This is a genomic window from Streptomyces sp. NPDC006384, from assembly GCF_042870695.1.
In the GTDB taxonomy this organism is placed as follows: Bacteria; Actinomycetota; Actinomycetes; order Streptomycetales; family Streptomycetaceae; genus Streptomyces.
In genome coordinates this window covers 289,426-345,752 of the sequence record NZ_JBIAHR010000002.1, presented here as the reverse complement: position 1 = coordinate 345,752, position 56,327 = coordinate 289,426, and the positions used below count along the sequence as shown (strand labels likewise).

Annotated in this window: 53 protein-coding genes (2 of these 53 only partly in view); 32 read left to right on the top strand and 21 right to left on the bottom strand. The window is 71.0% G+C overall.

Features of this window, described 5'->3' with window-relative positions:
• From ACFYOJ_RS03635 to ACFYOJ_RS03625, 3 genes are all read left to right on the top strand, one after another.
• Positions 1-1,066, top strand: the 3' portion of a protein-coding gene (locus ACFYOJ_RS03635; protein ID WP_356550638.1) for a PhoH family protein. Its footprint begins 260 nt before the window's first position; 1,066 of the gene's 1,326 nt are visible here — the last part of the coding sequence; the start codon falls outside the window, past its left edge; the stop codon is at positions 1,064-1,066.
• 459 nt (positions 1,067-1,525) lie between these two features.
• Complete coding sequence (locus ACFYOJ_RS03630; RefSeq protein WP_356550637.1) at positions 1,526-2,230, top strand: transglycosylase SLT domain-containing protein; 705 nt, start codon at positions 1,526-1,528, stop codon at positions 2,228-2,230.
• A gap of 145 nt (positions 2,231-2,375) precedes the next feature.
• Positions 2,376-3,761, top strand: a complete 1,386-nt coding sequence (locus ACFYOJ_RS03625) for an AI-2E family transporter (protein ID WP_356550636.1) — start codon at positions 2,376-2,378, stop codon at positions 3,759-3,761.
• A gap of 62 nt (positions 3,762-3,823) precedes the next feature.
• Here the strand turns inward: ACFYOJ_RS03625 and ACFYOJ_RS03620 are convergent, their stop codons facing one another.
• Positions 3,824-4,360 (bottom strand): alkyl hydroperoxide reductase, encoded by a 537-nt coding sequence (locus tag ACFYOJ_RS03620; protein WP_356550634.1) that lies wholly within the window; start codon positions 4,358-4,360, stop codon positions 3,824-3,826.
• A 6-nt stretch (positions 4,361-4,366) separates the two neighbouring features.
• Positions 4,367-4,921 carry a peroxiredoxin gene (locus ACFYOJ_RS03615; protein WP_356550632.1) on the bottom strand — a complete coding sequence of 185 codons (555 nt, stop codon included), beginning with the start codon at positions 4,919-4,921 and terminating at the stop codon, positions 4,367-4,369.
• 133 nt (positions 4,922-5,054) lie between these two features.
• Between ACFYOJ_RS03615 and ACFYOJ_RS03610 the strand changes: the two genes are divergently transcribed.
• Entirely contained in the window at positions 5,055-5,993 is a 939-nt protein-coding gene (locus ACFYOJ_RS03610; RefSeq protein WP_356550631.1) for a LysR substrate-binding domain-containing protein, read from the top strand.
• Between the two features lie 111 nt (positions 5,994-6,104).
• Here ACFYOJ_RS03610 and ACFYOJ_RS03605 read toward each other — a convergent pair whose 3' ends face one another.
• The 4 genes from ACFYOJ_RS03605 to ACFYOJ_RS03590 form a co-directional block, all read right to left on the bottom strand.
• A complete protein-coding gene (locus ACFYOJ_RS03605) occupies positions 6,105-8,447 on the bottom strand; it encodes an ABC transporter permease (RefSeq protein WP_356550630.1) in 2,343 nt (780 codons plus the stop codon).
• The gene (locus ACFYOJ_RS03600; protein ID WP_356550628.1) at positions 8,444-9,133 is read right to left on the bottom strand and encodes an ABC transporter ATP-binding protein; all 690 of its coding nucleotides are present in this window, start codon (positions 9,131-9,133) and stop codon (positions 8,444-8,446) included. Before ACFYOJ_RS03600 ends, ACFYOJ_RS03605 begins: the two co-directional genes overlap by 4 nt.
• Positions 9,130-9,654 carry a PadR family transcriptional regulator gene (locus tag ACFYOJ_RS03595; RefSeq protein WP_356550627.1) on the bottom strand — a complete coding sequence of 175 codons (525 nt, stop codon included), beginning with the start codon at positions 9,652-9,654 and terminating at the stop codon, positions 9,130-9,132. The genes ACFYOJ_RS03600 and ACFYOJ_RS03595 overlap by 4 nt, the downstream gene beginning before the upstream one ends.
• 152 nt (positions 9,655-9,806) lie before the next feature.
• A complete protein-coding gene (locus ACFYOJ_RS03590; protein WP_356550626.1) occupies positions 9,807-10,064 on the bottom strand; it encodes a hypothetical protein in 258 nt (85 codons plus the stop codon).
• Positions 10,065-10,331: 267 nt separating this feature from the next.
• Here ACFYOJ_RS03590 and ACFYOJ_RS03585 point away from each other — a divergent pair, with 267 nt between their 5' ends.
• Positions 10,332-12,638, top strand: a complete 2,307-nt coding sequence (locus ACFYOJ_RS03585) for a transglycosylase domain-containing protein (protein WP_356550624.1) — start codon at positions 10,332-10,334, stop codon at positions 12,636-12,638.
• Positions 12,639-12,722: 84 nt separating this feature from the next.
• Here ACFYOJ_RS03585 and ACFYOJ_RS03580 read toward each other — a convergent pair whose 3' ends face one another.
• The 4 genes from ACFYOJ_RS03580 to ACFYOJ_RS03565 form a co-directional block, all read right to left on the bottom strand.
• A complete protein-coding gene (locus ACFYOJ_RS03580) occupies positions 12,723-14,792 on the bottom strand; it encodes a SpoIIE family protein phosphatase (RefSeq protein ID WP_356550623.1) in 2,070 nt (689 codons plus the stop codon).
• A 280-nt stretch (positions 14,793-15,072) separates the two neighbouring features.
• Entirely contained in the window at positions 15,073-15,777 is a 705-nt protein-coding gene (locus ACFYOJ_RS03575) for a DUF402 domain-containing protein (RefSeq protein WP_356550621.1), read from the bottom strand.
• Between the two features lie 57 nt (positions 15,778-15,834).
• The gene (locus ACFYOJ_RS03570; protein ID WP_356550620.1) at positions 15,835-17,238 is read right to left on the bottom strand and encodes a class II fumarate hydratase; all 1,404 of its coding nucleotides are present in this window, start codon (positions 17,236-17,238) and stop codon (positions 15,835-15,837) included.
• A 78-nt stretch (positions 17,239-17,316) separates the two neighbouring features.
• Positions 17,317-18,993 (bottom strand): fumarate hydratase, encoded by a 1,677-nt coding sequence (locus ACFYOJ_RS03565; RefSeq protein ID WP_356550618.1) that lies wholly within the window; start codon positions 18,991-18,993, stop codon positions 17,317-17,319.
• Between the two features lie 246 nt (positions 18,994-19,239).
• On the opposite strand from ACFYOJ_RS03565, the gene ACFYOJ_RS03560 reads away from it, so the two are divergent.
• Positions 19,240-19,932, top strand: coding sequence for a DUF1707 domain-containing protein (locus tag ACFYOJ_RS03560; protein ID WP_356550617.1), 693 nt, complete (start codon positions 19,240-19,242; stop codon positions 19,930-19,932).
• A 103-nt stretch (positions 19,933-20,035) separates the two neighbouring features.
• The gene (locus ACFYOJ_RS03555; RefSeq protein WP_356550616.1) at positions 20,036-20,416 is read left to right on the top strand and encodes a WhiB family transcriptional regulator; all 381 of its coding nucleotides are present in this window, start codon (positions 20,036-20,038) and stop codon (positions 20,414-20,416) included.
• A 244-nt stretch (positions 20,417-20,660) separates the two neighbouring features.
• Here ACFYOJ_RS03555 and glpX read toward each other — a convergent pair whose 3' ends face one another.
• The gene (gene glpX, locus ACFYOJ_RS03550; protein ID WP_356550614.1) at positions 20,661-21,695 is read right to left on the bottom strand and encodes a class II fructose-bisphosphatase; all 1,035 of its coding nucleotides are present in this window, start codon (positions 21,693-21,695) and stop codon (positions 20,661-20,663) included.
• 125 nt (positions 21,696-21,820) lie between these two features.
• Between glpX and ACFYOJ_RS03545 the strand changes: the two genes are divergently transcribed.
• The gene (locus ACFYOJ_RS03545) at positions 21,821-22,357 is read left to right on the top strand and encodes a DUF4245 domain-containing protein (protein WP_356550613.1); all 537 of its coding nucleotides are present in this window, start codon (positions 21,821-21,823) and stop codon (positions 22,355-22,357) included.
• Positions 22,358-22,440: 83 nt separating this feature from the next.
• On the opposite strand, the gene ACFYOJ_RS03540 is transcribed toward ACFYOJ_RS03545, so the two are convergent.
• On the bottom strand, positions 22,441-23,031 hold the full coding sequence (locus ACFYOJ_RS03540; protein ID WP_356550611.1) for a malonic semialdehyde reductase: 591 nt from the start codon (positions 23,029-23,031) through the stop codon (positions 22,441-22,443).
• 310 nt (positions 23,032-23,341) lie between these two features.
• Here ACFYOJ_RS03540 and ACFYOJ_RS03535 point away from each other — a divergent pair, with 310 nt between their 5' ends.
• A complete protein-coding gene (locus ACFYOJ_RS03535) occupies positions 23,342-23,560 on the top strand; it encodes a DUF4287 domain-containing protein (RefSeq protein WP_356550610.1) in 219 nt (72 codons plus the stop codon).
• Between the two features lie 87 nt (positions 23,561-23,647).
• On the opposite strand, the gene ACFYOJ_RS03530 is transcribed toward ACFYOJ_RS03535, so the two are convergent.
• The 3 genes from ACFYOJ_RS03530 to ACFYOJ_RS03520 form a co-directional block, all read right to left on the bottom strand.
• Positions 23,648-23,911: an exodeoxyribonuclease VII small subunit gene (locus ACFYOJ_RS03530; RefSeq protein ID WP_356550608.1), complete on the bottom strand. Its 264-nt coding sequence runs from the start codon at positions 23,909-23,911 to the stop codon at positions 23,648-23,650.
• Positions 23,912-23,920: 9 nt separating this feature from the next.
• Positions 23,921-25,129: an exodeoxyribonuclease VII large subunit gene (gene xseA, locus ACFYOJ_RS03525; RefSeq protein ID WP_356550607.1), complete on the bottom strand. Its 1,209-nt coding sequence runs from the start codon at positions 25,127-25,129 to the stop codon at positions 23,921-23,923.
• Between the two features lie 93 nt (positions 25,130-25,222).
• Positions 25,223-26,596, bottom strand: a complete 1,374-nt coding sequence (locus ACFYOJ_RS03520) for an APC family permease (protein ID WP_356550605.1) — start codon at positions 26,594-26,596, stop codon at positions 25,223-25,225.
• Positions 26,597-26,745: 149 nt separating this feature from the next.
• Here ACFYOJ_RS03520 and ACFYOJ_RS03515 point away from each other — a divergent pair, with 149 nt between their 5' ends.
• Together ACFYOJ_RS03515 and ppgK are read left to right on the top strand one after the other, a co-directional pair.
• Positions 26,746-27,753 carry a 4-hydroxy-3-methylbut-2-enyl diphosphate reductase gene (locus ACFYOJ_RS03515; protein ID WP_356550603.1) on the top strand — a complete coding sequence of 336 codons (1,008 nt, stop codon included), beginning with the start codon at positions 26,746-26,748 and terminating at the stop codon, positions 27,751-27,753.
• A 54-nt stretch (positions 27,754-27,807) separates the two neighbouring features.
• Entirely contained in the window at positions 27,808-28,548 is a 741-nt protein-coding gene (gene ppgK / locus ACFYOJ_RS03510; protein ID WP_356550601.1) for a polyphosphate--glucose phosphotransferase, read from the top strand.
• 123 nt (positions 28,549-28,671) lie between these two features.
• Here ppgK and ACFYOJ_RS03505 read toward each other — a convergent pair whose 3' ends face one another.
• Positions 28,672-29,256, bottom strand: a complete 585-nt coding sequence (locus tag ACFYOJ_RS03505; RefSeq protein WP_388596123.1) for a DUF6542 domain-containing protein — start codon at positions 29,254-29,256, stop codon at positions 28,672-28,674.
• Positions 29,257-29,636: 380 nt separating this feature from the next.
• Here ACFYOJ_RS03505 and ychF point away from each other — a divergent pair, with 380 nt between their 5' ends.
• From ychF to ACFYOJ_RS03480, 5 genes are all read left to right on the top strand, one after another.
• The gene (gene ychF / locus ACFYOJ_RS03500) at positions 29,637-30,725 is read left to right on the top strand and encodes a redox-regulated ATPase YchF (protein WP_356550598.1); all 1,089 of its coding nucleotides are present in this window, start codon (positions 29,637-29,639) and stop codon (positions 30,723-30,725) included.
• A gap of 198 nt (positions 30,726-30,923) precedes the next feature.
• Positions 30,924-31,205, top strand: a complete 282-nt coding sequence (locus tag ACFYOJ_RS03495) for a type II toxin-antitoxin system Phd/YefM family antitoxin (RefSeq protein ID WP_176163821.1) — start codon at positions 30,924-30,926, stop codon at positions 31,203-31,205.
• Entirely contained in the window at positions 31,202-31,456 is a 255-nt protein-coding gene (locus ACFYOJ_RS03490; RefSeq protein WP_356550595.1) for a Txe/YoeB family addiction module toxin, read from the top strand. Before ACFYOJ_RS03495 ends, ACFYOJ_RS03490 begins: the two co-directional genes overlap by 4 nt.
• Before the next feature lie 155 nt (positions 31,457-31,611).
• Positions 31,612-31,770 carry a hypothetical protein gene (locus tag ACFYOJ_RS03485; protein ID WP_356550594.1) on the top strand — a complete coding sequence of 53 codons (159 nt, stop codon included), beginning with the start codon at positions 31,612-31,614 and terminating at the stop codon, positions 31,768-31,770.
• 177 nt (positions 31,771-31,947) lie between these two features.
• Complete coding sequence (locus ACFYOJ_RS03480; RefSeq protein ID WP_356550592.1) at positions 31,948-32,628, top strand: hypothetical protein; 681 nt, start codon at positions 31,948-31,950, stop codon at positions 32,626-32,628.
• Between the two features lie 479 nt (positions 32,629-33,107).
• On the opposite strand, the gene ACFYOJ_RS03475 is transcribed toward ACFYOJ_RS03480, so the two are convergent.
• Entirely contained in the window at positions 33,108-33,500 is a 393-nt protein-coding gene (locus tag ACFYOJ_RS03475; RefSeq protein ID WP_356550591.1) for a DNA-binding protein, read from the bottom strand.
• On the bottom strand, positions 33,500-33,751 hold the full coding sequence (locus ACFYOJ_RS03470) for a hypothetical protein (protein WP_356550589.1): 252 nt from the start codon (positions 33,749-33,751) through the stop codon (positions 33,500-33,502). Before ACFYOJ_RS03470 ends, ACFYOJ_RS03475 begins: the two co-directional genes overlap by 1 nt.
• A gap of 606 nt (positions 33,752-34,357) precedes the next feature.
• On the opposite strand from ACFYOJ_RS03470, the gene ACFYOJ_RS03465 reads away from it, so the two are divergent.
• Positions 34,358-34,567 carry a hypothetical protein gene (locus tag ACFYOJ_RS03465; protein WP_356550587.1) on the top strand — a complete coding sequence of 70 codons (210 nt, stop codon included), beginning with the start codon at positions 34,358-34,360 and terminating at the stop codon, positions 34,565-34,567.
• 39 nt (positions 34,568-34,606) lie between these two features.
• On the opposite strand, the gene ACFYOJ_RS03460 is transcribed toward ACFYOJ_RS03465, so the two are convergent.
• Positions 34,607-35,254, bottom strand: a complete 648-nt coding sequence (locus ACFYOJ_RS03460) for a response regulator transcription factor (protein WP_356550586.1) — start codon at positions 35,252-35,254, stop codon at positions 34,607-34,609.
• On the bottom strand, positions 35,239-36,456 hold the full coding sequence (locus ACFYOJ_RS03455; protein ID WP_356550584.1) for a sensor domain-containing protein: 1,218 nt from the start codon (positions 36,454-36,456) through the stop codon (positions 35,239-35,241). The genes ACFYOJ_RS03460 and ACFYOJ_RS03455 overlap by 16 nt, the downstream gene beginning before the upstream one ends.
• A 238-nt stretch (positions 36,457-36,694) precedes the next feature.
• Here ACFYOJ_RS03455 and ACFYOJ_RS03450 point away from each other — a divergent pair, with 238 nt between their 5' ends.
• The 8 genes from ACFYOJ_RS03450 to ACFYOJ_RS03415 all read left to right on the top strand — a co-directional run bounded on the left by ACFYOJ_RS03450 (position 36,695) and on the right by ACFYOJ_RS03415 (position 45,583).
• Positions 36,695-37,465, top strand: coding sequence for an ABC transporter ATP-binding protein (locus ACFYOJ_RS03450; protein ID WP_356550582.1), 771 nt, complete (start codon positions 36,695-36,697; stop codon positions 37,463-37,465).
• Positions 37,466-37,470: 5 nt separating this feature from the next.
• Entirely contained in the window at positions 37,471-39,873 is a 2,403-nt protein-coding gene (locus ACFYOJ_RS03445) for an ABC transporter permease (RefSeq protein WP_356550581.1), read from the top strand.
• Between the two features lie 73 nt (positions 39,874-39,946).
• On the top strand, positions 39,947-40,069 hold the full coding sequence (locus ACFYOJ_RS03440) for a hypothetical protein (RefSeq protein WP_356550579.1): 123 nt from the start codon (positions 39,947-39,949) through the stop codon (positions 40,067-40,069).
• A gap of 147 nt (positions 40,070-40,216) precedes the next feature.
• Entirely contained in the window at positions 40,217-40,969 is a 753-nt protein-coding gene (locus ACFYOJ_RS03435) for a GntR family transcriptional regulator (RefSeq protein WP_356550578.1), read from the top strand.
• 420 nt (positions 40,970-41,389) lie between these two features.
• On the top strand, positions 41,390-41,581 hold the full coding sequence (locus tag ACFYOJ_RS03430) for an SPOR domain-containing protein (RefSeq protein ID WP_356550577.1): 192 nt from the start codon (positions 41,390-41,392) through the stop codon (positions 41,579-41,581).
• A gap of 52 nt (positions 41,582-41,633) precedes the next feature.
• Positions 41,634-42,056 (top strand): (deoxy)nucleoside triphosphate pyrophosphohydrolase, encoded by a 423-nt coding sequence (locus ACFYOJ_RS03425; RefSeq protein ID WP_356550576.1) that lies wholly within the window; start codon positions 41,634-41,636, stop codon positions 42,054-42,056.
• Between the two features lie 179 nt (positions 42,057-42,235).
• A complete protein-coding gene (locus ACFYOJ_RS03420; protein ID WP_356550816.1) occupies positions 42,236-42,646 on the top strand; it encodes an ATP-binding protein in 411 nt (136 codons plus the stop codon).
• Positions 42,647-42,916: 270 nt separating this feature from the next.
• Complete coding sequence (locus ACFYOJ_RS03415; RefSeq protein WP_356550574.1) at positions 42,917-45,583, top strand: SpoIIE family protein phosphatase; 2,667 nt, start codon at positions 42,917-42,919, stop codon at positions 45,581-45,583.
• An 11-nt stretch (positions 45,584-45,594) separates the two neighbouring features.
• On the opposite strand, the gene ACFYOJ_RS03410 is transcribed toward ACFYOJ_RS03415, so the two are convergent.
• Positions 45,595-45,789 carry a hypothetical protein gene (locus ACFYOJ_RS03410; RefSeq protein ID WP_356550573.1) on the bottom strand — a complete coding sequence of 65 codons (195 nt, stop codon included), beginning with the start codon at positions 45,787-45,789 and terminating at the stop codon, positions 45,595-45,597.
• 440 nt (positions 45,790-46,229) lie between these two features.
• Here ACFYOJ_RS03410 and ACFYOJ_RS03405 point away from each other — a divergent pair, with 440 nt between their 5' ends.
• The 7 genes from ACFYOJ_RS03405 to ACFYOJ_RS03375 form a co-directional block, all read left to right on the top strand.
• Positions 46,230-46,646, top strand: coding sequence for a hypothetical protein (locus ACFYOJ_RS03405; protein ID WP_388596119.1), 417 nt, complete (start codon positions 46,230-46,232; stop codon positions 46,644-46,646).
• Between the two features lie 218 nt (positions 46,647-46,864).
• Positions 46,865-49,153 (top strand): ABC transporter family substrate-binding protein, encoded by a 2,289-nt coding sequence (locus ACFYOJ_RS03400; RefSeq protein WP_356550571.1) that lies wholly within the window; start codon positions 46,865-46,867, stop codon positions 49,151-49,153.
• 177 nt (positions 49,154-49,330) lie between these two features.
• The gene (gene typA, locus ACFYOJ_RS03395) at positions 49,331-51,247 is read left to right on the top strand and encodes a translational GTPase TypA (RefSeq protein WP_356550569.1); all 1,917 of its coding nucleotides are present in this window, start codon (positions 49,331-49,333) and stop codon (positions 51,245-51,247) included.
• Between the two features lie 630 nt (positions 51,248-51,877).
• Complete coding sequence (locus ACFYOJ_RS03390) at positions 51,878-53,494, top strand: ABC transporter substrate-binding protein (RefSeq protein ID WP_356550568.1); 1,617 nt, start codon at positions 51,878-51,880, stop codon at positions 53,492-53,494.
• Positions 53,495-53,626: 132 nt separating this feature from the next.
• The gene (locus ACFYOJ_RS03385) at positions 53,627-54,556 is read left to right on the top strand and encodes an ABC transporter permease (RefSeq protein WP_356550567.1); all 930 of its coding nucleotides are present in this window, start codon (positions 53,627-53,629) and stop codon (positions 54,554-54,556) included.
• Complete coding sequence (locus ACFYOJ_RS03380) at positions 54,549-55,511, top strand: ABC transporter permease (protein WP_356550565.1); 963 nt, start codon at positions 54,549-54,551, stop codon at positions 55,509-55,511. Before ACFYOJ_RS03385 ends, ACFYOJ_RS03380 begins: the two co-directional genes overlap by 8 nt.
• Positions 55,512-55,522: 11 nt before the next feature.
• Positions 55,523-56,327, top strand: the 5' portion of a protein-coding gene (locus ACFYOJ_RS03375; protein WP_356550564.1) for an ABC transporter ATP-binding protein. The gene runs 242 nt beyond the window's last position; the window shows 805 of its 1,047 coding nt (coding positions 1-805); the start codon lies at positions 55,523-55,525; its stop codon lies beyond the right edge, outside the window.

Sequence of the window (56,327 nt, the reverse complement as noted above, 5' to 3'; positions counted from 1 at the left end):
CGGGACCGTGCGGGTCGAGCTCAACCACTCGGACCCCAGCGTGCTGCCGACCGGCTACCGCCTGGGGGACAACGACTCCCGCATCCTCGCGGTCGCCCGCAACCTGCAGGCCGAGGGGTTCGACGTCACCGTGGTGTCGAAGGACCTCCCGCTGCGGATCAAGGCGTCCTCCGTCGGCCTGCTCGCCGAGGAGTACCGCGCCGAGCTCGCCATCACGGACGCCTCCGGCTGGACCGGCATGTCCGAACTCACCCTGCCGGGCGAGCAGGTGGACGTGCTCTTCGAGGAGGGCCGGGTCTACGTCCCCGAAGCCGCCGGCCTGCCCGTGCACACCGGTCTGACCATCCAGTCGGAGCGCGGCAAGGCCCTCGGCCGGGTCACGCCCGACGGCAGCGTCCGCCTCGTGCGCGGCGACCGGGAGGCGTTCGGCGTCAAGGGCCGCAGCGCCGAACAGCGGATCGCGCTCGACCTGCTCCTCGACCCGGACGTCGGCATCGTGTCGATGGGCGGCCGGGCCGGCACCGGCAAGTCGGCGCTGGCACTGTGCGCGGGACTGGAGGCCGTGCTGGAACGGCGGCAGCACCAGAAGGTGATGGTCTTCCGCCCGCTGTACGCGGTCGGCGGACAGGAGCTCGGCTACCTGCCCGGCTCCGAGGCGGAGAAGATGAGCCCCTGGGCCCAGGCCGTCTTCGACACCCTGTCGGCCGTCACCAGCCGCGAGGTCATCGAGGAGGTCACCGCCCGCGGCATGCTGGAGGTCCTCCCGCTCACCCACATCCGCGGACGCTCGCTGCACGACGCCTTCGTGATCGTGGACGAGGCCCAGTCCCTGGAACGGAACGTCCTGCTGACCGTCCTGTCCCGCATCGGGGCCGGCTCACGGGTCGTGCTGACCCACGACGTGGCGCAGCGGGACAACCTGCGGGTCGGGCGGTACGACGGAGTCGTCGCCGTCGTCGAGAAGCTGAAGGGCCATCCGCTCTTCGCCCACGTCACGCTGACGCGGTCCGAAAGGTCCCGGATCGCGGCACTGGTGACCGAAATGCTGGAGGACGGGCACATCTGAGAACTCCGTCCCCGCAAGGGCCGGTTGCCCCGACGGCACAGCCGACGCGGACGCCGCCCGGAAAGGCCAAGAGCCTAGCCGGGCGGCGTCCGCGCGCGTGGAGACTTCTCGAAAACACCAGGGCCAAACGGGATGTGAGCTTTCCCACGCACGTCTGGATTGCCTCACGCCACAGGGTTACGGCAGAGTCTCCTTCCTGTCAGGCCCCGCATACGACACCGCTGTATCCCCTGGGGTACCGCTCAGGCGTCAAGCCCGAGGGAGATACGGCACCACAGCAACACCAGTTCCAACTCCATAGCAGCGTCGTATGCCGCCCGAGCACCACGCGGCGCTCCCCGCAGGGGAGTTGTCCACCGGGCCCGTGCCTCCCGTGACCCGCAGTTGGGGAGGCCAGTGCCAGGGGCACGATTGCGTCCGCGAGGGTCACCGAAGCGGGCGATGCTGGAAGGAAACCGTGTGAGCCGGATCTCGGTCCGGGGATTCGCAGTGGCATCGGCCACGGCGGTCACCGCAGTCGGAAGCGTCGTCGGCGTTGCCTCGGGCAGCACCGCGCAGAACAACGACGCGGAGGCGACGGCAGCGGGCACGACGCTGCTTGCGGACATCCCCATGGGCGAGCAGGCGCAGGTGCAGACCGCGTCACTCACGCAACAGGCCGACGTACAGGCCATCGCCGCCGACGCGAGCGCCAAGAAGGACGCCGAGGAAGCGGCCCGCAAGGCCGCCGCCCAGACCGCCGTCGCCAAGCAGCAGAAGGCGAAGAAGGCGGCCGACGACGCGGAGAAGCGCAAGAAGGCGGCGCAGGCGGCCGCCAGCCGCTCCGCCACACGTGACGTCGACGTCGCGTCCTTCCCCGTCCAGAGCTCCTACACCATCAGCCAGATCCAGGCGATGGCACGTCAGGTCGTCCCCAGCGGCCAGTGGCAGTGCTTCAGCAACATCGTGGACCACGAGTCCAGCTGGAACTACAAGGCCGTCAACCCGTCCTCGGGCGCCTACGGTCTCTTCCAGGCCCTGCCCGCGGGCAAGTACGCCTCCGCGGGCGCCGACTGGCGGACCAACCCGGCCACCCAGATCAAGTGGGGCCTCAACTACATGGACAGCCGCTACGGCAGCCCGTGCGAGGCCTGGTCCTTCTGGCAGGCCAACCACTGGTACTGAGCCGCCCCGGGCACCCGCCCCGCTCAACCTCGCGCAGCCCCTCGCCGTCCTACGGTGAGGGGCTTTCGCATGCCCGCCATGTACGGTCGGACCGGAACGACTCCAGGGGGGAGTGGTGGGGAGAGACGGGGGAAGAGGACGGATCATGTCACGAGTGCCAGGGTGGCTCGGCCGGCTCGGTGCCGGACTGACCCGGATGAGCGACCGGCTGGAACAGCGTCGCGCCGAGGCGGACGCGGAGGACCCCGACGCCCCCGGCGGCGGACCGGGTCACCCCCCGGGCCGCGCGTCCACGGCGGACCCGGACCGCGCGGCCGCGGAGCACGCGGCCGTGGAATCCCCGGTCGTCGTCCCGGAACGGCCCGACCCCGCCCTGGCGGTGCCATGGGGCATGCGGGTCGCGGCCGAGGCGGGGTGGCGGCTGCTGGTCCTCGCGGGCACCCTGTGGGTGCTGATGCGGATCATCAGCGCCGTCCAGCTGCTGGTGCTGGCCTTCGCGGCCGCGCTGCTGATCACGGCCCTGCTCCAGCCGTCCGTGGCGTGGCTGCGGCGGCGCGGGGTGCCCCGCGGGCCGGCCACGGCACTGACCGCCGTCCTCGGGTTCGTGGTGATGGGCCTGATCGGATGGTTCGTCACCTGGCAGGTCATGGAGAACATCGACAGCCTCTCCGACCAGGTCCAGGACGGCATCGACGAACTGCGCAACTGGCTGCTGAACAGCCCCTTCCACGTCACCGACAAACAGATCAACGAGATCGCCAAGAATCTGCGCGAGGCGGTCGGCGCCAACACCGACCAGATCACCTCCGCCGGCCTCGAGGGCGTCACGGTCGTCGTCGAGGCGCTCACCGGCATCCTGCTGGCCGCCTTCTCGACGCTCTTCCTGCTCTACGACGGCAAGCGGATCTGGCAGTGGACGCTGAAGCTGGTGCCGGCCGCGGCCCGGCCGGGCGTCGCCGGCGCCGGACCGCGCGCCTGGCGGACGCTGACCGCGTACGTGCGCGGCACGGTCGTGGTCGCGATGATCGACGCCATCTTCATCGGCATCGGCATCTACTTCCTCGACGTGCCGATGGCCGTGCCGCTGGCCGTGTTCATCTTCCTGTTCGCCTTCATCCCGCTCGTCGGCGCCGTCGTGTCGGGCGCGCTCGCCGTCGTCGTGGCACTGGTGACCCAGGGCATGTTCGCGGCGGTCATGACGCTCGTCGTCGTCCTGGTGGTGCAGCAGATCGAGGGCCACATCCTGCAGCCGTTCATCCTGGGCCGCGCGGTGCGGGTGCACCCGCTGGCGGTGGTGCTGTCGGTGGCCGCCGGAGGCATGGTGGCCGGCATCGGCGGCGCCGTGGTCGCCGTACCGCTGGTCGCGGTGACCAACACCGTCGTGGGCTATCTGCGGGCCTACTCCCGCGAGGCCGCCCTGCGGCAGACCCCGAAGCCGCGCGGCGCGACCTCCACGGACGCCTCCCCGGCGGCCGGCCCCCGGCCGGCCCCCGCGAAGACCGAGTCCCCGCCGGACACGCCCCCGGCGTGACGGCACCAAGAAGCCCCGCCCACCGGGAAGGCGGGCGGGGCTTCTCGCTGCCGGGGCAGGGACTACTGCTGGGCGAGAACCGCCTCGGCGTCCAGCGTGGCGCCGACGGCCTGGATGACGGCGGCGATCTTGAAAGCCTCCTGGATGACCTCGCGGTCCAGGCCGGCCTTGCGCAGCACCTGCTCGTGCGAGTCCAGGCACATGCCGCAGCCGTTGATCGCGGACACCGCGAAGGACCACAGCTCGAAGTCGACCTTGTCCACGCCCGGGTTGCCGATGACGTTCATCCGCAGACCGGCGCGCAGGGTGCCGTACTCGTGGTCCGACAGCAGGTGCCGGGTGCGGTAGAAGACGTTGTTCATCGCCATGACGGCGGCGGCCGCCTTGGCGGCCGTGTACGCCTCCGGCGACAGGTTCGCCTTCGCCTCCGGCTCCAGCTCGCGCAGCACGATGGGGGAGCGCGAGGCGATGGCGGTCGCCAGCACGGTGCCCCACAGCTGCTGCGCCGGGAGGTCGGAGTTGCCGATGACCGAGCCCAGGTTGAGCTTCAGGTCCTTGGCGTAGTCCGGGACGGCGGACTTCAGGGAGTCGAGGGACATGTCAGTTCACTCCCCCGACAGCAGCGCGACCGGGTCCAGGGTCTCGTCGCCCTTGGTCCAGTTGCACGGGCACAGCTCGTCGGTCTGCAGGGCGTCCAGGACCCGCAGGACCTCCTTGGGGTTACGGCCGACGGAGCCGGCGGTGACCATCGTGAACTGGATCTCGTTGTTCTGGTCCACGATGAAGACCGCGCGCTGCGCGAAGCCGTCCTCGCCCTCGATGCCGAGGGCACGCATCAGCTCGTGCTTGGAGTCGGCCATCATCGGGAAGGGCAGGTCGGTCAGGTCCGGGTGGTCCTTGCGCCAGGCGTGGTGCACGAACTCGGAGTCGCCGGAGAAGCCGAGGATCTGGGCGTCACGGTCGGCGAACTCGTCGTTCAGCTTGCCGAAGGCGGCGATCTCGGTCGGGCACACGAAAGTGAAGTCCTTGGGCCAGGCGAAGACGACCTTCCACTTGCCCTCGTAGGTCTTGTGGTTGATCGTCTCGAACTCCTTGCCCTTCTCCAGCGAGACGCAGGCGGTCAGTTCGAACTCGGGGAACTTGTCACCGACAGTGAGCACGCGCTCTCCTTGCAGCGAAGAAACACCCGTTTTGCGAGTGTTTCCCATGGGTTGGACGTAAGTGATGTTGGCACAGGGTGCATTGATTAGTGAAATAGCTACACTCGGTCGAGTTGATCGGAGGTGGCTATTAGTGACGGGCAGGAAGAGGCAGCCCAGCCTCGCCCAGCTGCGGGCCTTCGCCGCGGTCGCCGAGCATCTGCACTTCCGGGACGCCGCCGCCGCGATCGGCATGAGCCAGCCCGCGCTCTCCGGCGCCGTCTCGGCCCTGGAGGAGACACTCGGTGTCACCCTGGTGGAGCGTACGACGCGCAAGGTGCTGCTCTCCCCGGCGGGGGAGCGGCTCGCGATACGCGCGAGGGCGGTCCTGGACGAGGTCGGGGCGCTGCTGGAGGAGGCGGAGGCGGTACGCGCGCCGTTCACCGGGGCGCTGCGGCTCGGCGTCATCCCGACCGTGGCGCCGTACCTGCTGCCGACGGTCCTGCGGCTGGTCCACGACCGCTACCCCGAGCTGGATCTCCAGGTGCACGAGGAGCAGACGGCGAGCCTGCTCGACGGCCTCGGCACCGGACGCCTCGACCTGCTGCTGCTCGCGGTGCCGCTCGGTGTCCCCGGCGTCACCGAGATCCCGCTGTTCGACGAGGACTTCGTGCTCGTCACGCCGCTCGACCACCGGCTCGGCGGCCGGGAGGGCATAGAGCGCGGCGAGCTGCGCGAGCTGAGGCTGCTGCTGCTCGACGAGGGGCACTGCCTGCGCGACCAGGCGCTCGACATCTGCCGGGAGGCCGGCCGCGCCGACGTCCCGGCGACCACGACGGCCGCGGGCCTGTCGACGCTGGTGCAGCTGGTGGCCGGCGGCCTCGGGGTGACGCTGCTGCCGCGCACCGCCGTCCGGGTCGAGACCTCCCGCTCCAGCCAGCTCCTCACCGGCTCCTTCGCCGAGCCGGCCCCCACCCGCCGTGTCGCCCTCGCCATGCGCACGGGCGCGGCCCGCGCCGCGGAGTACGAGGAGCTGGCGGCGGCCCTGCGGGAGGCGATGACGGACCTCCCGGTACGCCCGGTCCACTGCTGATCCGCCGGCCACCGGCACACGGCCCGCCGGGCGGCTCGGTGCACGCGGGAGCCCGGACGCGGCACGGGGTGCGTGCCGCGTCCGGGCCCGGGAGGGGCGGGGCGGGAGGGATCACTCCGTCCGCAGGCCCTCCGGCCGCATCAGGCGCAGCAGCGGCGGCAGGCTGGCCAGGGTGACCACCAGGACGACCGCGGCGCCGATGCCGGTCATGGACAGGACTCCGGCCCAGTCGACGCTCACCGGGGTGCTCGTCATCTTCAGCAGCACCGTGCCCAGCGTCAGGCCCACCCCGGTGGCCAGCACCAGTCCCAGCGCGATCGGGACCGCGGTCTGCCACAGCACCGACAGGCTCAGCGTCCGGCGCCGGGTGCCGAAGGCGACCAGGGCCGACAGCAGCTTCCGGCGCTCACGCAGCTGCTCCAGCTGGGAGACCAGCAGGCTGGCGCCGATCAGCGCGAGCACACACGCGGCGCCGACGAACAGGCCGGTGCGGAGCGCGTCGAACCGGCCGGTGCGCTCGGCCGCCGTCCAGTTGACGGGGGACGCCATCGGGTCGACGGCCGCGGCGGTGTTGCGCACATGCTCCCGCACGTCCGGCACGGACTCGTCGAGCCTGAGGTAGGCGTGCCCGGTCAGCCCCGGTGCGAGCGCGGCCCGCAGCGCCTTCGGCGTGAGCAGGAAACCGCCCCGGTCGATGTCGGCCACCAGCCCGGTGCGCGGCTTCGCCTGCTTCACGCCCTGCGGCACGGTCCAGGGGATCTCCAGGCTCTTCGCGCCGCCCTCGTACGACGGGTCGAGATACAGCTTCCGGCCCGGCACCACGAGCTTCCCCAGATCGACGCCGGTGTCCCACTCGGCGCCCCGGACGGCGAACACGTCACCGTCGCGGCACGAGGGCAGGCCGGCGATCTCCCGCAGGTCCGCGCAGTCGCCCACGGTCATCATCGTGGTGGCGTCCGGCTCCATGGCGCGGTCGCCGACGTAGCCCTCGGAGTAGGCGTGGACCTCCTTCACGCCCTTCGTGTCCCGCAGCTTCCCGGCGGCCGGGGCCACGGGCACCCCGCTCGGCAGCGACACCTCCATCTGTGCCCACGTCAGGTCCTTCCCGGTGTCCTCCGTGTAGTCGTCGTCCACGCCCGCGAAGAGCATCTGCAGCGCGATCGCCCCGGCGACGGCCACCGCGATGCCGTTGACCATCCGGGCCGCCGTACCGCTGCTCAGCTGCAGCCGGCGCACCGCGAGCTGCCAGGAGACGGGGCCCCGGCCGAGCCGGGCGACGACCGTCTCCACGAACCACGGCAGCAGCGCGGTGACGCCGACCAGCAGCAGGACGACGCCGCCGGTCACCAGGAGCTGGTTGAAGTCCCCCTCGTCGCGGCCCTGGCCGATCATCGGGTACAGCATCGCGAGGCCGACCACCGGCAGCAGCAGCCGCCACCACAGGCGCCGCCGCGCGGGCTTGGCCGTACGCACCACGCCGAGCGGCTCGATGACCACCCCGCGCAGCGCGAACAGCGTCACCAGGACGGCCGCGGCCGGCACCGCCACCGCCACCAGCAGGGCCAGCAGCGGCGACGGGTTGAGGTAGCTCGGGAAGACGCTGATGCCGAACACCTCGGCCGTCCCCGCCAGCTGCCGGCCGGTCAGGAAGAACACGGTGCCGAAGGCGAGGCCCAGCACCGCGCCCGCCAGCGCCTCGCCGGCGGCGATCCGCCGGGTCATGCCGCTGTCGGAACCCACCAGCCGCAGCGCGGCGAGCCGCCGGTCGCGCCGCTCGCCGCCGAACCGCACGGCCGCGGCGATGAACACCGCGACCGGCATCAGCAGCACCACGAAGACGACGAGGACCAGCAGGAGCAGCACCGGGTCGGACCGCTCGCCGCCCTGGGAGGGGGTGCCGAAGTGGTCGATGCGGTTGATCCGGTAGCTGTCGATGCGCGGCGCGAGGTCGTCGGCGCCCCGGACGAAGGCCAGTTCCTGCGAACCGATCAGCCCGCTCTCCCCGATGGTGCCGACGATCCGCCCGGGCAGCCGTTCGCGCAGCAGCTTGCCGGAGTCCGACTCCAGCAGCTCCTTCAGCGCGGGGGAGACCACCATCTCGCCCACGGCCGGGGTCCTGTCGACGCCCGGCGGCAGCGGTGCCCGCGGCCCCTCGATCTCCAGGGCCCGGCCCCGGACGGTTTCGCCCCGGAACTCGGTGTCGACGTCGGCGACGACCAGGGTGTCGTCGCCCTTGGTTATCCGGTCGGCTCCGTACGTGATGTCGGTGCGCGCGGCCTCCCGGTCGCGCCGGTCGGACAGCGCGTTCGGGATCGCCGTGGTCAGCAGCAGCAGCGCCACGCCCAGCCCGACGCCGACGCCCGTCAGCACCGCCCGGGTCCACCCCTCACGCCCGCCGGTGACGGTGAAACGGATGCCCAGGGCGAGGTCGCGCCCCCACTGACGCATGCTCATACGGCGCGCTCCATGTCCCGCGACCTGCCGTCCCGCACGACGACCTCGCGGTCGGAGTACGCGGCCACCCGCGCCTCGTGCGTGACCAGCACGACGGCGGCGTTGGTGGACCGGGCGGCGTCCGTGAGCAGTTCCATCACGCGCTCGCCGTTGAGGGAGTCCAGCGCGCCGGTCGGCTCGTCGGCGAACAGCACGCGCGGGTTCGTGACCAGCGACCGGGCCACGGCGACGCGCTGCCCCTGGCCGCCGGAGACCTCGCCGGGCCGCTTCTTCCTCAGGTCGTCGACCTCCAGCCGCTCCATCCAGGCCAGCGCGGCACGCTCGGCCTCCTTGCGGGAGGTGCCGTTCAGACGCAGCGGCAGGGCGACGTTCTCCACACAGGTCAGCTCCGGCACGAGCTGCCCGAACTGGAACACGAACCCGAACTCCGAGCGGCGCAGCGCGCTGCGCCGGGAGTCGGACATGGCGGACAGCTCCTGCCCGTCGTACATGATCGTCCCCGAGTCGGGGGTCACGATGCCGGCGAGGCAGTGCAGCAGCGTCGACTTGCCGGAACCGGACGGGCCCATCACGGCGACGACCTCGCCGGGGTGGATGGAGAACTCGGCGCCGTCGAGGGCGAGGGTCGGGCCGTAGGCCTTGGTCAGCTTCTCGGCCGAGAGCAGGGAACCGGCGGGATGGGTCATCGGGTGACCGCCTCACGGAGCTTGTCGAGACGCGCGGCGGTGAGCTCCAGCCAGCGCAGGTCGGCCTCGAGGTGGAACAGGGCGTGGTCGCAGATGAGCTGGTCGGCGAGATCGCCCTTGCGCTTGCGGTCGGTGAGGATGCGCATGCTGCGCAGATGCTCCGAACGCTGGGTGTCGAGGATGTCGGCGGCGTCGCGGTGGGTGAGCAGCGCGAGGACGACCTTGGTGTAGAGCGTGGACTGCAGGTACGGCTCGGGCTTCTCGGGCGTCGCGAGCCACTGCTGCACGTCGGTGATGCCGGCGTCGGTGATCGCGTACCGCTTGCGCTCGGGACCGTCGCCCGCCTCGATGCCGTCGACGACGACGAGGCCGTTCTTCAGCAGACGGGACATGGTCGAGTAGACCTGGCCGTAGTGCAGCGGCCGGTCGTGGCCGAACTTCTCGTCGAAGGCGCGCTTCAGGTCGTAACCGTGGCGCGGCCCGGACTCCAGGAGCCCCAGGAGGGTGTGACCGATGGACATGAGGAGCACTCTACACAGGGTGTATACGCGGCATGTATACGCGGAGTGCAGATGCGATGACCTGCGGGGGAGGCCCGCAGGTCGGAGCCGTTTGTCACGGTTCTGCTACACGGGGCCGCGTCTTCGCGCACACGCGGTCGCGCCGGAGAGGCTCACGCCCCCGGGCCGTCCCCGGGGCCGTCTCCCGGCGGGCGGCCCCGGCGGGGCAGGGGCCCGGCGTCCCCGGGCAGACGGCCGGCCTCCGCGAGGGCCCGGCGCAGCAGGAACTCGATCTGGGCGTTGGCCGAACGCATTTCGTCGCCCGCCCACCGGGCCAGCGCCTCGTACACCTGCGGGTCCAGTCGCAGCGGCACCTGCTTGCGCCGCTGCGGCCGGCGGGCGGGCTCCCCGTCCCCGGAGGGCGTCGTCATCGGGTGGGACACCGTCGCCGCCTTCCGTAACGAGCCTCGGCGATCGCCGAATCGTATCTATGTGATATCACTTTACTCGGCCGCGGCAACCCTCGACCCCGCTCGTACGTCGGTTCCTTCGGAGCGGGTGCTGATTCTCACGTCCCTGCGGGGCCGGATCGGTAGCCGTTCGTCATATGTCCCGGTGTTAGCTTTCTGAGCTGACCCTGAGCGGCGCACCTGTGTGACGGGTGAGCACATACGACCGAATCGGAGCGGATCGGATCCATGGGACGAGCGGAAGAGAGAAGAGCGCGTCAGCGCGGAGGCCGCCGCGCTGCGCCGAGCCGACGCCGCTCGTCACCGGCGGCCGACCGGAGCCTGATACGCCGGCTGTTCACCTGGAAGAAGATCCTCGGCACCTTCTTCGGCCTCTGCCTGCTCGGCATGGGCGCCTTCATCGTGCTCTACATGGTGATCGACATCCCCGAGGGCAACGCCGACGCCCGACGACAGGGCAACGTCTACCAGTACAGCGACGGCTCCCTCATGGCCCGCAAGGGCTACAACCGCGAGATCGTCGACCTGGCCAAGGTCCCCAAGGACATCCAGCGCGCCTTCGTCGCCGCCGAGAACAAGACCTTCTACAAGGACTCCGGCGTCGACATCAGGGGCACCGCGCGCGGCGTGCTCAACACCCTCTCCGGCAAGGGCGCGCAGGGCGGTTCGACGATCACCCAGCAGTACGTCAAGAACTACTACCTGACCCAGGACCAGACGGTCAGCCGCAAGCTGAAGGAACTGGTCATCTCGCTGAAGCTGGACCGGGAGAAGTCCAAGGACTACATCCTGGCCGGCTACATCAACACCAGCTACTACGGCCGCGGCGCCTACGGCATCCAGGCCGCCGCACAGGCCTACTACCGCGTCGACGCCGAGGACCTCACCCTCGAGCAGGGCGCCTACCTCGCCGCGCTGCTCCAGGCGCCCAACCAGTACGACTGGGCGATCGCCAGCGACAACGGCAAGAAGCTCGTCCAGCAACGCTGGAACTACGTCCTGGACAACATGGTCGAGCAGAAGTGGCTGGGCGAGGCCGACCGCCAGGCCATGAAGTTCCCGGTCCCCCAGGCGCCCAGGCCCGTCCCCGGCATGGAGGGCCAGACCGGCTACCTGGTCGAGGCGGCCAACGCCGCCCTCAAGAAGCAGCTCGTCGCCGGCGGCTCCGCCGAGGACATGGACCAGGCCGAGGCGATGGTCGAGGCCGGCGGCTGGACCATCACCCTCAACGTCGACAAGAAGAAGCAGGCGGCGCTGGAGAAGGCCGTCAAGGAGCAGCTCACCAGCAAGCTGGACCCGGACGAGCGCGCGGTCGACGCCGACGTCCAGGCCGGCGCCGTCTCCGTCGACCCGAAGACGGGCGCGGTCGTGGCGATGTACGGCGGCGTGGACTACGTGAAGCACTACACGAACAACGCCACCCGCGACGACTACCAGCCCGCCTCCACCTTCAAGCCGGTGATCCTCGCCGCGGCCGTCGACCAGGACGCCGAGACCCAGGACGGCGAGCCGATCACGGCGAGCACCGTCTACGACGGCACGAGCAGGCGCCCCGTGATGGACGACGGCCGCGAGGTCGGCTTCGCGCCCCCGAACGAGGACGACATCGACTACGACGACATCACCGTCCAGGACGCGATGAACAAGTCCGTCAACTCCGTCTTCGCGCAGATGGGCATCGACGTCGGCATGGACGAGGTCATGAAGGTCGCGGGCGACCTCGGCATGGACACCGAGGGCGAGCAGGCCGTGCCGGCCCAGACCCTGGGCAGTATGGGCGCGAGCCCCCTGGAGATGGCCGGCGTCTACGCCACCCTCGACAACCACGGCAAGAAGGTCACCCCGGCCGTCGTGAAGTCGGTCGAGCACAACTCCCGCCAGGTCGAGTTCCCCGACCCGATCGGCGACCAGGTCATCAGCCGCGAGGCCGCCGACACGGTGACGTCCGTGCTGACCGGCGTGGTCGACGACGGTACGGCCCAGAAGTCCGTGCGCGACAACCCGATGCGCGACGGCCAGCAGGTCGCCGGCAAGACCGGTACCTCCGACGACAACAAGTCGGCCTGGTTCACCGGCTTCACGCCCGGACTGGTCACCTCGGTGGGCCTGTTCGGCGAGGACGACAAGGCACCGCACCCGCAGGTCCCGATGTACAAGGCGGGCGGCGTCGATCACCGCGTCAACGGCGGTGGCTTCCCGGCGCAGATCTGGGCCGCGTACACCTTCGGCGTGATGGACGAGACCGAGGAGTTCGACCTCGAGACCAAGCAGGGCGCCGCGGTCGAGCCCAGCACCTCGCCGTCGCCCTCCACCTCGCCCTCCGAGTCGCCGTCCGAGACGCCGACGCAGGAGGAGGAGACGCCGACCCAGTCGCCGACGTCCCAGTCGCCGACCCAGGAGGAGACGACCGAGCCGCCGGAGCAGAGCCCGTCGATGTCCCCGTCGGGCAGCCCGTCGACCGAGCCGCCGACGGACGGGGAGACCACGGAGTCCGAGGAACCGGGCTTCCCGGACGGCGGACAGTGGGGCCAGTAGGCCAGTAGCCGGCTGACCGACGGCCGGCCCGGACACGCGAGGGCGCCCGGTGCGAGCACCGGGCGCCCTCGCGCGTACCGCCGCTCAGCCGTGGTTCAGCTCGAACCAGACCACCTTCCCGGTGCTCAGCCGGGTCGCGCCCCAGCGGCGTGCCATCCGGTTCACCAGGTACAGCCCGCGCCCGCCCTCGTCCGTGGCGCGCGCCTGCCGCAGCCGCGGCAGCTGCGGCACGTCGTCGCCGACCTCGCAGCGCAGCACGTCCGTGCGCAGCAGCCGCAGGGTGACCGGCTTCGTGGCGTACCGCACCGCGTTGGTCACCACCTCGCTGACCAGCAGCTCCACCGAGTCCGTCAGCTCCTGCAGGCCCCAGTCGCCGAGCGCGCGCCGGGCCAGCTGCCGGGCCCGGCCGGGCGCCTTGTCCTCGGGCTCCAGCTCCCAGTACGCCACGTCGCTGGGCGCGATGCCGTCGAAGCGGGCGGCGAGCAGCGCGATGTCGTCGTCCCGGTCGCCCGGCCCGAGCATGTCCAGCACCTCGTCGCACAGGGCTTCCAGGGGCGGCGGATGGTCCGGCCCGGTCAGCTGAGCGGTCGCCGCCAGGCGCTCCCGCAGCTGCTCTATGCCGGTCCACACGTCCCGCAGCCGGGACTCGACCAGTCCGTCGGTGTAGAGCAGCAGCGTGGCGCCCGCCGGGGCGTCCAGCTCCACGGCCTCGAAGTCCACGCCGCCCACCCCGATCGGGGCGCCGGCCGGCACCCGCAGCACCTCCGCCCGGCCGCCCAGGTGGAGCAGGACCGGCGGCGGATGGCCGGCGTTGGCGACGGTGATGCGGTGCGCGACCGGGTCGTACACGGCGTACAGGCAGGTCGCCATGCGGTCGGTGCCCAGCCGCTGCGCCTGCTCGTCCAGGTGGTGCAGCACCTCCTGCGGGGGCAGGTCCAGGCCGGCCAGGGTCTGCGCGGTGGTCCGCAGCTGGCCCATGATGGCCGCCGACGTCATCGAGTGGCCCATGACGTCGCCGACGACCAGCGCGACCCGGCTGCCGGGCAGCGGGATGGCGTCGTACCAGTCGCCGCCGACCCGCGCCGTCTCCGCGGCCGGCAGGTACCGGGAGGCCAGCCGTACGCCCGTGCAGCGCGGCAGGTTCTCCGGGAGCATCGTGCGCTGCAGCTCGTCGGCGATGTATGCCTCGCGCCCGTACAGCACCGCCTTGTCGACGCCGAGCGCGCTGTGCGTGGCGAGCTGGGCGGCCACCAGCAGGTCCTCGCCCTCGAAGGGGATGCGCTCCGGGCCGCGCAGGAACAGGGCGGCCCCGATCACCCGGCGCCGGCCGCGCAGCGGCGCCAGGATCGCCCGCCGGTCCCCGGGCACGGTGAACTCGTCGCCGTCACCGAGCAGGTCGGGCAGGGCGGCCCGGACCGCGGGGGTGTCCGTGAACACCGGACGTACCCCGCGCAGCACCTCGGCGAGCGCGCTGCCGGGACGCACCTCGCACAGCTCGGAGCCGACCGACTCCAGCTCGGACGCCTCGGCCTGCGCGGCCGCGAGGAAGCCGCCCTCGGCGTCCCGCTCGGCCGGGATCCGGTCGGTACGGCGCAGCCGCAGCACCAGCGGACCGGTGGGCCGCTCGTCCCCGACCGGCAGCGGCTCGCGCAGATAGACGAGGATGGCGTCGGCGAACGTCGGCACGGTGGCCCGGCACAGCCCCATCACGATCTCGTCCAGGTCCATGCCCCGGGCGATCCGCCGGGTCGCCGCGCCGACGAAGCGCAGCCGGTCCCCGTCCCGCCGCATGGGCGTGGGCCGTCCCGGCACGACGGGCCGCCCGGTACGGCGGTCCGGCACCGGGGACGCGCCCCGGCCGCCCTGCCCCGCCGGAGCCCCGCCCGGCTGCACGGGGACGCCCTCGGCGGCGGGCCGCGGACGGTGGGTGTCGGGCCCGGCGGCGTGGTCCGCGCCCGGCTGCGAGTGCTCGAAGGCGGCCGTGCCGGGTACGGGCGGCGGCTCCCCGGCGTGCCCCTGTGCGGGTAAGGCGGACTCGGGGGCCCGCGGCGGCACGGTGCCACGCGGGAACGCCCCGCGGGGATCCGTGGGGTCGGCGCCCGTCGGGGGGCGTCCGAAGGAGGTCGGGTACTCCGTCACGCGTGTCGAATCCATCCGTCCGGGACTGCGCGCGGCGCGCGCAGTCCGTCCCGCAGAAATCCCGATACCCGCGATGCGCGCCCCGGGAACGGGATTTCCGCGTGGTCAGAGGCTGTTCCTGTGCTGTGGGCGGGCCGTCCGCGGCCTGTGGCGGTCCTGTCGCCGTACCCCTCGCTCACGTGCTGCCGCCCCTCGGTGACGTTCGGTCAAGCACAGTACGGGCGCCGCCGGTTGCCGCCCCGCACCGTTGCGGAGGACGATCCTACGTTTCCTGCCCGGGGGCGCATCAAGGGTCTCACGAGGACACATGCGCGGGCGTGCGATCCCAGTCCCCGGGGAGTGACGGTACCGTCCAGGACGGGTCGGGGCGCCACTGTTCCCAGCCGTCCGTGTAGGGGGAGCCCCAGGCGCGTATCCCCGCGACCGCGGCACGTCCCGCCGCGCGCACCCGTTCGGCGAGCCGGTCGTCCACCAGCCGGTCCTGCCGGGCCTGTGCGAACTCGTCCTCGTCCCGCCAGTGCCAACTGCGGTCCGGGTGCACGGAGATGTCCAGGAAGTGGTCCTCCGAGTCGACGCCGCCCGCCCAGCGGGCCAGCGGCTCCTCCAGGTTCACGTACCAGTTCTTGAACCGCCAGCCCCGCTCCCAGAACAGCCACACCGACCAGGGCTCACCGGGCCGCGCCAGCTTCAGCACACCGGTGCCGGACCAGCGGTCCCGCTGCACGGCGCGCGGTTTGGTGTAGCGCGACGCCAGCGGCTCCAGGTGCACGGGCGTGCCGTCGGCGAGCACCGGCCGCACGCACTCGGTGCCGGGCGCCAGCCACACGGCGAGCAGCTCCGCGTCGTCCCGTACGACGGTGACGGGGCGGGCGATGTGGATGTGCCGTCCGCCGTTCTCCCGGTACCGCCACAGAATGTGCGTGCCGGGCTCCCAGAACCCCGCCGGGACGTCCGCACCGCCCGCCCGTGCCGCCGCGTTCACCGTCTCACCGTCTGCCATGGAGAGATATTAGGTGGCCCGGCCATCCGATGCGGGGGTGATCGCGGGAGGCCCGCCTCAGGGACGGGTCATCCGCAGCACGTCCAGCGCCTCGTCCAGCTGCTCGCCCGTCAGGTCGCCGCGCTCGACGTACCCGCCCTCCAGCACCGCCTGACGGATCGTCTTCCGCTCGGCCAGCGCCTTCTTGGCGACCTTGGCGGCCTCCTCGTACCCGAGGTACTTGTTGAGCGGCGTGACCACGGACGGCGAGGACTCGGCGTACTCACGGGCCCGTTCGCGGTTCGCGGTGATGCCGTCGACGGTCCGGTCGGCCAGCAGCCGCGAGACGTTCGCCAGCAGCCGCACCGACTCCAGCACGTTCTTGGCGATGACCGGCAGCATGACGTTGAGCTCGAAGTTGCCGGCCGCCCCGGCGGCGGCGACGGTCGCGTCGTTGCCGGTGACCTGCGCGGCGACCATGAGCACGGCCTCCGGGATCACCGGGTTGACCTTGCCCGGCATGATGGACGACCCCGGCTGCAGGTCGGGCAGCGCGATCTCCGCGAGCCCGGTCCGCGGCCCCGACGCCATCCACCGCAGATCGTTCGCGATCTTCGTCAGCCCGACGGCGACGGTCCGCAGCTGCCCGCTGGTCTCGACGATGCCGTCCCGCGCGCCCTGCGCCTCGAAGTGGTCGCGCGCCTCGGTCAGCGGCAGCCCGGTCGCACGGGCCACCTCCTCGATGACGGCGGCGGCGAAACCTGGCGGGGTGTTGATGCCGGTGCCCACCGCGGTGCCGCCCAGCGGCAGCTCGGCGAGCCGGGGCAGCGACGCGTTCAGCCGCTCGATGCCGTACCGCACCTGGGCCGCGTACCCGCCGAACTCCTGGCCCAGGGTCACCGGGGTGGCGTCCATCAGGTGCGTACGCCCCGACTTCACCACGTCGGCGAACTCCTCCGCCTTGCGCTCCAGCGCGGCGGCGAGGTGGTCGAGGGCCGGGATCAGGTCCCGGGTGACGGCGGCGGTCGCGGCGATGTGGATCGAGGACGGGAAGACGTCGTTGGACGACTGGGAGGCGTTGACGTGGTCGTTGGGGTGCACGTCCCGGCCGAGCCGCTCACCGGCGAGGGTGGCGATGACCTCGTTGGCGTTCATGTTCGACGAGGTCCCCGAACCCGTCTGGAACACGTCCACGGGGAAGTGCTCGTCCCACTTCCCCTCGGCGACCTCGTCGGCCGCCGCCCGGATCGCGCCGGCGATCTCCTCGTCCAGGACCCCCAGCTCGGCGTTGACCTTGGCGGCGGCGCCCTTGATCCGGGCCAGCGCCTCGATGTGCGCGCGCTCGATGCGCTGCCCGGACACCGGGAAGTTCTCCACCGCGCGCTGCGTCTGCGCCCGCCACTTGGCGTGGGCGGGGACGCGTACCTCGCCCATGGAGTCGTGCTCGGTGCGGTACCCGGTCCTGCCCTGTTCGTCGGCCATCGACGATCACCTCCACGTGTCACAGCGTCCGGACCGGGACCACTGTTCCCCGTGGAGGTGAATCGTCACCGCCCCTGATCAGGCGAGTCCGGGACCGCGTACCGGAATGGACGTGAAGGTCGGCGCCGGCGCCGGGTCCTGGAAGAAGTCGTTGCCCTTGTCGTCGACGACGATGAACGCCGGGAAGTCCTCGACCTCGATCTTCCAGACCGCCTCCATGCCGAGCTCCTCGTACTCGACGACCTCGACCTTCTTGATGCAGTCCTGCGCGAGCCGCGCCGCCGGCCCGCCGATGGAGCCGAGGTAGAAGCCGCCGTGCGCGGCGCACGCGTCGGTGACCTGCTTGCTCCGGTTGCCCTTGGCCAGCATCACCCTGGAGCCGCCCGCCGCCTGGAACTGCTCCACGTAGGAGTCCATCCGCCCGGCCGTGGTCGGACCGAAGGACCCGGAGGCGTACCCCTCCGGCGTCTTCGCCGGACCCGCGTAGTACACCGGGTGGTCCTTCAGGTACTGCGGCATCTCCTCGCCCGCGTCCAGCCGCTCCTTGATCTTGGCGTGCGCGATGTCGCGCGCCACGACCAGCGGGCCGGTCAGCGACAGCCGGGTCTTGACCGGGTACTTGGTCAGCTCGGCGAGGATGGCGTCCATCGGCTGGTTGAGGTCGATCTTCACGACGTCACCGTCGGCGTCGAGCTGCTCGTCCGTCGTCTCCGGCAGGAACCGCGCCGGGTCGGTCTCCAGCTGCTCCAGGAAGACGCCCTCGGCGGTGATCTTCGCGACGGCCTGCCGGTCGGCGGAGCAGGACACCGCGATGGCGACCGGGCAGGACGCCCCGTGCCGCGGCAGCCGCACCACGCGCACGTCGTGGCAGAAGTACTTGCCGCCGAACTGCGCGCCGATGCCGATCTTCTGCGTCAGCTCGAAGACCTTCTCCTCCAGCTCCTTGTCCCGGAAGCCGTGCCCGAGCTCGGAACCCTCGGAGGGGATCTCGTCCAGGTAGTGCGCGGAGGCGTACTTCGCGGTCTTCAGCGCGTACTCGGCCGACGTGCCGCCGACCACGATCGCCAGGTGGTACGGCGGGCAGGCGGCCGTACCGAGCGAGCGGATCTTCTCCTCCAGGAACTTCATCATGGAGGCCTCGTTCAGGACGGCCTTCGTCTCCTGGTACAGGAACGACTTGTTGGCCGAGCCGCCGCCCTTCGCCATGAACAGGAACTTGTAGGCGTCGCCGTCGGTCGCGTACAGCTCGATCTGGGCCGGGAGGTTGGAGCCGGTGTTCTTCTCCTCCCACATGGTGAGCGGAGCCATCTGCGAGTAGCGCAGGTTCAGGTTCTGGTAGGCGTCGTAGATGCCCCGGCTCAGGGCCTCCTCGTCACGGCCGGCCGTCAGCACGTTCTGGCCGCGCTTGCCCATGACGATCGCCGTGCCGGTGTCCTGGCACATGGGCAGCACGCCCGCCGCCGCGATGTTGGCGTTCTTCAGCAGGTCCAGCGCCACGAACTTGTCGTTGCCCGACGCCTCGGGGTCGTCGATGATGCGGCGCAGCTGCGCCAGGTGGGCGGGGCGCAGGTAGTGCTGGATGTCGTGGACGGCCTCCTCGGCCAGCTTGCGCAGCGCCTCGGGCTCCACCTTGAGGAAGGTCCGCCCGTCGGCCTCGAAGGTGGAGACACCTTCGGAGGTCACCAGCCGGTAGGGGGTGGTGTCCTCTCCCTGGGGGAGCAGATCGGTGTACGCGAACTCAGGCATCTCGCCCATTCCTCACTCGGCATCACGCGCGGCTGGATTCCTCAGCAACGACGGCTGGCCTCCATTGGCAGCGTCCACCAGCGTAGAACCTGCCCGGTGCGACGAGCTTGTGAGGTAAGGCTCAGTAGGCGGGAGGGGACCCCGGGTCGATCCCGGAACGGCCCCCGAACGGCCCCGGAACGGTCTCCGGACGGACCGTGACAAGACCGGTCGCACCCCTAGTCGCGATCTATCGCGTTTCGCTATGCTGGTGCGGTGGATCTCCAGAAGCACGACCGACAGCAGGAGGCGAGCGGCCCGGTGACACGCGTCACCGAGCTGCGCGCCTCGGACGCCGACCGTGACCGCATCGCCGACATGCTGCGCGACGCCCTCGCCGAGGGGCGGCTGACCGCCGAGGAGCACGCCGAGCGCGTGGAGGGCGTGCTGGCCGCCAAGACGGTCGGAGAGCTGGACGTGTTCGTGCGCGACCTGCCCGCCGCGCACGCCGGGCGGGGCGCCGCCGCCCCCGCCCCGCACCGCCCCACCGCCGTCCCCGCGGATCCCGACGAGAACGTGGTGGCGGTGTTCAGCAGCGCCGTCCGCAAGGGCCGTCGGCGCGCGGGCCGCCGTATCCACGCGTACGCGGTCTTCGGCAGCGTCGAGATCGACCTCAGCGAGGCGGTCTTCGAGCACCGGCAGGTCGTGATCAAGGCGTTCTCCGTCTGCGGCAGCGTCGACGTGCGCGTCCCGGAGAACGTGTCGCTGCGCGGTACGGGCGGCGGTGTGCTCGGCAGCTTCGAGGTGGCCACCCTCGACTCGGAGGAGGCCGAGGCCCCGGTCGTCTACGTGGACGGCTGGGCGGTGCTGGGCAGCATCGAGGCGCGTCCCCGGCGCGGCAGGTTCGTCGCGGACATCCTCGACCGGGTGCAGCGCAGGATCGAGCACGGTTTGCGCAAGCACCTGTAGCGCGGCGGCTGTTGCGGTGGGAAACCCAGTGCATAGGCGCGCGCACAGCGGGTAAGCCTGACGCATCGTCTCTCGCTCGCGAAGCCGTCGTCAGGAGTAGACCGTGCTGCAACCGCCGCCTTCGTCCCTGCAGGTAGCCGCCGTTCCGGCCCAGCGGGTGCCCGTGCGGGACAGGGACCAAGACGCTCCGTGGCACACCGAGGCGGTGTGCCGCCGCGACGAGGCCGGACTGTTCTTCGCACCCTCCAAGGAACCCACCGCCGCCCGGCTCTCCCGCGAGGAGGCGGCCAAGCGCGTGTGCGCCCGCTGCCCGGTCATGGTCGAGTGCCGCGAACACGCGCTCCTGCAGCCCGAGCCCTACGGCGTCTGGGGCGGCCTCACCGCCGCCGAGCGCCGGGTGGTCCTGGCCCGCCGTCGCCGCCGCGACCTGGAACTGAAGAAGACCCCCCGCACGCCGGCGGACCGCATAGCCGCGGCCGGCTGACCCCGGACACGACAAAGGGCGCCCCCTCCGCACAGGGGGCGCCCTTTGTCACGCCGGCCAGGACGGCCGGCTCAGGGACACGGCCTTCTCACGTCCTGGGCCCGCGCGGGCGCGACCGGCCACCACGAACCCGCACCCGCCGTCGGACGGGCACCCCCGCTCCGACAGGCATCCCCGCTCCGACAGGCATCCCCGCTCCGACGGGCATCCCCGCTCCGACGGGCACTCCGCGACACCGACGGAGTCACTTCGCCCGGTCGAAGTCGATCGCGCTGTACGCCCGCAGCTTGCTCAGCCGGTGCTCGGAGTCGATCCGCCGCACCGTGCCCGACTTCGACCGCATCACGATCGAGTCGGTGGTCGCCGTCTCGGACCGGTAGCGCACCCCGCGCAGCAGCTCGCCGTCGGTGATGCCGGTCGCGACGAAGAAGACGTTGTCCCCGGAGACCAGGTCGTCGGTGGTCAGCACCCGGTCCAGGTCGTGCCCGGCGTCGATCGCGCGCTGCCGTTCCTCGTCGTCCTTGGGCCACAGCTTGCCCTGGATGGTGCCGCCGAGACACTTCACGGCGCAGGCCGAGATGATGCCCTCGGGCGTGCCGCCGATGCCGAGCAGCAGGTCGATGCCGGTGCCCTCGCGCAGCGCCAGGATGGAGCCGGCCACGTCGCCGTCGGAGATCAGCTTGATCCGGGCGCCGGTGTCCCGGACCTCCTTGATCAGGTCCTGGTGCCGGGGCCGGTCGAGGATGACGACCGTGACGTCCTCGGGGGTGCGCCGCTTGGCCTTGGCGACCCGGCGGATGTTCACGGAGACGGGCGCGTCGATGTCGACGAAGTCGGCGGCCTCGGGACCGGTGACCAGCTTGTCCATGTAGAACACGGCCGACGGGTCGAACATGGAGCCGCGCTCGGCGGCGGCCAGCACGGCGATGGCGTTGCTCATGCCCTTGGCGGTGAGCGTGGTCCCGTCGATCGGGTCGACGGCGATGTCGACCTCGGCCCCGGTCCCGTCGCCGACGTGCTCCCCGTTGTAGAGCATCGGGGCCTCGTCCTTCTCGCCCTCGCCGATGACGACGACGCCGTTCATCGAGACGGTGGAGACGAGGGTGCGCATGGCGCGGACCGCGGCACCGTCGGCACCGTTCTTGTCACCGCGCCCGACCCAGCGGCCGGCGGCCATCGCCGCGGCCTCGGTGACCCGCACGAGTTCCAGGGCGAGGTTGCGGTCGGGGGCCTCGGAGGGGACGTCCAGTTCGGACGGCAGATGATGATGCTCGGTCATCGGAGCGCACCTTTCTGATACGACGACGGCCGGATGAGGGTATGGGCCGCACTCTATCGCCAGTCCGACAAAATGAGCAGGGGACCCCACGGATGAGCGGATCGGGGACCTGCGACGATAGGGGCGTGGCAGGTACGAAAGGCAAGCAGAAGACGGCCCGGGACATGGTCCTCTCCCTGGGGGTCATCGTGCTCGTGGGGATGGTGATGTGGTTCTTCATCCCGCACGACGACAGCGGGGAGCCCGACATCAAGCGGGTCGACTACCGGGTCGAGCTGCTCACCGCGCGCCGTGCCGCCCCGTATCCGGTGGCCGCGCCCGAGGGGCTGTCCGGCGACTGGAAGCCGACCTCGGTCCGGTTCCGCGGTGACGAGTTCGACGCGTGGCACCTGGGCTTCCGCGCTCCCGACGGCGAGTACGTCGCGGTCGAGCAGTCCACCCAGAAGCCGTCCGCCTTCATCGAGGAGGCCAGCCAGGGCGGGCGGAAGACCGACGTCACCGAGGAGATCGGCGGCCGCACGTGGACCCGGTACGAGGGCGGCCGGTACGACGCCCTGGTGCTCGAGGGCATGGACGGCGGGAAGGGCGCGACGACCGTCGTGGCGGGCACGGGGTCGTTCGCGCAGCTGGCCGACATGGCGGCGGCGCTGAGGACGCAGTGAGCGCCCGCGGCTCTTGCGGGTGAGAAGGACGAAGGCCCCGGCTCGAGCGAGCCGGGGCCTTCGTCGTGCGCGTGGGCCGTACCTCAGACGGTGGTGACGACCTGCTCGTACGCCAGGCGCGGGGAGCGCGGGAACCAGGCGTCCGGGCCGGGGCGGCCGATGTTGACGACCATCAGCGGGGTGTGGTCGTCGTCCAGGAACTCCTTGCGGACGCCCTCGAAGTCGAGACCGGTCATCGGGCCGGCGGCGAGACCCGCGGCGCGGACGCCGACGATGAAGTACGCGGCCTGCAGGGAGGCGTTCAGCAGGGCGGCGCTCTCGCGGACCGGGCGCTCGCTGAAGAAGGCGTCCTTGGCCTCGGGGAAGTGCGGGAAGAGCTGCGGCAGCTCCTCGTGGAACTCGTTGTCGGCCGACAGGATCGCGACCAGCGGGGCGGCGGCGGTCTTGGGCCGGTTGCCCTCGGCCATGTGCTGCACCAGGCGCTCGCGGGCCTCGGGGGAGCGGACCAGCGTGATGCGCAGCGGGGACTGGTTGAAGGCGGTCGGGCCGTACTTGACCAGGTCGTAGATCGCCTGCACCTGCTCGTCGGTCACCGGCTCGTCGGTGAAGGTGTTCGCGGTGCGGGCCTCACGGAACAGCAGGTCCTGAGCGGCGGGGTCGAGAACGAGAGACATGCGTGAACTTCCTGGTGACGTGCGTCGGCCCGCGCGGGGGCGCGGGGCCGTTGACAGGGACGACGTTACGCCAGGGAAGTTCAAGGTTCAACCAAAGGGGTCCGTCCGGTGACCCGTCTCACGCCTTTCCCGGGGCGAAGGGCGCGGGCCTCGACGGCCGCTGCCGTGCGGGACGGTCCGCGCCGAGGGGCGGCGGGAGAGTGACGCAGGTCGCGGGGCGCGGGCGATCATTCCGCCCGCCGCCCGCAGTCATACCGGGCGCAGGACAACACACCACCGCTCGCACAACGGACCGAGGGAGCACACCGGCATGACGACCGACAGCACCGTGAAGGGCCCCGCCTCCTACTTCCCGTCGATCGAGAAGAAGTACGGCCGCCCGGTCGCGGAGTGGAAGGACCTCATCCGCTCCTCGCCGCTCGGCAGGCACATGGAGCTCGTCGCCTGGCTCAAGACCGAGCACGGACTGGGCCACGGGCACGCCAACGCGCTCGTCGCCCACACCCTCGCCGAGGACAGCGGAAAGTAGGACGCCGGGCCCCGCGGAAAGCGGGACCCGGCGGACGGAGGCGGGAGCGGACGGAGGCGGGAGCGGGCGGTGGCGGGTGACGCGGCGCTACGCGTCCCCGTCCCCGTCCCCGTCACCGTCCTCCGGCCCGTTCTCCTCCGCCAGTGCCGCGTCCAGGCGGGCCCGGGCTCCGTCCAGCCACCGCCGGCACACCTTCGCCAGCTCCTCGCCCCGCTCCCACAGGGCGAGGGACTCCTCCAGCGTCGTACCGCCGGCCTCCAGCCGCCGTACGACCTCGATCAGCTCGTCCCGCGCCTGCTCGTACCCGAGCGCCTCGGACACGGCCGCGGCCTGCTCCACCTCGCTGGTCATCCACTCACCCTATGCGTCGACTCGTACGGAGAAATCACCCTCGGACACGCGTGCGCGCAGCGTCTCGCCCGGCTCCACCTCGGCGGGATCCCGCACCGCCTGCCCGTCGGACCGCTGCAGCACGGCGTACCCGCGCTCGAGCGTCGCGGCGGGGGAGAGGGCCACCACGCGCGCGTGCGTGTGCGTCAGCTCGGAGTCGGCCCGGTCGAGCTGGTGCCGCAGGGAACGGCGGCCCCGCTCCAGCAGGGCCGTCACCTGCCCGGCCCGCTCGTCGACCATCCGGTGCGGATCCTGGATCGACGGCCGGGCCAGCGCGTGCGCCAGCCCCCGCTCCTCCCGGTCGACGAACGCCGCCACGCACCGCCGCGCCCGGTCCCGCAGCTGCCGCACCCGCTCGTACTCCTCGCCCACGTCCGGCACCACCTTCTTCGCGGCGTCGGTCGGCGTGGAGGCGCGCAGATCGGCTACGAGGTCCAGCAGCGGGCTGTCCGGCTCGTGCCCGATCGCCGAGACGACCGGCGTGCGGCACGCGGCGACCGCGCGCACCAGTTGCTCGTCGGAGAACGGCAGCAGGTCCTCCACGCTGCCGCCGCCGCGCGCGACGACGATGACGTCCACGTCGTCCCTCGCGTCCAGCTCCTTCACCGCCTGCACCACCTGCGGCACCGCGTGCACCCCCTGCACGGGCACGTTGCGCACCTCGAAGCGGACGGCCGGCCAGCGGCTGCGGGCGTTCTCCAGCACGTCCCGCTCGGCCGCCGACGCCCGCCCGCACACCAGGCCGATCAGCTGCGGCAGGAACGGCAGCGGCTTCTTCCGCTCCGGCGCGAACAGCCCCTCGCGCGCGAGCGACTTCTTCAGCTGCTCCAGCCGCGCCAGCAGCTCCCCGACACCCACCGGCTTGATCTCGGCCGCCCGCAACGACAGCTGCCCGCGCGGCGCGTACCACTCCGGCTTGGCGTGCACGACGACGCGGGCACCCTCGCCGACCACGTCCGCCACCGCGTCGAACACCTGCCGGTAGCAGGTCACGCTCACGGAGATGTCGTACGACGGGTCGCGCAGTGTCAGGAACACGACCCCCGCGCCGGGGCGCCGCGACAACTGCGTGATCTGCCCCTCGACCCACACCGCGCCGAGCCGGTCGATCCAGCCCCCGATCAGCCGTGACACCTCGCCGACGGGCAGGGGAGCTTCGGGTGACGTGTTCGCAGCCATGCGCCCGAGCGTAACGGCCGGGTACGACAACGGCCCCCGCCCGGACACGCCGCCCTCGTACCCGTTCGTCGTGCCCCCACGGGCGGCCACGCCTCACGTCCCCGCCGTGTTCCTCCCGCGCGCCTGCGCGGCCAGGACCACCAGGCCGGCCGCCAGCCAGACCGCCCCCACCACCTGCGCGGTCCCCGACGCCTCCACGATCACCGCGACCGTGATCGCCGCGCCGGCCGCCGGCACCAGCACATGCCGCCACCAGCTCACCGGCCCCCCGCGGCGCCGCACCGCGAACCAGCCCACCACGCTCGCGTGCAGCAGCGTGAACGCGGTCAGCGCGCCGACGTCCACCACCGACACCAGATGGTCGAGGCCGTCGTCACGCCGTGCCGCCCACACCGCCGCGACCAGCGTGATCACGGCCGCCACCAGCAGCGCCACCCGCGGCACCCCGCCGTCCGTGCGCGCCAGCGCCCCCGGCAGCCGCCTCTCGCGGCCCATCGCGAACAGCAGCCGCCCGGCCGCCGCCTGCCCGGCCAGCGCCGCGAACGCCGCGCCGATCGCCTTGCTCACCGCCACCAGGTCGTGCAGCCACGTCCCCACGGACGAGTCCACCGCGTCGTAGAAAGCCGACCCCTGCCGCTCCGGCTCCGCCGCCAGCCGCGCCGACGACACCGGCTCCAGCAGCGCCACCAGGTACGTCTGCGCCACGAACAGCACACCCGCCAGCGCCAGACAGAACAGCAGCGCCCGCGCCACCTTCGCCGACCCGCCGGTCACCTCCTCCGCGAACGTCGCGATCGCGTCGAAGCCCAGGTACGACAGCACCGCCACCGACACCGCGCCCACCACCGCCGACAGCGCGAACGCCCCCTGCGACCCGTCCCCCGACAGCGGCGACAGCCAGCCCCGCTCGGCCCCGTCACGCGCCAGGACCACGACCGCCGCCACCACGAACACCAGCAGGACCACGATCTCCAGGGCGAGCACCAGGAAGCCCACCCGGGCCGCCGTCCGCACCCCCCACAGGTTCAGCGCCGTCGTGACGACCACCGCGAGCGCCGTCCACACCCACCGCGACACCTGAGGCACCAGCGCCTCCATGGCGATGCCGGAGAACAGGTAGGCCACCGCCGGGATCAGGACGTAGTCCAGCATCGCCATCCACCCGGCGACGAAACCGGCCCCGTCGCCGAGCCCCACGCGCGCGTAGGCGAACACCGACCCCGCCTGCGGCACCACCCGCACCATCTGGGCGTAGCTGAACGCGGTGAACGCCATCGCGACCGTGGCGATCAGGTACACGAGCGCCACCGCGCCGTGCGACTTGGCGTCCAGCGTGCCGAAGACGCCGACCGGCGCCATCGGCGCGATGAACAGCAGCCCGTAGACCACCAGGTCCCGGAAGCCCAGACTGCGCTTCAGCCGGTGTTCCCCACCGGTCCCCCGGGCCGTCGTACCGGTCTCGGACATCGTGCCTCCGCCAGCGCATCGCACCTGTGCCTCGGACTGTGCCCGGGGCCCTCCCCGCAGGGGTCCCCGTCGGCGTCCCCGTCAGTCTCCCCGGCGACGCCGCGCCCACGCGATCTCTGACCCGCCGAACGCGGCCGTACGATGGGCCCATGACCGCTTCGCCTGGCCGCCGTGTCCTGCTCGCCGCCCCCCGTGGCTACTGCGCGGGTGTGGACCGCGCCGTGATCGCCGTCGAGAAGGCCCTGGAGCAGTACGGGGCCCCCGTCTACGTCCGGCACGAGATCGTCCACAACAAGTACGTCGTCCAGACCCTGGAGAAGAAGGGCGCCATCTTCGTCGAGCAGACGGAGGAGGTCCCGCCGGGGAACATCGTCATGTTCTCCGCGCACGGCGTGGCCCCCGTCGTCCACGAGGAGGCCGAGCGCGGCAGGCTCGCCACCATCGACGCCACCTGCCCCCTCGTCACCAAGGTGCACAAGGAAGCCGTCCGCTTCGCCAATGACGACTACGACATCCTCCTGATCGGCCACGAGGGCCACGAGGAGGTCATCGGCACCTCCGGCGAGGCCCCCGACCACATCCAGCTCGTCGACGGCCCCGAGGACGTCGCGAAGGTCGAGGTCCGCGACCCGTCGAAGGTGGTGTGGCTGTCGCAGACCACCCTCTCCGTCGACGAGACGATGGAGACCGTCGACGCGCTCAAGGAGAAGTTCCCGCAGCTCGTCTCCCCGCCGAGCGACGACATCTGCTACGCCACGCAGAACCGCCAGCTCGCCGTCAAGCAGATGGGCGCCGAGGCCGACCTGGTGATCGTCGTCGGCTCCCGCAACTCCTCCAACTCCAAGCGGCTCGTCGAGGTCGCCAAGCAGGCCGGCGCGCGCGACGCGTACCTGGTGGACTTCGCCGACGAGATCGACGAGGCCTGGCTGGAGGGCGTGACTACGGTCGGCGTCACCTCCGGCGCCTCCGTCCCGGAGGTGCTGGTCGAGCAGGTCCTGGAGTGGCTCGCGCAGCGCGGCTTCGAGGACGTGGAGATCGTCAAGGCCGCCGAGGAGTCCATCACCTTCTCGCTGCCCAAGGAGCTCCGCCGCGACCTGCGCGAGGAGGCCGCCGCGCTGGTCGCCGAGCGGGGCGGATCCGGTACGGCGGGGGAGTGAGCGTCCGGGCCACCGAGCCGTGTGACGGTCGGTGGCCCGTCGTAACGTGGAGCCATGCAGATCTTCGGCGTGGACATCGGCGGATCCGGGATCAAGGGCGCCCCCGTGGACCTCGACAGAGGCGACCTGGCCCAGGAACGCCACAAGGTGCTCACCCCGCACCCGGCGACCCCGGACGGGGTGGCCGACGGGGTGAAGCAGGTCGTGGACCACTTCGGGTGGAGGGGCCCGGTCGGACTCACCTTCCCCGGCGTCGTCACCGACGGCGCGACGGTCCGTACGGCGGCCAACGTCGACAGGAGCTGGATCGACACGGACGCCCGGGCCCTGTTCGGCGAGCGGCTGGGCGGGCTCGAGGTGACGGTCGTCAACGACGCCGACGCGGCGGGCGTCGCCGAGATGCACTTCGGCGCCGGCCGCGGCCGGCGGGGCACGGTCGTCCTGCTCACCTTCGGCACGGGCATCGGCAGCGCCGTGTTCACCGACGGCGTCCTCGTGCCCAACACCGAGCTCGGCCACCTCGAGCTGGACGGGCACGAGGCGGAGAAGCGGGCCTCCAGCAAGGCCAAGGACGACCACGACCTGTCGTGGGAGCAGTGGGCCGGGCGGGTGCAGAAGTACCTCGCCCACGTCGAGATGCTGTTCTCCCCGGAGCTGTTCATCATCGGCGGCGGGGTCAGCCGCAAGTCCGCCAAGTTCCTGCACCGCATCGAGGGCGTCCGGGCCGAGATCGTCCCGGCGCAGTTGCAGAACAACGCGGGCATCGTGGGGGCGGCGATGCGCGCGGCGGGCTGACCGCCGGGCCGCGCCGGCCGTCGGTCCGGGGCGGACACCGCCCCGCGGCCGCCGCTTCGGGGCGGTGCCAGGCGGCCGTCACGTCCCGGCCGGTCTCGTCCTGGCCGGTTTCGTCCGCGGTCTTCACGTCGTCGGCCGGCCCCGGGCGGCCTGAGGGTTCCTGGCGGCCCGGGGGCCCCGGCCGGCCTGGGGGCTCTGAGGGCTCCGGGCGGACTGGACGGACTGGGCCGACCGGCCGGCCCGGGGGATCCGGGCGGACGGGGCGGTCCGGGCGGACGGGGCGGACGGGGCGGTCCGGCGCCGTACCAGCCGGACCCGCCGGGTGATCACGATCGCCCCGGCGATCAGCGTCCCGCCGTACAGCCACCCGGCCTCGGTGGCCAGCGCGGTCACCAGTCCCATCAGCCGGTCCCCGAGGCCGGTGCCGCCGTCGGTGACGGTCACCAGTCCCGCGGCGAAGGCGATCGGCACGACGACGGGCGCGGTCAGCAGGTCACCCCGGTGCACCCAGCACGCCGTGAGCACGCACACCGGCAGGAACAGCACGCCGTACACCGTCAGGGACCCGCCGAACAGCAACGCGTCCAGGAATCCCAGCACGGTCATCACCGCCGTGCAGAACAGACCGCTGCCCAGGCCGGTCAGCCGCGGATTGGGAATGTCACGCACCCGCCGCAGGAGCCGTACGGCCCGCAGCAGGGGCGGCACCGGCGTCCCCGGCCCGGACGGCCGGGAGCCCGCCGTCCCTGCCGCCCCTGGCCTTCCCGCCGGGCGGCGCACGCCGCCGCCCGCGTTCGGCACGACGGGCCGGACCGGCTCTCTCGCCGGGACGCCGCCCGCTCCCCGCCCCTGCGGGGGCAGCGGCGCCCGGTCCCGTCGCGGTCCGTACTGCGCAGGTCGCGTCCTGTGTTGCTCCACTGCACCAACTTAGGTCGGTTTATGTGCCGAATAGGCCGACTGACACGCCGTGGGACGGTACCCGGGCAGGCGTTCGACATGCGGCGCGGCCGATACCGGACACCCCGTAGACTGGTGGATCGGCCCTGCCTGGCCTGCCCTCCGCATCCTCACGTACGGGAAGTCGCAACGTGTCGCTCACGATCGGAATCGTCGGTCTGCCGAATGTCGGCAAGTCGACCCTTTTCAACGCCCTGACCAAGAACGACGTGCTCGCGGCCAACTACCCGTTCGCCACGATCGAGCCCAACGTCGGCGTCGTGGGCGTCCCCGACCCGCGCCTGACGAAGCTGGCCGAGATCTTCTCCTCCGAGAAGGTCCTCCCGGCCACCGTCGACTTCGTCGACATCGCGGGCATCGTGCGCGGCGCGAGCGAGGGCGAGGGCCTGGGCAACAAGTTCCTCGCCAACATCCGCGAGTCCGACGCGATCTGCCAGGTCATCCGCGCCTTCAAGGACGAGAACGTCGTCCACGTCGACGGCAAGGTCTCGCCCAAGGACGACATCGAGACGATCAACACCGAGCTGATCCTCGCCGACCTGCAGACCATCGAGAAGGTCCTGCCCCGCCTCCAGAAGGAGTCGCGGATCAAGAAGGACGTCGCGCCGAAGGTCAAGGCCGTCGAGGAGGCCAAGGAGATCCTGGAGAAGGGCGACACGCTCTTCGCCCACGGCGTGGTCCAGGGCAGCGAGCGCGCCGAGCTCCTCCACGACCTGCACCTCCTCACGACGAAGCCCTTCCTCTACGTCTTCAACGTCGACGAGGACGAGCTGACCGACGAGGACTTCAAGAACGAGCAGCGCGCCCTGGTCGCCCCCGCCGAGGCGATCTTCCTCAACGCCAAGCTGGAGGCGGACCTCGCCGAGCTGGACGAGGACGAGGCCCTGGAGCTCCTCCAGTCCGTCGGTCAGGAAGAGCCCGGCCTCGCCACCCTCGCCCACGTCGGCTTCCGCACCCTCGGCCTGCAGACCTACCTGACGGCCGGCCCCAAGGAATCCCGCGCCTGGACCATCAAGAAGGGCGCCACCGCCCCCGAGGCCGCCGGTGTCATCCACACCGACTTCCAGAAGGGCTTCATCAAGGCCGAGGTCATCTCCTTCGACGACCTGGTCGAGACGGGCTCGGTCGCCGAGGCCCGCGCCAAGGGCAAGGCCCGCATGGAGGGCAAGGACTACGTCATGCAGGACGGCGACGTGGTGGAGTTCCGCTTCAACGTCTGAGCGGATGAAATGACACCACGTCGCTGACGTGGTAAACCAGCAGGTCAGATGGGGCCCACTTCTCCGGAGGTGGGCTCCTGGTCTTTCCCCGTGCTGGATGGGTGCTGGATCAGCTGATCGATCATCAGCCGTTTCCCCTCTCGGACGGAACCAAGAGTGGTACGTTATTCAGTACCACTTGATGGGAGAGTTGAAGTCATGTCCATGACCGCGAGTGAAGCCCGCAAGGAACTGTTTCCGTTGATCAAAAAGGTCAACGAGAACCATGAAGCCATCGAGATCGTCTCCAAGCACGGCAACGCGGTGCTTGTTTCGGCCGAGGATTACGCGGCGCTGCGTGAGGGCTCCTACCTCCTGCGCTCGCCGGCGAACGCACGGCGGCTGCTCAAGGCTTACGAGAACGCTCTGTCTCACATCAATGTGTCGGAGCGTGAGCTGATCGATCCCGAGTCGCCGGACGCGGGTGCGGGTGCCGCGTGAGGCTTGTCTTCGAGGATCAGGGCTGGGAGGACTACACGTCCTGGCTCAAGAGCGACCGCAAGATGCTCGCCCGGATCAACAAGCTCATCGAAGATGTCAGACGTGACCCCTTCACGGGCATCGGCAAGCCGGAGCCGCTGAAGTATCACCTGCCTGGAGCCTGGTCGCGGCGGATCGACGAAGAACACCGCCTCATCTATTTGGTGACGGGTGAGGAGATCGTCATCCTCGCTGCCCGGTATCACTACTGATCGGTGAGTGCCCGGTGTGCTGGGGCGTCTCTTCGGTGCTGAGGACTACTTTTAAACCCCAATTTTCGAACGCGGGATCCCTGTGTTCGACGTTCAACTCTAATGTAGCTGAGTTCCGGTTAAACCTCTCGTATGGCGAAAATAGGAGCTGCTGAATGGCTGATGTCACCTTCCTTAGTCAGGCCGAACCAGCTGATGAGTACGGTCGCGCTCTTTACGCAGTGTCGCGATCAAATCTGAGAGCTCATTTTGATGAATTGTCGCAAGCGGATCTCGAGGACCTCAACTGCGATCGCGTTGATGACACGTTTTGACAGCTCGCTAAGCTAGCTCGCCTCCATCGCGACAAGGGGTCCCGCGGGGATGGGTTTGAGTGGGCCGTTCACGAAGCGATTGTCGGTGGCGAACCACGCGTTACCGATCTGGTCAGCGAAGCGCTCAGAAAGGTGAGCCCTAGGGCATTCGCTAACTTGGACAGGCCGACGTCTCTGATGTTCGGGCGCGAGCGTGCACGCCATCTCGGATTCACTGAGGCCGTCGTCAACAACGCGAGTGGTGATGCGGTGTTGTTGCCTGATGAGTCAGGGCGCCCGTTCGCATTTGGATCCTGGGTGCCGATCGCTGCTCGCGGTGTCGCCGCCGAACCTGATCTGCGGGAACGGATCAAGAAGGTATGGAAGACCGACCTGTTCCTAAGTAGTACGGAGAAGGCGCGGTTCGCCGCCGCGACCATCAAGAGTAATTGGCATCAACTCGAAGATGGAAATGGGCTCCGAGTGGCGATTGTTCCACAGGCCCTGGACCTTCCGGCGGGATATCAGAGGTGGAAAAATCTCCATCTGATTGCACTGCCGGACCCGGACGGCTTCATGGGTTTGTTTAACGATGCGTATGAGGCGGTTGCTGAAGCGATTCTGGCGGTTGGCAGACATGATCGTGCACCCTATTATTATAAGCCGAGTGCGAAGGCTCAGAAGATCCAGGCGCAGCTGGAGAAGTATGGGAAGGTGAAGGTGATCGATATACTTGACGCCCTGAACGAAGCCGCGCAGCAGAATCTGATTGCTGTTGACCGTAAGCTCATGTCGGTGGAAGCTCCGACCTGGCTCAATATCAATGAAAAGCGCACCCCCATCATCGCACCGAGGCCGGCGTTCGAGAAGCTCGACTGAACTCGGAGGTGGCACGGGTGTGTCCGGTCGATGGTCTCGAAGCCGATTCTGACCTCATCCAAGTGGCGCGTCGATCTGGCCCTTGTTCGCAGGAAGTTGAACCTCCCGCGTCATGAGGGATATCCGCCAGCTGATCGTGCGCTTACGCTCGGAAGGTGGTCCTGCCCCCTCACCGCCTACCAGCTCAGGGTGTCCTCGGTCGGGTGGCGGTGGGCAGATTCCTTGTCGCCGTCGCCGTCGCCGTCTCGGGCGCTGGATGTGCTGGGTGACCTCGCACCGTGCTGGATCGGTGCTGGATGAGGCTTGCGAGAATCGTGTTTCCGCAGGTGGAAGCTCCGTATCGGAGATTCCGCTTCAACGTCTGATCCCGCGCCCAGAGGCGGCCTGACCTGCGAGGACGCGGGCCAGCCGTCTTGCTGTCCGCAGCAGTCCGCAGAACTCGAAGGGGGCCGGAACTCCTCGGCGTCCTAGCCGGCGTTTCAGACTTTGACGACCTCTACGGCGGGGCCGCAGAGGAGCGTCAGGTCCTCCGGGTCGGAAGTGAGGACGGTGACTGGCTGGGGTGCGGTGCGGGCGATGACAGCGAAGGCGGCGTCGACGGCGTATTTGTGGCCGTGGAGATGGTGGGCGTGCAGGAGGGCCGCGGCCTGGTCGGTGATCTCCTTGGTGACGTCGCGAACGTCGACGCGGGAGAGGACCCATTTGATGCGGGCGGGGTGGATACGCTCGTAGTCGGCCTCAAGGGTGGTCATGGCGCTTGTGGCCACGCGGATGCCCTCTTCTGATGCCGCCTGCACCATGGCCACGACGGTACGGTCCTTGCGGTAGAGCTTCGAGAGGCCTTCGCTGTCGAGCAGCAGGGTGCCGGGCATCAGGCGGCGGCCCCGCCCTCCTGTCGGTGGTCATGGCGCAGCAGCGCGCGGGCGGCCTCGACCTCCTCGCGGGTGAGCGCGTCATTGTCGGTCTCGAAGTCGGTGACGATCTCCCGGAGTTTGTCCATGGCGACCCGTTGTTCGAGGGCTTCGGCGACGTAGGCGGAGAAGCCGCCGGGTCCGACGTGGGCGCGTACGGCCTCGGCTAGGTCCTCAGGCAGGCTGATCGAGTACTTCCTGCTACTGCTCATGGTGCCGATCCTACTGCTGGTCGTAAGTCTTCGGGTGTGCATGGTCGCGGCAGTGCAGAGTGTGCAGACCAGCGTGCTCTGCCCTCTGCCTTGCCGGGGCCCGCACGGTCCGCAGACAGTCCGCAGGACACCCGTAAGCGTCCGTCCGAAGCCAACGCACGCCAACGGAGAAATGCCTAGTAAGGGCGCTGGAGGTGGCTCCGTCGCAGGTTGGGAGCGGTGGGCAGATATTCCGCTTCAACGTGTAGCGGGTGACATGCCGCCACGTCGTTGATCTGGCAGACGTGCAGGTCAGAGAGGGCTCGACTCTTCGGGGGCGGGCCATTGGTCTTTTCCGTGCTGGGATGGTGCTGGGAGAGGATCGGGATGTGCGCGCTGGGATTTGTCTGAGCAGCGTGCTGGCTGATTGTGGAAGGTGGCGCGGACGCAGCGGGGGGAACGTGGGCCGGGAAGCCCGCCGCTTCGCACCGGACGCTGTTCCCGGTGGTCGGGGCACGGTGGTCGGGGCACGTGGCGGGAGCGTGCGGCCGATTCCAGCCGGGCCGGGAGGGGTTCGTGGTGCCGGCCTCGTCCCGGTCTGCGGGGCGGGGCCGGCGGTGAGGCGCCGTGGAGCGGTTCGGCGCGTTCTCGCAGGCCGACCAGGCACTGGCGGGAGACGAGGACATCGCGCTCCCGGCCGGCGGACGACGCGCCCGCACGGCCGCCCCCGCGGTCCTCAGGAGCGAGGAGTACGCGTCCGCGCTCGCCGCCCACACCACGGACGTCCTCGGCTGCCCGGCCGTCGCGGAGCCGGTTCTGGCCGCCGCCCGCGGGTGACCCCCGTCGCGGGTGACCCCCGCGCCGGGACCCGCGCCCTCACGCCCGCAGGTACGCGAGCACCGCGAGCACCCGCCGGTGCCCCTCGGTGTCCACCGGGAGGTCCAGCTTGTTGAAGATGTTGCCGATGTGCTTGTTCACGGCCGCCTCGCTGATGAACAGGTGCTTCGCCAGATTCGCGTTGGTGCGGCCCTCCGCGATCAGCGAGAGCACCTCGCGCTCGCGGGCGCTGAGCCGCTCGAGGGGGTCCTGGCGCAGCTGGACCAGCTGGTGGATGACCTCGGGGTCCACCACCGTCCCGCCGGCGGCGACCCGTTCGATCGCGGCCGTGAAGTCCGCCACCGCGCTCACGCGCTCCTTGAGCAGGTAGCCCACCCCGGCACCGCCGCCCGAGTCCAGCAGGCGCAGGGCGTACGAGCGTTCCACGTACTGGCTGAGCACGAGCACGGGCAGCCCGGGGAACTCCGCGCGCAGCCCGACCGACGCCCGCAGCCCGTCGTCACCGAGCGAGGGCGGCATCCGTACGTCCGTGACGATCAGGTCGGGGCGGTCGGCGCGTACCGCCTCGGTCAGGGCGTCGGCGTCACCGACCGCCGCCACCACTTCGTGGCCGACCCGTTCGAGCAGCCCGATCAGACCTTCGCGCAGCAGAACGGCGTCCTCGGCCACGATCAGGCGAAGCGACACGGAACCTCCACGTGCAACAGGGTGGGACCACCGACCGGACTCGACACCCGCATCCGGCCGTCGAGAGCGGTGACCCGGTCCGCGAGGCCGGTCACACCGCTGCCCGAGGGATCGACCCCGCCCCGGCCGTCGTCCTTGATGTCGAGGACCAACAGATCGGCATGGTAGCGAGCGTGGACCTCGGCGGTCGTGGCACCGCTGTGCTTGGCGATGTTCGTCATGGCCTCGTTGATCAGGTAGTACATCGTCGTCTCGAGCTTCCTGGGCAGCCGCTGGGGGAGTTTCAGGTCCACGGTGACCGGGATCGGGAAGCGGCCCGCGTAGTCCTCGACGGCCGCGACGAGACCGTGGTCGGCGAGGACCGGCGGGTTGAGGCCCCGGATCAGGGCCCGCAGCTCCTGGTGAGCGGTGGAGAGCTGCTTCTCCGCCCGGGTGAGCAGCCCGTCCAGCGCGGAGCCCTCCTCGACGTCCATGCGCATCATGCCCAGGGTCATGCCCAGCGACACGAGATGCTGCTGGGCCCCGTCGTGCAGGTCGCGCTCGATGCGTATCCGCTCGGCGTCGAAGGAGTCGAGCAGCCGCGACTGCGAGGCACGCACCTCGCGCAGCTCCTCGCCGAGTTCCCGGTCCCGCGGTGCGAGGAAGGTGCGGGCCATGGCGGCGCGCGCCCCCGCCCACGAGGTCACCGTGTACGGCGAGGACAGCAGCACGATCACGCCGAACACCGTCCACGGCCAGGTGTCGCCGTCGGTCGAGGCGATGGTCGTGGCCGGCACCCCGAAGGAGAAGCCGAGCACCAGCAGGTCGAGCCACCACAGGGCCGCGGCCGACAGGAGCGTGAACATCAGCTCCCGCCAGGTGGCCTGCTCCTTGAGCCGGGTGGCGGCCCAGCCGCGCAGGCCCGGGGCGTCCGGGGGGCGGTGCGGGTCGGACAGGCGGTCGCGGTCGACCAGCCGCAGCCGCCGACGCTCCACCGTGGCCACCACGGTGGAGGCGAGGACCAGACCGACCAGCGGCGCGACGCCGATCAGCACGACGAGCAGGGCCAGGCCGGCGGCCAGGCCGAGGGCGAAGACCAGCACCGCCGCGGCGCCGACCACGACACCGCTGCTCAGATACGCAAGGGATCGCCAGGGCCAGCTGGAGGTCAGAAAGCTCAGGGGACGCTGAGTCATGGCCTGCCAGGCCGTGGTGGGTTGCATGCGGTCAACGCTATCCAGGGGGCCTCTTCCCGGTCTCCGTGACTCATGACGGCACCCCCTGCCCCGCCCCGCCGCCGCAGCGCTCCCGCGCCCCAAGTACGCCTGCCGGCAAGGCGGTCCGGCCGCACGGCGGCGCCCCCGCCGGACGGTTCCGGAGCACCTGGGTAGAGCTGGCTCTACCTCAGGAGTAGAGAGCGGATCAGTGCTCCGGCCACCCTCTGAGCGGTGGAATCGGGGCATGACGACGACGAGCCACACCCTCCCCACACAGGACGCGGTCGAACTCCACGGTCTCCGCAAGGTGCACGGCACCGGCGGGCGACGGGTCACCGCCCTGGACGGTGTCTCCCTCGGCTTCCCGCGCGGTACCTTCACCGCGATCATGGGCCCCTCCGGTTCCGGCAAGTCGACCCTGCTGCAGTGCGCGGCCGGCCTCGAACAGCCCTCCGAGGGCAGGGTCGTCCTCGCGGGCGTGGACATCGGCCGGCAGAACGAGAAGGAGCGCACCGAACTGCGCCGCAAGCACGTCGGCTTCGTGTTCCAGGCCTTCAACCTGGTCGAGTCCCTGACGGCCGCGCAGAACGTGGAGCTCCCGTCCCGGTTCGCCGGCCGCAGGGTCGGCCGCGAGCAGGTCGAGCAGGCCCTCGCCGCCGTGGGACTCGCCGAACGCGCGGGACACCGCCCCAGCGAGCTCTCCGGCGGCCAGCAGCAGCGCGTCGCTCTCGCCCGTGCCCTGGTCACCCGTCCCGACGTCCTCTTCGCGGACGAGCCGACCGGCGCCCTGGACACCGTCACCTCCCGCGAGGTGCTCCGGATGATGCGGATGCTGGTCGACGAGGAGGGCCAGACCACCCTGATGGTCACCCACGACCCGGTGGCCGCGGCCCGCGCCGACGTCGTCGTCTTCCTCAAGGACGGCCGGATCGCCGATCGCATCCCGCTCGACCACCGGGCCGGCGTGGACAACGCCGCGGCGATCGCCACCCACATGGCCCGGCTGGAGGCCTGAGAGACATGCTGATCCTCGCGAACGTCCGTGAACGCTGGTCCGGGTTCCTCGGCGCCTTCGTCGCCGTCCTGATCGGCGTCGCCCTGATCACCACCACGCTGGTCATCTACGACTCCGCCCGGCCGAAGGTCCAGCCGCGCTACGAGGGCACCGCGGCCCTCGCCCTGCCGAAGCAGGCCGTCGACGCCGACGGCAGCCCCGAGGACCGGATGCCCTGGAGCAGGTCCGAGGCCGAGCCGCTCGTCTCCGGACTCGCGAAGGTCCCGGGCGTAGCCGAAGCCGTGGTGGACCGCTCCTTCTACGCCCAGGCGATCATGGACGGCAGGCCCGTCGCCGACGAGGGCGCCCTGGAGTCCGGACACGGCTTCTCCAGCGCCCGGACGGCCCCGTACGAGCTGGTCTCCGGCCGGGCCCCCGCCGCGGCGGACGAGGTCGTGGTCGACCGCGCCCTGGGCGTGGCCGTGGGCAGCGAACTGACGGTCAACATCACCCAGGGACGTGAGCGGTTCGAGGTCGTCGGCACCGTGGACGGTCCCGGCTACTACTTCAGCGAGGAGTTCGCCGCCCGGCAGCAGCCCGGTGTCCGCGCCATCGCCCTGATCCCCGACAGGGGTGCCGACACCGGCGCGATCGTCACCGCCGCGAAGAAGGTCCTCGGCGACAGCGGCAGCGTGGTCTTTGGCGAGGGACGGGCCGAGCTGCAGCCCTCGTACATCGAGCACAAGCGCTTCCTCGGCGTCCAGCTGATCAGCGCGATGGCCGTCCTCGGCCTGTTCACCACCGTGTTCGTGGTCGCCTCCATGCTGGTCCTGTCCACCGGGATGCGCCGCCGCGAGATCGGTCTGCTGCGCACCATCGGCGCCTCGCCGAAGCAGATCCGCCGCATGATCCTCGGGGAGGCCGCCGTGGTCGGCCTGGCCGGCTCGATCGCCGGCTGCGTGGCCGGTGTGGCCGCGGCGCCGCTGCTGCTCTCCGTCCTCGAAGGCCTGGACGTGGCCCCGCCCGGCACGGAGATCGCCGTCGTCCCCTGGCCGCTGCTCACGGCCTCCGTGATCGGTGTCGGCGTCAGCGTGACCGGCGCCTGGTCGGCCGGCCGCAAGGCCGCCGGGGTCGCCCCCGTCGAGGCGCTGCTCGACAGCCGCTCGGCCAACAAGGGGATGGGGCACGGACGCTGGATCGCCGGACTGTCCGTCCTCGGCCTGGGCGTCCTGCTCGCGATCGGCACCGCCGCCTCCAGCGCCGACAACCGCGTCAACATGGCGATCTTCGCCACCATGGCGCTGATCGTCGCGGCGGCCCTGCTGGCTCCCGTGTTCGTCGGGCCCGTCGGCCGGTTCCTGACCGCTCCGTTCCAGGGCGGCGGCAAGGCCGCCCCGGTCCTGATCCGGGCCGAACTGGTCGCCAACCCGCGCCGCGCCGCATCCCTGGTGGCCCCGGTGATCGCCGCGGTCGGCTTCGCGGTGCTGCTCAGCGGCATGGTGGAGACCATGCGGGTCGCCTACCCGGCCGGTGAGGCACTGAAGGTCGCGGGCCGGACGATCGTCACGCCGGACGGCACCCCGGGCAACACCGACGAGGCGGTCGCCGCCAACCCGGTCGGCAAGGCCGCCCTGCCGACCCGCGCGTTCGTCGGGACGGAGAAGGCGGAGAACGGCGAGAGCGCCGGCGCGCCCACCGTCCTGGACGTCCTGGGCAGCAGGGACCCGGAGTGGAACAAGCCGGGCGAGGCCGTCCTCGGCGAGAGGACGGCCGGTGAGCTGGGCCTGAAGCAGGGCCAGGAGGTCCCGGTCCGGTTCGCGGACGGCGCCACCGTCACCCTCCGCGTCGCCCGGGTGCTGCCCGACGATCCGGCCCGCGGTGACTTCGTGGTCGCCCGTGACCTGGTCCGCGCCCACGACCCGGCCGCGCTCACCGACGACATCTTCGTCCCGGGCGACGCCGAGGCCTCGGACGCGGTCCCCGGAGTCGCGCTGCACGACGCCGCCGAGTACGCCCTGGCCGACTACGACACCGATGCCGAGCTCACCGAGTCCCTGGCCATGATGCTGATCGTCATCGCCGTCGGCTACAGCGTGATCGCCGTCGCCAACAGCATGGCCATGGCGGCCCACGGCCGGCGCCGCGACTTCGGGGTGATGAGGTCGGCCGGCGGCACCGTCCGCCAGCTCCTGCTCACCTCGGCCGGTGAGACCACCCTGGTCGTCGTCATCGGCGCCGCCCTCGGTGTCCTGGTCACACTGCCCCCGCTGGCCGGGATGGCGGCCGGTCTCTCCGAGGCCACCTCCTCGGACGTGGGCCTGCACCTGAACTCCGGTGTCATCGTCGTCGCCGTCGTCGGCACCCTGGTGGCGGCCGTGCTCGCCGGCGTCGCGGTCACGTCGAAGACCCTGAGGAGGCAGGCGGCGTAGCTCGCCGACGGCCCGGGGCACGAGCCCCCGGCCGTGCCCGCGGTGATGCGCGGACGGCGGTGTCCACGGCAAGGTGAGCGAGACCCGCGTCCTCCTCCTGGCCGGTGTCGACGACAGGTCTCCCCGCTTCCGGCACAGCGGCTCCGAACGGGGCGGCCGCCGCCCCGGCTCCGATGACGCCCCCGCGGAGGTGTGACGGGCTCCCCTATGGGCAGAAAATGCCTGCGTAAAGCCCCCCGACCCCATAGATCATCACTTCGAGTGATTCTCTGGCCTTCACTTGCCTGACGTGTTCCACGGTTGTCACGCTGTCGCTGTCTGTACAACCTGATGGGAGCGGCCAGTGACATTCGGTGAGCAGCCGGCGTACCTGCGTGTCGCGGGTGATCTCCGCCAGAAGATCGTCGACGGCCTGCTGCCGCCCCACACCCGCCTCCCCTCCCAGGCCAGGATCCGCGAGGAGTACGGCGTCTCGGACACCGTCGCCCTGGAGGCGCGCAAGGTGCTCATGGCGGAGGGCCTGGTCGAGGGCCGCTCCGGCTCGGGCACCTACGTGCGCGAGCGGCCCGTGCCCCGGCGCATCGCCCGCTCCGGATACCGGCCGGCCGGCGGCGCCACCCCCTTCACCCAGGAACAGGCCGACGCCGAGGCGCGCGGCACCTGGGAGTCGCGCAGCGAACAGGCCGAGGCGAGCGGCGCCGTCGCCGAGCGGCTCGGGATCGAGCCCGGGGACCGCGTGATGTGCACCCGGTACGTCTTCCGGGAGAACGGCGAGGCGATGATGCTGTCGACCTCCTGGGAGCCGCTCGACCTCACCGGCCGCACACCGGTGATGCTGCCCGAGGAGGGACCGCTCGGCGGCATGGGCGTCGTCGAGCGGATGGCCGCCATCGACGTCGTCGTGGACAACGTCACCGAGGAGGTCGGTGCCCGCCCGGGTCTCGCCGAGGAACTCCTCGCCCTCGGCGGAGTGCCCGGACACGTGGTCCTGGTCGTCCAGCGCACCTTCTACGCCTCCGGCCGCGCGGTCGAGACGGCCGACGTGGTCGTCCCGGCCGACCGGTACCGGGTGGCGTACCACCTGCCCGTCAAGTAGCGGCCGCCCCGCCCGGTCCTGTCGGCAGGGCGCCGAGGCCCTTCGGCCGGTGTCGGGGAGCCGCCGAACCCGCCTCACCGCTGTGTGAGTGGGCGCACGCCCCCGTGCGCCCCCCGCGCCCCCTCGCCCGCGTCCGTACCGACGCCCGCCCCGGCCGACCGCGTACCGCACCGCGGAATTCCGGCCGTTCTCGCAGGTCGCCTCCCGTGCGTTCACCATGCCCGCGAACGGGGACATCGATGTTCCGGGACGGCGCACAGGGCATCGTGCGCCCCCGGCGATCTGGCTGGATGCGTACCTCTTTGTGCAAAGCCGTATTCGCTGTGTGAAGGTTAGGCGTAGGCTCGGGCATATGCGGATTGCGGTTTCCTCGGCGGGCGGGGCGCGGCGCGGGCCGCGAGCGGGATGTGGAGGGGCGCGATGAACGACAGCACGGTCACTCTTCCCTGGCTGGTCTTCCGCCAGGACGACAACGGCAATCGCTACCGCGTGGGCAGGTACGCGACCCGGGCCGAGGCCCAGAAGGTCGCGGACACCCTCGTCGGCCGCGGTCCCGAGCAGATGTACCGCGTGGAGAGGCTCGGCCCCGGCACCACCGGCCCGGCCGACTGACCCGGCACACCACCGCGTCGGCGCTCCCCGCGGACTCACTAGGCTCCGTCCCATGACGGAACGGATCGTGGTGGGCGCCGCCCTGATCGACGGCGGACGCCTGCTCGCCGCACGCCGCAGCGCACCGGCCGACCTGGCCGGCCGCTGGGAGCTCCCGGGCGGCAAGGTCGAGCCGGGGGAGACGCCCGAGGAGGCCCTCGTGCGTGAGTTGCGCGAGGAGCTCGGGGTGACGGCCGGGGTGGGTGAGCGGGTTCCGGGCCAGTGGCCGCTGAGGACCCCCTATGTGCTGCAGGTGTGGACCGCCCGCCTGCTGCCCGGCTCGGCGGTGCCCGCGCCCCTCGAGGACCACGACGCCCTGCGCTGGCTCACGCCCGCCGAGATCTGGGACGTGCCCTGGCTCGACCAGGACGTGCCGGCCGTCGAGCAGACCCTCGCGCGGCTCGCGTCGGAGGCCGGGGGCGCGCCGGGAGCGTAGACGGACCGACGGGTCCGCCCCCACGGACATCGGACCTCCGGGCACCCGGGCCTTTGGGCACCCGGCCCCGGACCCCCGGACACCCGGACGCCCGGCCCCGGGCGGTACCAAGACCGGCATAACGGGTATGAACCCGTAAACCCCCAGAAAAAGGACTCGCGGGGTTGTCGGCCGGGGAAGTGATCGGCGTGATCGGGACAGAGGGCGACCGCGTCGAGTGGGTCTTCCCCGGGGAGGCCGGTGCCGTGCACGACGCCCGCTCCCTCGTCCGCGGCCAGTTGCGCGGCTGGGACCTCGACAGCGTCGGTGACATCACCGAGCTGCTGGTCAGCGAGCTGGTCACCAACGCCCTGCGGCACGCCACCGGCCCGGTCGGCGTCCGGCTGGTGCGCCACCCCGACGGCCTGCGCGGCGTCCTGCTCGTCGAGGTCTCCGACCCGCTCCCCGAGCCGCCCCGCGCCCGCGCGCCCCGCCTCGAGGACGAGGGCGGTCGCGGACTGCAGCTGGTGGCCTCCTCCGCCCGCCGCTGGGGCACCCGGCCCGGCGGGACCGGCAAGGCGGTCTGGTTCGAACTCGCGGTGCCGGAATGACGCGGCGCGGACCGTGCCGACATGCCCCGGCATCCGGTACGGGCCGCCCGTCCGGCCGGTGCGGTCCGACGGCAGTTGCCGGGGTGCGTGATTCGATGGCGTGCCCGCTGGTTAGAAGAGGGGAAGTGTTGTCACGGTCCGGACCGAGAACCATCGGGACCGTGCTGTGATCGTGAACACCGTGTCGTGCGGCACCGTAGTGCTGGATACTGCGGGCAGCCGCCCCTGGTGACCGGTGCCGGGCGCGGTGAGCTGGAGGGGACGGTTCGCGTGAGCGAGATACCAGCGAGGGCCACGGGGCCCGAGGGCCCGTCGGACGATGCCGCGGCCGGTGCCGCGCGTGCGGCCGGCGGGGCCTGGACGGGCACCGGCCCGGGCGCCGGCCCGGCCGGTGACGTGCCGGCCGGCGACACCGTGTGGCAGAGCAGCCCGCCCGGCTCGATCTACGACTACATCAAGGTCGCGTCCTTCTCCATCGGCCCCGACGGACTCGTCGACCAGTGGAGCCTGCGCGCCGAGCAGGTCCTCGGCATCCCCGCCGAACTCGCCGTCGGCACCGACCCCATCGAGACCTTCATCGACCCCGACCTGCGGGAACGGGGCCAGCGGAAGATGGCCGAGATCCTCGACGGACGCGAGTGGACCGGCGTGGTCCCCTTCCGCGCCCCGTCCCCCGGCGCCGAGGGCGGCGAAGGACACGGGCGGCGCGGACCGCGCGGTCTCGCCGAGGTGTACGTCATGCCGACGCGGACGGAGGAGGGGGAGCGGGCCGCCGTCTGCATCGTCGTCGACGTCCGCACCCTGCGCACCATCGAGACCGACCTCGCCGCCTCCCAGGCGATCTTCGGCCAGTCCCCGTTCGGGTTCCTGCTGATCGACCCCGATCTGCGGGTGCGCCGCGCCAACCAGCGGTTCGCCTCGGTCTTCGGCGGCACGCCCGACGACCACCGGGGCAAGGGCGTCCACGACTACCTGCCGCGCGCCGAGGCCGACCGGGTCACCGCCACCCTGCGCCGGGTGCTGGAGACCGGCGAGTCCATCACCGACATGCACGTCACCGGCTTCGTGCCCGGCTCCGACGAACGCCGCCACTGGTCCGTCAACCTCTACCGCGTGCACAGCGGTTCCGGCCGCCCCATCGGCATCGCCTGGCTCGGCACCGACATCACCGCCCGCCGCGAGGCCGCCCGCGAGGCCGCCGCCGCCCGCCGCAACCTCGCCCTCCTCAACGAGGCCGGCGCCCGCATCGGCAACTCCCTCGACCTGGAGACCACCGCCCGCGAACTCCTCGGCGTCGTCGTCCCCGGCTTCTGCGACCTGGCCACGGTCGACCTCTACCAGGCCCTGCTGGTGGGCGACGAGACCCCGCCCGGTCTCCCCGACGGCAGCGCCGAACTGCGCCGCGTCGCCTTCTCCAGCGCCGTCTCCGGCGTGCCGTTCCACGGCACCGGCGAGCGCGTCGAGCTCGGCGCCGTCCACCACTACCCCTTCAACTCGCCCTGCGCCGACGCGCTGCGCACGGCACGCCCGCGCACCGTGACCGCCGAGGACGGGGGCCTGGTGCACTCCACGCTGGCCGTCCCCATGGTCGCCCACGACACCGTCGTGGGACTCGCGCAGTTCGCCCGGACCAAGGGCAGCGAGCCCTTCGGGGACCGCGACCGCGACCTCGCCGTGGAACTGGCCGCGCGCGCCGCTGTCTGCATCGACAACGCCCGCCTGTACCGGCGTGAGCACGAGCGGGCGCTGATACTGCAGCGCTCCCTGCTCCCGCCCGGCGACCCCGAGGCGTCCGGCCTCGACATCGCCTGCCGCTACCTGCCCGGCAACGCGGCCACCGGCCGCTCCAGCGAGGTCGGCGGCGACTGGTTCGACGTCATCGAGCTCCCCGGCCACCGCACCGCCCTCGTCGTCGGTGACGTCATGGGCCGCGGCCTGCGAGCCGCCGTCGCCATGGGCGAACTGCGCACCGCCGTACGGACGCTGGCGCAGCTCGACCTCGAACCGGCCGAGGTCCTCTCCCACCTGGACGAGATCGCCCGCGGCCTCGGCACTCCCGGGGGCGTGCAGCAGGCGACCCGCCCCGCCCGCCGCCCCCGCGAGGCGGACCTGTCCGAGGTGTACCTGGCGACCTGCGTCTACGCCGTCTACGACTCGGTGACCAGGCGCTGCACCTTCGCCAACGCGGGCCACCTGCCGCCCGTCCTGGTCGAGCCCGGCGAGTCCGCGCTGATGCTGGACGTGCCGCCGGGCCTGCCGCTCGGCGTCGGCGGGGAACCCTTCGAGGAGGTGGAGGTCGAACTGCCCGAGGGCGCCCTGCTCGCGCTCTACACGGACGGCCTGGTCGAGAGCCGCGACCATCCCCTCGACGAGGGGCTCCAGGCGTTCGTCGGCGCGCTCACCGACCCCGCGCGCCCCCTGGAGGACGTCTGCGACCAGGTCCTCCACACCCTCGACAGCCACCACGGCGAGGACGACATCGCCCTGCTGATGGCCCGCGTCCAGGGCCTGCCCGCCGATTCCGTCGGCGACTGGACCCTGCCGCGCGAGCCGCGCAGCGTCGGCCGCGCCCGCGAGTACGCCCGCGCCCAGCTGCTCGCCTGGGACCTGGAACCCCTGGTCGACACGACGGAGCTGCTGGTCAGCGAACTGGTCACCAACGCCCTGCGGTACGGCGAGGGCGAGATAAGGCTCCGTCTGCTGCTCGACCGCACCCTGGTCTGCGAGGTCTGGGACTCCGGCCTGATCCAGCCCCGCCGGCGCCGCGCCCGCGACACCGACGAGGGCGGCCGCGGCCTGCAACTGGTCGGCCTGCTCAGCGCGGCCTGGGGATCGCGCCGTACCCCGCGGGGCAAGACGGTGTGGTTCGAACTGCCCCTGCCGGGCGACGACACCCAGCTGACCGACCCGGCGGAGGCGCTGCTCAGCCTGTTCTGACGGGGCCCGCGTCAGCGCCCGCGGCGACCCGGTGTCGTACGGGTCCGGAAGCGCCGGACGCGACGCGCCCGGCCGTACCCGGCCAGCAGCAGCGCCACCCCGGCCGTGACCAGGGGCGGCACCAGGTCCGCGGAGATCACGGCGCCGCACTCCCGGCCGGAACCGGAACACCGGTTCGAGTCGTCCTCGTCGGCAACATCGGCCACACCCGGTCCCGGCTGACGCATGGCTTCACACGCGGAGCGTACGAGCGCGCACGGACCGGCGCGACCGTGGACCGGCGCGACCGTGGACCGGCGACAGGGAGGGATACGCCGGGGAACCCACGGAGCCGCAGACGCCGGAGACCGACCCGCAGCCCCCGGAACCGCAGCCCCCGGAACCGGAACCGCACACCGATCCGCCGCCCGCCCACTCGGCGGCGGCAGCCGACGACGAGCCCCCTGAGAGCGATGCGGGCGATGCGGGCGATGCGGGCGACAAGGGCGGGACCGCACGACGCAGAAGACGGCTCCGCCGCGTCCGCCGTACCGTCCTCGCCGCCCTCCTCGTCCTGCTGCTGCCTCTCCTCACCGCCGAGACCGCCCTCCGCGTCAACTACGCAGGCGACCCCGCCGACGGCACGTACACCAGGAACCGCGACGCGATGTGGCTCGGCCACGCCTGGGTCGACGGCCGCAGGACCGACGCGGACCTCACCGCCTTCGCCCGCCGCCTGAAGACGACCGGCATCCGCGACCTGTACGTCCACACCGGCCCGATGGAGCATGACGGCACCCTGCCCGAGGAGCTCTATCCGAAGGCGCGATGGCTGATCGACGGCATGCACCGCGAACTGCCCGGCGTCCGCGTCCAGGCGTTCCTCGGCGACGTCCTCGCCACCGAGGGCCCCGACGGCATGCGCCTGGAGAAGGCCGCCACCCGCGCCGCCGCCGTCCGCGGCGTCCGGCTGGGCCTGTCCCGCACGGACGCCGGCCGGGAGAGGTTCGGCGTCGCCGCGTACATCGACTTCGCGGCGACGGAGGAGGACCGGACCGCGTACCGGGAGGACTGGGTCCGCTGAGCGAGCCCGCCGGCGCGGCGGGCACGGGGGCACGGGGCGTTGGGCCGCCCGGGTGAGGTTGCCGGCCGGCGCCGCCGTGTCTCCCCGGGTTGCCGGAACCTTTCCTCTTCAGTGGCCGCAGCACCGCTCGCATACAAATGATCAGCTCCATATACCGCCAAAAGTGATCACGACGGAAGTGGTCGCCACGCGCCCGCGGCCTTTCGGAGGTAGCACAGATGTCCCACGTCGGCGTCGGACCTCGCGCGCTCACGCGCTCGGTCGCCTTCCTCACCGCGGGTGTCCTCGCGGTACCCGCGCTGGCCGGCTGCAGCTCCGAGGAACCGTCGGGCAAGCCGCTCGCCGGGCCGGACACCGCGCCCGCGGCCCGCGCCCGGATCGCCGACGGCGGCACCCTGCACTGGGCCGTGGACTCCGTGCCGGAGACCCTGAACACCTTCCAGTCGGACGCCGACGCCACCACGGCCCGGGTCGCGCAGGCCGTACTGCCCTCGATGTACCGGACGGACGCGAACGGCCGCCCGGAGCGCAACCCCGACTACCTGGAGTCGGCGAAGGTCGTCGCCACCCAGCCCAAGCAGGTCGTCCTCTACAAGCTCAACCAGCAGGCCGTATGGAGCGACGGCCGGGAGATCGGCGCCGCCGACTTCGCGGCCCAGTGGCGCGCCCTGTCCGGCAGGGACAGCGCCTACTGGACCGCCCGCAACGCCGGCTACGACCGCATCGAGAAGATCGAGCGCGGCGACAACGACCTGGAGGTCAAGGTCACCTTCAGCCGGCCCTACGCCGACTGGAAGTCGCTGTTCACGCCGCTGTACCCGAAGGAGGTCATGGGCACCCCCGACTCCTTCAACGACGGCGCCCGGCGCAGGCTCAAGCTCACCGCCGGCCCCTTCTCCCTGAAGAAGGTCGACACCAAGGAGGACGAGGTCGTCCTCACCCGCAACGCCCGCTGGTGGGGCGACCAGCCCAAGCTGTCCGAGATCGTGCTGCGCGCCGTACCGCGCGACAAGCGGGTCTCCGCCCTGGTCGCCGGGGAGGTGGACCTGGCCGAGATCGACCCGGAGACCGCCGAACAGGTCGCGCTGGCCGCCGGGCCCCGCGACACGGGCACCGGCACCCCGCTCATGGGCGCGAGCGGCACCCCGGCCGCCGGGAAGGGCACGACGCCGCTCCCCGGCCCCGGCGGGGAGCGTTCCGCCGCCGAGGCCCTGCGCTCCTGGGCCGTCGCCCACGGCTCCGACGAGGAGGCCGCCGAGGAGGAGATCCTCGCCCGCGCCGAGCGGCGGGAGGCGGCACGGAAGCAGGAGCGCCGCCGGCAGGCCCTGAGCGGGTACGAGCTCCGCAAGTCACTGGAGCCGGCCTACACCCAGCTCGCCCTCAACGGCGCCGACGGTCCCCTCGCCGACGAACGCGTCCGCCGGGCCGTCGCCCGCGCCCTGGACCGCGAGGAACTGGCCGAGGCGGTACTGGGCCCGCTGGGTCTGCCCGCCGAGCCCGTCGGCAGCCACCTCGCGCTGGCCGGCCAGCCGGTGTACGCCGACAGCAGCGGCGCCCTCGGTGCCCAGGACGTCAAGGAGGCCAGGGCGCTGCTCGCGGACGCCGGGTGGGTGTCCGGCGGGCCGGTGGACAAGGAGAAGAAGGGCGAGAAGGCGGCCGGCGCCGAGGGCGAGAAGAAGAAGGAGAAGGACAAGGACGGCAAGGACACCGGGAAGTCCGAGGGCGGTGACGACGGCACCTACATCGTCGGCGAGGACGACAAGGACACCGGCGCCGGGAACGACGACGGCAAGAACGACACCGACGACGGCAAGGACACCGACGGCGACGGCACCGCCCAGGACAGCGGCGGCAAGAACACCGCCCGGGGCAGCGTCCCCGGCGCCTACGCCCCCAAGGGCACCGCCGCCCCCGTGGGCCCGGCGGTGAAGCCGCTGGCCAAGGACGGCAGGGCGCTCACCCTGCGCTTCGTGCTCCCCTCCGGCCCCGGCTCCGAGGCGCTGCGCACCGTGGCCGGCCGTATCTCCGGCATGCTGAAGAAGATCGGCATCACCACCGCCGTCACCAAGGTCCCCGACGAGAGCTACTTCAAGGACCACATCGCCGCCGGCGAGTACGACCTGGCGCTCTACTCCTGGCCGGCCACCGCCTTCCCCGCCACCGACGCCCGCCCGATCTACGCCAAGCCCGTCCCGGCCGCCGACGGCTCCCTGAACGTCGCGCAGAACTACACCCGGGTCGGCACCGACCAGGTCGACCAGCTCTTCGACCAGGCCCTGGCGACCCTGGACGAGAAGGAGGCGCGCGACCTGCTGCGCAAGGCGGACTCGCGGATCTGGGCCGCGGCCGGCTCCGTCCCCCTCTACCAGCGCCCCCAGCTGACGGCCGCCCGCAAGAACCTCGTCAACGCGGGTTCCTTCGGCTTCGGCACCCCGGTCTACGAGGACATGGGCTTCCTGAAGAAGGGGTCCGAAGGCGCTCCGAGGCCGGCGAGCCCGACGCCCTGACCTGGTACGACGCCCCTGCTCCCGACCCGGTGTCCCGGCCCCGCCCGCAGCCCGGCACGCTCCTGCCCCCTCAGGCCCGTACCATGGAACGAGGCCGTGGCACGTACCGCCCGGCAGGCCCGCGTGACACGGACGTCCGCGACGGCCGTCCTCACACCCTCCGGGAGTAAGCCGCACATGGCTGTGTCTGTTACGCGTCACAACATCCGCAACGTCGCCATCGTCGCCCACGTCGATCACGGCAAGACCACCATCGTCGACGGGATGCTCAAGCAGGCCGGTGCCTTCGCCGCGCACCAGCTCGACTCCGTCGACGACCGCATGATGGACTCGAACGACCTGGAGCGTGAGAAGGGCATCACGATCCTGGCCAAGAACACGGCGGTGAAGTACCACCCGAAGGACGGCGGGGAGCCGATCACGATCAACATCATCGACACCCCCGGCCACGCCGACTTCGGCGGCGAGGTCGAGCGCGGTCTGTCGATGGTCGACGGCGTCGTCCTGCTCGTGGACGCCTCCGAGGGCCCGCTGCCGCAGACCCGCTTCGTGCTCCGCAAGGCGCTCAACCAGCGGCTGCCGATCATCCTGTGCATCAACAAGACGGACCGGCCGGACGCCCGGATCGACGAGGTCGTCAACGAGACGTACGACCTCTTCCTCGACCTGGACGCCGACGAGGACCAGATCGAGTTCCCGATCGTCTACGCCTGCGGCCGTGACGGCGTCGCCTCCCTCACCAAGCCCGAGGACGGTACGGTCCCGGCCGACTCGGACAGCCTGGAGCCGTTCTTCTCGACGATCCTGGAGCACATCCCCGCCCCCACCTACGAGGAGGGCGCCCCGCTCCAGGCCCACGTCACCAACCTGGACGCCGACAACTTCCTCGGCCGTATCGCGCTGCTCCGCGTCCACCAGGGCGAGCTGAAGAAGGGCCAGACCGTCGCCTGGATGAAGCGCGACGGCTCCGTGCAGAACGTGCGGATCTCCGAGCTGATGATGACCGAGGCGCTCACCCGCAAGCCCGCCGAGAAGGCCGGCCCCGGTGACATCTGCGCGGTCGCCGGCATCCCGGACATCATGATCGGCGAGACCCTGGCCGACCCGGAGAACCCGGTCCCGCTGCCGCTGATCACGGTGGACGAGCCCGCGATCTCCATGACCATCGGCACCAACACCTCCCCGCTGGTCGGCCGCGGCGCCACCGGCAAGGGCGCCGACAACAAGGCGGCCGTCAAGGACCGCAAGGTCACCGCCCGCCAGGTCAAGGACCGCCTGGACCGCGAGCTGATCGGCAACGTCTCGCTCCGCGTCCTGGACACCGACCGCCCCGACGCCTGGGAGGTGCAGGGCCGCGGCGAGCTGGCGCTGGCCATCCTGGTCGAGCAGATGCGCCGCGAGGGCTTCGAGCTGACCATCGGCAAGCCGCAGGTCGTCACCAAGGAGGTCGACGGCAAGACGTACGAGCCCGTCGAGCGCATGACGATCGACGTGCCCGAGGAGCACATGGGCGCCGTCACGCAGCTCATGGGCGTGCGCAAGGGCCGGATGGACAACATGTCCAACCACGGCTCCGGCTGGGTCCGCATGGAGTTCGTGGTTCCCTCCCGCGGCCTGATCGGCTTCCGCACGGAGTTCCTGACCCAGACCCGCGGCACCGGCATCGCCCACTCCATCCACGAGGGCCACGAGCCGTGGTTCGGCACCCTGACGACCCGTAACAACGGTTCGCTGGTCGCCGACCGCTCCGGCGCCGTCACCGCGTTCGCGATGACGAACCTCCAGGAGCGCGGCGTGCTGTTCGTGGAGCCCGGCACCGAGGTGTACGAGGGCATGATCGTCGGCGAGAACTCCCGCGCCGACGACATGGACGTCAACATCACCAAGGAGAAGAAGCTCACCAACATGCGGTCGTCCTCGGCCGACTCGTTCGAGGCGATCGTCCCGCCGCGCAAGCTCTCGCTGGAGCAGTCGCTGGAGTTCTGCCGCGACGACGAGTGCGTCGAGGTGACCCCGGAGGCCGTCCGCATCCGCAAGGTGAACCTGGACGCCCGCGAGCGCGCCCGCGCCGCGAGCCGCGCCAAGCACGGCTGACCCGCACCGCGAAACGGCGCCGGGCACCCCGCTCAGGGGGTGCCCGGCGCCGTTTCGCGTATATACGGGGAGACCGTCGGCGGGAGAGAAGCGAGAAAAGAGAGAAAAGGGGGAGGAAAAAACCGTCGGACCGACGGTGCTGTTCCCTCGGGTGGACGGGTCCGTCTTACCCTGCTCCGGAACGGTACGTCCGGGCGGCCGGCGGGGCGGAGCCGTGCGGTTTCGCCGCCCGGCACCGGGCAGGGAGCCGCCTCCCGAACGCCCCGCACGGCAGGCACGTTACGCGCAATGGTTTTTCCCCGCGAATGTGTCCGTTATACGGACAGTGATCGCCGATAGATGTGTAACAAGTCCGTTTCGCAGGGATCTTTCTGCAAAGGGTTTGTCCGGATTTTGGAAGAAGTGTGCGCCAGGTGTGATCGAACCGAGACCTTTGGGGTGTGGTTCGGCCGTGGGGGCATGGCAGATAGTTAGGCGCGTAGAACTCGACCGAACGGGTCACGCGCTGACGGCGCCGACTTACGAGCGCGGGGGCACCTGACCATCTCCGACACCGGCGACGAGTGGTGGTCGGCGAGATGGCGCGTGCTCCTCTTTGCGGTGAACCAATGGACTCATGAGGAGGAACCCATGCGCGGTGCCAAGAGCGCCAAGTGGGTCGCGGGTGCGATAGTCGTCGCGCTGGCTGCTACTGCCTGTGGAGGCAACGACGGTGACAGCGAGGGGAAGAGCAAGGGTTCCGGCCCTGCGGGTTACGTCTCGATCGACGTCGGTGAGCCGCAGCGGCCGCTGATCCCGGCCGACACCAACGAGTCCAACGGCTCGTACGTCATCCAGTCCCTGTTCACCCAGCTCCTGGACTTCGACGCCAAGGGCGAGATCGTCTACACCAACGCCGAGTCGGTCACCACCGAGGACTCGAAGACGTGGACGGTCAAGCTCAAGAAGGGCTGGAAGTTCCACAACGGCGAAGAGGTCACCTCCAAGTCGTACATCGATGCCTGGAACTGGTACGCCAACATCAAGAACAACCAGCAGAACTCCTTCTGGTTCCAGGACATCAAGGGCTACGACGACGTCCACCCGGAGAAGGGTGAGCCGAAGGCCCAGACCATGTCCGGTCTGAAGGCCGTGGACGACCACACCTTCACCATCGAGCTGAAGTACACGATGCCGTACTTCAACTACAAGCTGGGTTACGCCACGTGGGCCCCGCTGCCCAAGGTCTTCTACGACGACCCGAAGGCCTTCGGTCAGAAGCCGATCGGCAACGGTCCCTACACGTTCGAGAAGTGGGACCACAAGAAGCTCATCCAGGTCAAGGCCTGGGACGAGTACCAGGGCCCGAACAAGGCGAAGAACAAGGGCGTCCAGTTCAAGGCCTACACGACGCTCGAGGCCGCCTACAAGGACGTCGTCTCCGGCAACCTGGACATGATCCGCCAGGTCGGCCCGACGGACCTGCCGAAGTACAAGCAGGACCTGGGCGACGGTGCCATCGAGCAGCCGTACGCGGCCATCCAGACGCTGACCCCGGCGTTCTACTCCAAGACGTTCAAGGACATCGACCCGAAGGTCCTGCAGGGCCTGTCGATGGCGATCGACCGCGAGACGATCACCAAGACGGTTCTGAACAACACCCGCACGCCGGCCAAGGGCTTCACGCCGCCGGGCGTCAAGGGCTACCAGAACCTGGACACCGACGTGTTCACGTACAACCCGGAGAAGGCCAAGCAGCTCATCAAGGAGGGCGGCGGCGTTCCGGGCAACAAGTTCACCGTCCAGTACAACACCGACGGTGGGCACAAGGAGTGGGTGACCGCGGTCTGCGAGTCCATCCGCAAGGCCACCGGCGTCGACTGCGTCGGCGACCCGAAGCCGGACTTCGCCACGGACCTCGAGGCCCGTGACAACGACCAGGTGAAGGGCATGTACCGCGGTGGCTGGGTCGCCGACTACCCGGTCAACGCCAACTTCATGAAGGAGCTGTACCACACCACCGCCGAGGCCAACAACGGTCGCTTCTCCAACAAGGAGATCGACGACCTGATGAACAAGGCCGACCAGGCCAAGTCCCTCGACGAGTCGGTGAAGGCCTTCCAGGAGGTCGAGAAGAAGCTGGTCGAGCACATGCCGGCCATCCCGCTCTGGTACTACCGCATCAACGGCGGCCACGGAAAGAACGTCGACAACGTCAACGTCGACTTCCACGGTGACCTCGAAGTGTGGGCCGTCACCACCAAGTAAGAGGAACCTCAGGGCTCTTCCCACTCGGCCGTAAGCCCACCGCCGCCCAGGCGGCGGTGGGGAGGTGCGCGGGGCCGTCTCGTCACCAAGGAGACGGCCCCCCACCTGCGTTAACCCCTCACGGAGGCACCTATGGGGCGCTATGTCGCACGACGACTGCTCCAGATGATCCCGGTCTTCATCGGGTCAACTCTGCTCATTTTCTGCATGATGTACGCCCTGCCCGGAGACCCCGTCCGGGCGATGATGGGGGATCAGGCGTACGACCCGGCGGTGGTCGCGAGCATCAAGAAGGACCTCGGTCTCGACCAGCCGCTGCTGCAGCAGTACGTCAACTACATGACCGGGCTGGTCCAGGGCGACTTCGGCACCCAGATCGCCAGTCAGCGTCCCATCGCGGACGTCATCGCCGACGCGTTCCCGGTGACGATCAGGCTGACGATCTTCGCCTTCACCTTCGTCACGCTCGTGGGCATCGGCCTCGGCGTCGTCGCCGGCCTGCGCCCCGACACGCTGCGGGACCGCGGACTGCTGACGCTGACCCTGGTCCTCGTCTCGATGCCGTCCTTCGTGCTGGGCTTCCTGCTGCAGTACCTGCTCGCGTTCAAGTGGTCGGTCACCACCCCCACGGTGACCGACTCGACGGACTTCTCCCAGCTCGCGCTCCCCGCCATCGTGCTGGCTTCGCTCTCCCTCGCCTACGTCGCCCGGTTGACCCGCACGTCGATCGCGGAGAACCTGCGTTCCGACTACATGCGCACCGCCGTCGCCAAGGGACTGCCGCGCCGCCGCGTCATCGGCGTCCACCTGATGCGCAACTCGCTGATCCCCGTGGTCACCTTCCTCGGCATCGAGATCGGCAGCCTGATGACCGGCGCCATCGTGACCGAGGGCATCTTCAACGTCCGGGGCATCGGTATCGAGATCTACGAGGCGCTCACCCGCCGCGAAGGCGCCACGGTCGTGGGCATCGCCTCGCTGATGGTGCTCATCTACCTCGCCGCCAGCCTGATCGTCGACCTGCTCTACGCGGTCCTGGACCCGAGGATCCGGTATGCCTGACAAGACCATCGACAAGACGGTCGACGCCCTCCCCGGGGACACCGCGAGCACGGCCGGCGTCGTCGTGACCGACTCCGGCCCGGCCCCCGACAAGGCGCGCAGCCTGTGGTCCGACGCCTGGCACGACCTGCGGCGCAACCCGCTGTTCCTGGTCTCGGCCGTGCTGATCGTGTTCCTGCTGGTGATGGCGGCCTGGCCCGGACTGTTCACCAGCGCCTCCCCGCGCGACGCCGACCTGGCCAACCACTACCTGGGCAAGCCGAACTGGGGCCACTTCTTCGCCCCGGACTGGTTCGGCTACGACGTCCAGGGCCGTTCGATCTACGCCCGGGTCGTCTACGGTGCCCGCGCCTCGATCACCGTCGGTGTGGGCGTCACCCTCGCCGTCACCGTCCTCGGCACGGTCATCGGCATGATCGCCGGCTACTTCGGCGGCTGGACCGACACCCTGCTCTCGCGGCTGACCGACATCTTCCTCGGCATCCCGTTCCTGCTCGGCGCCCTGGTGGTGCTCAACTCGTTCGACGACCGCACCGTCTGGGTCGTCATCATGGCCCTCGCCTTCCTCGGCTGGACCCAGATCGCCCGCGTCGCCCGCGGTGCCGTGATCACCATCAAGCAGGCGGACTACGTGGTGGCAGCCAAGGCGCTCGGCGCCTCGACCACCCGGATCCTGCTCCGGCACATCCTGCCCAACGCGCTCGCCCCCATCATCGTCGTGGCGACCATCGCGCTCGGCGGCTACATCGCGGCCGAAGCCACCCTGTCCTTCCTGGGCGTGGGACTCGGCGACACCGCCGTGTCCTGGGGCGGCGACGTGGCGCGTGGACGTGAGCAGCTCCGTATCGCCCCCCACACCCTGATCATCCCGTCGGTGATGGTCTCGATCACGGTGCTCTCGTTCCTGATGTTCGGCGATGCGGTACGCAACGCCCTCGATCCCAAGCTGCGCTGAGGGAGGCGTACATGACCATCATCGATGAAACGGCCGAGAGCCCCGCGCCGGACACCGGCCGGCCGCTGCTCGAAGTCCGTGACCTGCACGTGGAGTTCCGTACCCGTGACGGGGTCGCCAAGGCCGTCAACGGCGTCAACTACTCCGTCGCCGCGGGCGAGACGCTCGCCGTGCTCGGCGAGTCCGGCTCCGGCAAGTCCGTCACCGCCCAGGCCGTCATGGGCATCCTCGACATGCCGCCCGGCAGCATCCCCCGGGGGGAGATCCTCTTCCGCGGCCAGGACATGCTGAAGATGTCCAACGAGGAGCGCCGGAAGATACGCGGCCGGAAGATCGCGATGATCTTCCAGGACGCGCTGTCCTCGCTGAACCCGGTGCTCTCCGTGGGCTACCAGCTCGGCGAGATGTTCCGCGTCCACCAGGGCCTGTCCAAGAAGGAGGCCAAGGCCAAGTCGGTCGAGCTGATGGACCGGGTGAAGATCCCGGCCGCCGCGGCCCGGGTCGACGACTACCCGCACCAGTTCTCGGGCGGTATGCGCCAGCGCATCATGATCGCGATGGCGCTCGCCCTGGAACCGGACCTGATCATCGCCGACGAGCCGACCACGGCCCTCGACGTGACCGTCCAGGCCCAGGTCATGGACCTGCTCGCGGAGCTCCAGCGCGAGTACAACATGGGTCTGATCCTGATCACCCACGACCTCGGCGTCGTCGCCGACGTCGCGGACAAGATCGCGGTGATGTACGCGGGGCGGATCGTGGAGACCGCTCCCGTGCACGAGCTGTACAAGCGGCCCGCGCACCCCTACACCAAGG

Excerpts from the sequence above, each read along its gene's own strand:
- ACFYOJ_RS03475 (WP_356550591.1), bottom strand. The coding sequence starts at position 33,500 with ATGCCCGGCACCCTGCTGCTCGACAGCGAAGGCCTCTCGAAGCTCTAC.
- ACFYOJ_RS03540 (WP_356550611.1), bottom strand. The coding sequence starts at position 23,031 with ATGTCTCTCGTTCTCGACCCCGCCGCTCAGGACCTGCTGTTCCGTGAG.
- ACFYOJ_RS03585 (WP_356550624.1), top strand. The coding sequence starts at position 10,332 with ATGGGACGAGCGGAAGAGAGAAGAGCGCGTCAGCGCGGAGGCCGCCGC.
- ACFYOJ_RS03535 (WP_356550610.1), top strand. The coding sequence starts at position 23,342 with ATGACGACCGACAGCACCGTGAAGGGCCCCGCCTCCTACTTCCCGTCG.
- ACFYOJ_RS03445 (WP_356550581.1), top strand. The coding sequence starts at position 37,471 with ATGCTGATCCTCGCGAACGTCCGTGAACGCTGGTCCGGGTTCCTCGGC.
- ACFYOJ_RS03405 (WP_388596119.1), top strand. The coding sequence starts at position 46,230 with ATGTGGCTCGGCCACGCCTGGGTCGACGGCCGCAGGACCGACGCGGAC.
- ACFYOJ_RS03425 (WP_356550576.1), top strand. The coding sequence starts at position 41,634 with ATGACGGAACGGATCGTGGTGGGCGCCGCCCTGATCGACGGCGGACGC.
- ACFYOJ_RS03515 (WP_356550603.1), top strand. The coding sequence starts at position 26,746 with ATGACCGCTTCGCCTGGCCGCCGTGTCCTGCTCGCCGCCCCCCGTGGC.
- ACFYOJ_RS03620 (WP_356550634.1), bottom strand. The coding sequence starts at position 4,360 with ATGTCCCTCGACTCCCTGAAGTCCGCCGTCCCGGACTACGCCAAGGAC.
- ACFYOJ_RS03470 (WP_356550589.1), bottom strand. The coding sequence starts at position 33,751 with ATGAGCAGTAGCAGGAAGTACTCGATCAGCCTGCCTGAGGACCTAGCC.
- ACFYOJ_RS03400 (WP_356550571.1), top strand. The coding sequence starts at position 46,865 with ATGTCCCACGTCGGCGTCGGACCTCGCGCGCTCACGCGCTCGGTCGCC.
- ACFYOJ_RS03455 (WP_356550584.1), bottom strand. The coding sequence starts at position 36,456 with ATGCAACCCACCACGGCCTGGCAGGCCATGACTCAGCGTCCCCTGAGC.
- ACFYOJ_RS03480 (WP_356550592.1), top strand. The coding sequence starts at position 31,948 with ATGTTCGGGCGCGAGCGTGCACGCCATCTCGGATTCACTGAGGCCGTC.
- ACFYOJ_RS03565 (WP_356550618.1), bottom strand. The coding sequence starts at position 18,993 with ATGGGCGAGATGCCTGAGTTCGCGTACACCGATCTGCTCCCCCAGGGA.
- ACFYOJ_RS03430 (WP_356550577.1), top strand. The coding sequence starts at position 41,390 with ATGAACGACAGCACGGTCACTCTTCCCTGGCTGGTCTTCCGCCAGGAC.
- ACFYOJ_RS03520 (WP_356550605.1), bottom strand. The coding sequence starts at position 26,596 with ATGTCCGAGACCGGTACGACGGCCCGGGGGACCGGTGGGGAACACCGG.
- ACFYOJ_RS03570 (WP_356550620.1), bottom strand. The coding sequence starts at position 17,238 with ATGGCCGACGAACAGGGCAGGACCGGGTACCGCACCGAGCACGACTCC.
- ACFYOJ_RS03390 (WP_356550568.1), top strand. The coding sequence starts at position 51,878 with ATGCGCGGTGCCAAGAGCGCCAAGTGGGTCGCGGGTGCGATAGTCGTC.
- ACFYOJ_RS03575 (WP_356550621.1), bottom strand. The coding sequence starts at position 15,777 with ATGGCAGACGGTGAGACGGTGAACGCGGCGGCACGGGCGGGCGGTGCG.
- ACFYOJ_RS03605 (WP_356550630.1), bottom strand. The coding sequence starts at position 8,447 with ATGAGCATGCGTCAGTGGGGGCGCGACCTCGCCCTGGGCATCCGTTTC.
- ACFYOJ_RS03380 (WP_356550565.1), top strand. The coding sequence starts at position 54,549 with ATGCCTGACAAGACCATCGACAAGACGGTCGACGCCCTCCCCGGGGAC.
- ACFYOJ_RS03600 (WP_356550628.1), bottom strand. The coding sequence starts at position 9,133 with ATGACCCATCCCGCCGGTTCCCTGCTCTCGGCCGAGAAGCTGACCAAG.
- ACFYOJ_RS03530 (WP_356550608.1), bottom strand. The coding sequence starts at position 23,911 with ATGACCAGCGAGGTGGAGCAGGCCGCGGCCGTGTCCGAGGCGCTCGGG.
- glpX (WP_356550614.1), bottom strand. The coding sequence starts at position 21,695 with ATGACCGAGCATCATCATCTGCCGTCCGAACTGGACGTCCCCTCCGAG.
- ACFYOJ_RS03625 (WP_356550636.1), top strand. The coding sequence starts at position 2,376 with ATGTCACGAGTGCCAGGGTGGCTCGGCCGGCTCGGTGCCGGACTGACC.
- ACFYOJ_RS03450 (WP_356550582.1), top strand. The coding sequence starts at position 36,695 with ATGACGACGACGAGCCACACCCTCCCCACACAGGACGCGGTCGAACTC.
- ACFYOJ_RS03590 (WP_356550626.1), bottom strand. The coding sequence starts at position 10,064 with ATGACGACGCCCTCCGGGGACGGGGAGCCCGCCCGCCGGCCGCAGCGG.
- ACFYOJ_RS03385 (WP_356550567.1), top strand. The coding sequence starts at position 53,627 with ATGGGGCGCTATGTCGCACGACGACTGCTCCAGATGATCCCGGTCTTC.
- xseA (WP_356550607.1), bottom strand. The coding sequence starts at position 25,129 with ATGGCTGCGAACACGTCACCCGAAGCTCCCCTGCCCGTCGGCGAGGTG.
- ACFYOJ_RS03595 (WP_356550627.1), bottom strand. The coding sequence starts at position 9,654 with ATGTCCATCGGTCACACCCTCCTGGGGCTCCTGGAGTCCGGGCCGCGC.
- ACFYOJ_RS03580 (WP_356550623.1), bottom strand. The coding sequence starts at position 14,792 with ATGGATTCGACACGCGTGACGGAGTACCCGACCTCCTTCGGACGCCCC.
- ACFYOJ_RS03485 (WP_356550594.1), top strand. The coding sequence starts at position 31,612 with ATGGCTGATGTCACCTTCCTTAGTCAGGCCGAACCAGCTGATGAGTAC.
- typA (WP_356550569.1), top strand. The coding sequence starts at position 49,331 with ATGGCTGTGTCTGTTACGCGTCACAACATCCGCAACGTCGCCATCGTC.
- ACFYOJ_RS03495 (WP_176163821.1), top strand. The coding sequence starts at position 30,924 with ATGTCCATGACCGCGAGTGAAGCCCGCAAGGAACTGTTTCCGTTGATC.
- ppgK (WP_356550601.1), top strand. The coding sequence starts at position 27,808 with ATGCAGATCTTCGGCGTGGACATCGGCGGATCCGGGATCAAGGGCGCC.